This is a genomic window from Pseudomonas shiyinii, from assembly GCF_056725765.1.
This window is the reverse complement of record NZ_CM161522.1, coordinates 4178244-4235914: the sequence shown is the minus strand read 5'-3', so window position 1 is coordinate 4235914 and position 57671 is coordinate 4178244. Positions and strand designations below refer to the sequence as shown.

General features: G+C 62.9%; 49 protein-coding genes, 2 tRNA genes and 2 pseudogenes (2 of these 53 cut by a window edge). 39 read left to right on the top strand and 14 right to left on the bottom strand.

Annotated elements, in window-relative coordinates; genetic code table 11:
• The 5 genes from ACXHGZ_RS19135 to ACXHGZ_RS19115 form a co-directional block, all read left to right on the top strand.
• A protein-coding gene (locus tag ACXHGZ_RS19135; RefSeq protein ID WP_480461001.1) for an esterase-like activity of phytase family protein crosses the window boundary here: on the top strand, positions 1–131 show its 3' end. It extends 856 nt beyond the left edge of the window; the window shows 131 of its 987 coding nt (coding positions 857–987); the start codon falls outside the window, past its left edge; its stop codon occupies positions 129–131.
• Positions 128–646, top strand: a complete 519-nt coding sequence (locus ACXHGZ_RS19130; protein ID WP_480461000.1) for a retropepsin-like aspartic protease family protein — start codon at positions 128–130, stop codon at positions 644–646. Before ACXHGZ_RS19135 ends, ACXHGZ_RS19130 begins: the two co-directional genes overlap by 4 nt.
• Before the next feature lie 10 nt (positions 647–656).
• Entirely contained in the window at positions 657–2915 is a 2259-nt protein-coding gene (parC, locus tag ACXHGZ_RS19125; protein WP_224457105.1) for a DNA topoisomerase IV subunit A, read from the top strand.
• Between the two features lie 175 nt (positions 2916–3090).
• Complete coding sequence (locus tag ACXHGZ_RS19120; RefSeq protein WP_480460998.1) at positions 3091–3801, top strand: PqiC family protein; 711 nt, start codon at positions 3091–3093, stop codon at positions 3799–3801.
• Positions 3802–3904: 103 nt separating this feature from the next.
• A protein-coding gene (locus ACXHGZ_RS19115) for an IS3 family transposase (protein ID WP_416768414.1) occupies positions 3905–5124 on the top strand; the annotation gives its coding sequence in 2 pieces (ribosomal slippage) (positions 3905–4253 and positions 4253–5124; 1221 coding nt in all).
• 198 nt (positions 5125–5322) lie between these two features.
• Here the strand turns inward: ACXHGZ_RS19115 and ACXHGZ_RS19110 are convergent.
• A complete protein-coding gene (locus ACXHGZ_RS19110; RefSeq protein WP_480460997.1) occupies positions 5323–6780 on the bottom strand; it encodes a histidine kinase in 1458 nt (485 codons plus the stop codon).
• A gap of 136 nt (positions 6781–6916) precedes the next feature.
• Between ACXHGZ_RS19110 and serB the strand changes: the two genes are divergently transcribed.
• Complete coding sequence (gene serB, locus ACXHGZ_RS19105; RefSeq protein WP_480460996.1) at positions 6917–8131, top strand: phosphoserine phosphatase SerB; 1215 nt, start codon at positions 6917–6919, stop codon at positions 8129–8131.
• 285 nt (positions 8132–8416) lie between these two features.
• Here serB and asd read toward each other — a convergent pair whose 3' ends face one another.
• The 3 genes from asd to ACXHGZ_RS19090 are packed head-to-tail and all read right to left on the bottom strand — an operon-like array spanning position 8417 to position 11689.
• On the bottom strand, positions 8417–9280 hold the full coding sequence (asd, locus tag ACXHGZ_RS19100; RefSeq protein WP_480460995.1) for an archaetidylserine decarboxylase: 864 nt from the start codon (positions 9278–9280) through the stop codon (positions 8417–8419).
• A 17-nt stretch (positions 9281–9297) separates the two neighbouring features.
• Positions 9298–10107: a rhodanese-like domain-containing protein gene (locus ACXHGZ_RS19095; protein ID WP_480460993.1), complete on the bottom strand. Its 810-nt coding sequence runs from the start codon at positions 10105–10107 to the stop codon at positions 9298–9300.
• A gap of 46 nt (positions 10108–10153) precedes the next feature.
• Complete coding sequence (locus ACXHGZ_RS19090; protein ID WP_480460990.1) at positions 10154–11689, bottom strand: HDOD domain-containing protein; 1536 nt, start codon at positions 11687–11689, stop codon at positions 10154–10156.
• A gap of 130 nt (positions 11690–11819) precedes the next feature.
• Between ACXHGZ_RS19090 and motA the strand changes: the two genes are divergently transcribed.
• Positions 11820–12671, top strand: coding sequence for a flagellar motor stator protein MotA (gene motA / locus ACXHGZ_RS19085; RefSeq protein ID WP_480460988.1), 852 nt, complete (start codon positions 11820–11822; stop codon positions 12669–12671).
• A 3-nt stretch (positions 12672–12674) separates the two neighbouring features.
• A complete protein-coding gene (motB, locus tag ACXHGZ_RS19080; protein WP_480460987.1) occupies positions 12675–13688 on the top strand; it encodes a flagellar motor protein MotB in 1014 nt (337 codons plus the stop codon).
• A gap of 71 nt (positions 13689–13759) precedes the next feature.
• On the opposite strand, the gene rsgA is transcribed toward motB, so the two are convergent.
• Entirely contained in the window at positions 13760–14791 is a 1032-nt protein-coding gene (rsgA, locus tag ACXHGZ_RS19075) for a small ribosomal subunit biogenesis GTPase RsgA (protein WP_084854157.1), read from the bottom strand.
• A gap of 136 nt (positions 14792–14927) precedes the next feature.
• Between rsgA and orn the strand changes: the two genes are divergently transcribed.
• Together orn and ACXHGZ_RS19065 are read left to right on the top strand one after the other, a co-directional pair.
• The gene (gene orn, locus ACXHGZ_RS19070) at positions 14928–15470 is read left to right on the top strand and encodes an oligoribonuclease (protein WP_480460985.1); all 543 of its coding nucleotides are present in this window, start codon (positions 14928–14930) and stop codon (positions 15468–15470) included.
• An 80-nt stretch (positions 15471–15550) separates the two neighbouring features.
• Positions 15551–16162, top strand: coding sequence for a trimeric intracellular cation channel family protein (locus ACXHGZ_RS19065; protein WP_070571131.1), 612 nt, complete (start codon positions 15551–15553; stop codon positions 16160–16162).
• A 43-nt stretch (positions 16163–16205) separates the two neighbouring features.
• Here the strand turns inward: ACXHGZ_RS19065 and queG are convergent, their stop codons facing one another.
• Positions 16206–17330 carry a tRNA epoxyqueuosine(34) reductase QueG gene (gene queG / locus ACXHGZ_RS19060; protein WP_480460984.1) on the bottom strand — a complete coding sequence of 375 codons (1125 nt, stop codon included), beginning with the start codon at positions 17328–17330 and terminating at the stop codon, positions 16206–16208.
• Positions 17331–17395: 65 nt separating this feature from the next.
• Here queG and ACXHGZ_RS19055 point away from each other — a divergent pair, with 65 nt between their 5' ends.
• The 17 genes and pseudogenes from ACXHGZ_RS19055 (at position 17396) to ACXHGZ_RS18975 (ending at position 36148) form a co-directional block, all read left to right on the top strand.
• Complete coding sequence (locus tag ACXHGZ_RS19055) at positions 17396–18256, top strand: NAD(P)H-hydrate dehydratase (protein WP_480460983.1); 861 nt, start codon at positions 17396–17398, stop codon at positions 18254–18256.
• Complete coding sequence (tsaE, locus tag ACXHGZ_RS19050) at positions 18244–18717, top strand: tRNA (adenosine(37)-N6)-threonylcarbamoyltransferase complex ATPase subunit type 1 TsaE (RefSeq protein WP_480460982.1); 474 nt, start codon at positions 18244–18246, stop codon at positions 18715–18717. Before ACXHGZ_RS19055 ends, tsaE begins: the two co-directional genes overlap by 13 nt.
• Positions 18718–20160 carry an N-acetylmuramoyl-L-alanine amidase gene (locus ACXHGZ_RS19045; protein ID WP_172402933.1) on the top strand — a complete coding sequence of 481 codons (1443 nt, stop codon included), beginning with the start codon at positions 18718–18720 and terminating at the stop codon, positions 20158–20160.
• Positions 20157–22055: a DNA mismatch repair endonuclease MutL gene (gene mutL, locus ACXHGZ_RS19040; RefSeq protein WP_480460980.1), complete on the top strand. Its 1899-nt coding sequence runs from the start codon at positions 20157–20159 to the stop codon at positions 22053–22055. The genes ACXHGZ_RS19045 and mutL overlap by 4 nt, the downstream gene beginning before the upstream one ends.
• A 1-nt stretch (position 22056) precedes the next feature.
• Positions 22057–23028 carry a tRNA (adenosine(37)-N6)-dimethylallyltransferase MiaA gene (gene miaA / locus ACXHGZ_RS19035; protein WP_480460979.1) on the top strand — a complete coding sequence of 324 codons (972 nt, stop codon included), beginning with the start codon at positions 22057–22059 and terminating at the stop codon, positions 23026–23028.
• 93 nt (positions 23029–23121) lie between these two features.
• On the top strand, positions 23122–23382 hold the full coding sequence (hfq, locus tag ACXHGZ_RS19030; protein ID WP_003258160.1) for an RNA chaperone Hfq: 261 nt from the start codon (positions 23122–23124) through the stop codon (positions 23380–23382).
• A 12-nt stretch (positions 23383–23394) separates the two neighbouring features.
• A complete protein-coding gene (gene hflX / locus ACXHGZ_RS19025) occupies positions 23395–24696 on the top strand; it encodes a ribosome rescue GTPase HflX (RefSeq protein ID WP_480460978.1) in 1302 nt (433 codons plus the stop codon).
• Positions 24697–24792: 96 nt separating this feature from the next.
• Positions 24793–25974 carry an FtsH protease activity modulator HflK gene (gene hflK, locus ACXHGZ_RS19020; RefSeq protein ID WP_480460976.1) on the top strand — a complete coding sequence of 394 codons (1182 nt, stop codon included), beginning with the start codon at positions 24793–24795 and terminating at the stop codon, positions 25972–25974.
• Positions 25974–26843 (top strand): protease modulator HflC, encoded by an 870-nt coding sequence (gene hflC / locus ACXHGZ_RS19015; RefSeq protein WP_084854176.1) that lies wholly within the window; start codon positions 25974–25976, stop codon positions 26841–26843. Before hflK ends, hflC begins: the two co-directional genes overlap by 1 nt.
• Positions 26844–27255: 412 nt before the next feature.
• Complete coding sequence (locus ACXHGZ_RS19010) at positions 27256–28443, top strand: ATP phosphoribosyltransferase regulatory subunit (protein WP_084854179.1); 1188 nt, start codon at positions 27256–27258, stop codon at positions 28441–28443.
• A 56-nt stretch (positions 28444–28499) separates the two neighbouring features.
• On the top strand, positions 28500–29792 hold the full coding sequence (locus ACXHGZ_RS19005) for an adenylosuccinate synthase (protein WP_196145050.1): 1293 nt from the start codon (positions 28500–28502) through the stop codon (positions 29790–29792).
• Positions 29793–30409: 617 nt separating this feature from the next.
• Positions 30410–31102 (top strand): annotated as a pseudogene (locus tag ACXHGZ_RS19000) (methyl-accepting chemotaxis protein); the annotation flags it as partial.
• A gap of 390 nt (positions 31103–31492) precedes the next feature.
• A pseudogene (locus ACXHGZ_RS18995) lies at positions 31493–32008 on the top strand (methyl-accepting chemotaxis protein); the annotation flags it as partial.
• A gap of 366 nt (positions 32009–32374) precedes the next feature.
• Positions 32375–32863: an Hcp family type VI secretion system effector gene (locus ACXHGZ_RS18990; protein WP_480460974.1), complete on the top strand. Its 489-nt coding sequence runs from the start codon at positions 32375–32377 to the stop codon at positions 32861–32863.
• A 9-nt stretch (positions 32864–32872) separates the two neighbouring features.
• On the top strand, positions 32873–33847 hold the full coding sequence (locus tag ACXHGZ_RS18985; protein ID WP_480460973.1) for a hypothetical protein: 975 nt from the start codon (positions 32873–32875) through the stop codon (positions 33845–33847).
• 496 nt (positions 33848–34343) lie between these two features.
• The gene (locus tag ACXHGZ_RS18980; RefSeq protein WP_480460971.1) at positions 34344–35318 is read left to right on the top strand and encodes a hypothetical protein; all 975 of its coding nucleotides are present in this window, start codon (positions 34344–34346) and stop codon (positions 35316–35318) included.
• 455 nt (positions 35319–35773) lie between these two features.
• The gene (locus ACXHGZ_RS18975) at positions 35774–36148 is read left to right on the top strand and encodes a hypothetical protein (protein ID WP_480460970.1); all 375 of its coding nucleotides are present in this window, start codon (positions 35774–35776) and stop codon (positions 36146–36148) included.
• 116 nt (positions 36149–36264) lie between these two features.
• On the opposite strand, the gene ACXHGZ_RS18970 is transcribed toward ACXHGZ_RS18975, so the two are convergent.
• From ACXHGZ_RS18970 to ACXHGZ_RS18950, 5 genes are all read right to left on the bottom strand, one after another.
• Positions 36265–37830, bottom strand: coding sequence for an ABC transporter permease (locus ACXHGZ_RS18970; protein ID WP_480460968.1), 1566 nt, complete (start codon positions 37828–37830; stop codon positions 36265–36267).
• A complete protein-coding gene (locus tag ACXHGZ_RS18965) occupies positions 37830–38843 on the bottom strand; it encodes an extracellular solute-binding protein (protein ID WP_084854195.1) in 1014 nt (337 codons plus the stop codon). Before ACXHGZ_RS18965 ends, ACXHGZ_RS18970 begins: the two co-directional genes overlap by 1 nt.
• 143 nt (positions 38844–38986) lie before the next feature.
• Positions 38987–39958, bottom strand: coding sequence for an IS110 family RNA-guided transposase (locus ACXHGZ_RS18960; RefSeq protein WP_480460242.1), 972 nt, complete (start codon positions 39956–39958; stop codon positions 38987–38989).
• Positions 39959–40400: 442 nt separating this feature from the next.
• A tRNA-Leu gene (locus tag ACXHGZ_RS18955) sits at positions 40401–40487 on the bottom strand.
• 87 nt (positions 40488–40574) lie between these two features.
• Positions 40575–40661 (bottom strand) — tRNA-Leu (locus ACXHGZ_RS18950).
• A gap of 269 nt (positions 40662–40930) precedes the next feature.
• On the opposite strand from ACXHGZ_RS18950, the gene rnr reads away from it, so the two are divergent.
• The 8 genes from rnr to ACXHGZ_RS18910 all read left to right on the top strand — a co-directional run bounded on the left by rnr (position 40931) and on the right by ACXHGZ_RS18910 (position 50734).
• Positions 40931–43504, top strand: a complete 2574-nt coding sequence (gene rnr / locus ACXHGZ_RS18945; RefSeq protein ID WP_480460966.1) for a ribonuclease R — start codon at positions 40931–40933, stop codon at positions 43502–43504.
• Complete coding sequence (rlmB, locus tag ACXHGZ_RS18940) at positions 43501–44247, top strand: 23S rRNA (guanosine(2251)-2'-O)-methyltransferase RlmB (protein ID WP_084854201.1); 747 nt, start codon at positions 43501–43503, stop codon at positions 44245–44247. The genes rnr and rlmB overlap by 4 nt, the downstream gene beginning before the upstream one ends.
• A 447-nt stretch (positions 44248–44694) precedes the next feature.
• Complete coding sequence (rpsF, locus tag ACXHGZ_RS18935) at positions 44695–45120, top strand: 30S ribosomal protein S6 (RefSeq protein WP_084854204.1); 426 nt, start codon at positions 44695–44697, stop codon at positions 45118–45120.
• Positions 45121–45149: 29 nt separating this feature from the next.
• Positions 45150–45380 carry a 30S ribosomal protein S18 gene (gene rpsR, locus ACXHGZ_RS18930; protein ID WP_009403887.1) on the top strand — a complete coding sequence of 77 codons (231 nt, stop codon included), beginning with the start codon at positions 45150–45152 and terminating at the stop codon, positions 45378–45380.
• A 33-nt stretch (positions 45381–45413) separates the two neighbouring features.
• Positions 45414–46307, top strand: coding sequence for a YybS family protein (locus tag ACXHGZ_RS18925; RefSeq protein WP_480460964.1), 894 nt, complete (start codon positions 45414–45416; stop codon positions 46305–46307).
• Between the two features lie 20 nt (positions 46308–46327).
• On the top strand, positions 46328–46774 hold the full coding sequence (gene rplI, locus ACXHGZ_RS18920) for a 50S ribosomal protein L9 (protein WP_084854208.1): 447 nt from the start codon (positions 46328–46330) through the stop codon (positions 46772–46774).
• 113 nt (positions 46775–46887) lie between these two features.
• Entirely contained in the window at positions 46888–48285 is a 1398-nt protein-coding gene (gene dnaB, locus ACXHGZ_RS18915; RefSeq protein WP_084854211.1) for a replicative DNA helicase, read from the top strand.
• A 148-nt stretch (positions 48286–48433) separates the two neighbouring features.
• Positions 48434–50734 carry a YgiQ family radical SAM protein gene (locus ACXHGZ_RS18910; RefSeq protein WP_480460961.1) on the top strand — a complete coding sequence of 767 codons (2301 nt, stop codon included), beginning with the start codon at positions 48434–48436 and terminating at the stop codon, positions 50732–50734.
• Between the two features lie 126 nt (positions 50735–50860).
• Here ACXHGZ_RS18910 and ACXHGZ_RS18905 read toward each other — a convergent pair whose 3' ends face one another.
• Positions 50861–51448, bottom strand: coding sequence for a cytokinin riboside 5'-monophosphate phosphoribohydrolase (locus ACXHGZ_RS18905; RefSeq protein ID WP_480460960.1), 588 nt, complete (start codon positions 51446–51448; stop codon positions 50861–50863).
• Positions 51449–51796: 348 nt separating this feature from the next.
• Here ACXHGZ_RS18905 and azu point away from each other — a divergent pair, with 348 nt between their 5' ends.
• A complete protein-coding gene (gene azu, locus ACXHGZ_RS18900; RefSeq protein WP_480460959.1) occupies positions 51797–52246 on the top strand; it encodes an azurin in 450 nt (149 codons plus the stop codon).
• 99 nt (positions 52247–52345) lie between these two features.
• On the opposite strand, the gene nadE is transcribed toward azu, so the two are convergent.
• Both nadE and pncB read right to left on the bottom strand, forming a co-directional pair.
• The gene (gene nadE, locus ACXHGZ_RS18895; RefSeq protein WP_084854226.1) at positions 52346–53173 is read right to left on the bottom strand and encodes an NAD(+) synthase; all 828 of its coding nucleotides are present in this window, start codon (positions 53171–53173) and stop codon (positions 52346–52348) included.
• Positions 53174–53176: 3 nt separating this feature from the next.
• On the bottom strand, positions 53177–54382 hold the full coding sequence (pncB, locus tag ACXHGZ_RS18890; protein WP_084854229.1) for a nicotinate phosphoribosyltransferase: 1206 nt from the start codon (positions 54380–54382) through the stop codon (positions 53177–53179).
• A 518-nt stretch (positions 54383–54900) separates the two neighbouring features.
• Here pncB and ACXHGZ_RS18885 point away from each other — a divergent pair.
• From ACXHGZ_RS18885 to livM, 3 genes are all read left to right on the top strand, one after another.
• A complete protein-coding gene (locus ACXHGZ_RS18885; RefSeq protein WP_084854231.1) occupies positions 54901–56037 on the top strand; it encodes a branched-chain amino acid ABC transporter substrate-binding protein in 1137 nt (378 codons plus the stop codon).
• A 157-nt stretch (positions 56038–56194) separates the two neighbouring features.
• Positions 56195–57109 (top strand): ABC transporter permease subunit, encoded by a 915-nt coding sequence (locus ACXHGZ_RS18880; RefSeq protein WP_084854233.1) that lies wholly within the window; start codon positions 56195–56197, stop codon positions 57107–57109.
• A 2-nt stretch (positions 57110–57111) separates the two neighbouring features.
• On the top strand, positions 57112–57671 hold the 5' portion of the coding sequence (gene livM, locus ACXHGZ_RS18875; RefSeq protein ID WP_324817887.1) for a high-affinity branched-chain amino acid ABC transporter permease LivM. 745 nt of this gene lie beyond the right edge of the window; the window shows 560 of its 1305 coding nt (coding positions 1–560); the start codon lies at positions 57112–57114; its stop codon lies beyond the right edge, outside the window.

Below are 57671 nucleotides of genomic sequence, written 5' to 3'. Positions count from 1 at the left end.
CGCTGGTCATCGATGCATCCGGTGCCTGGATTGGCGTGGACAACAACAACGGTGACCGTGCCGACGGCGAGAAGCGCCCGATCGTGTGGCGCTTCGCAGCCCCTGAGGGCGGCTGGAGCGCCAAGCCGTGAGCCAACCGCCAGGCAAGCGTGCGGGGCGGGTCCTGCTGGTGGTGGCCTGGGCGGGGGCGATGTTCCTCGCCACGCGCTTTTTCGGACAATGGGAGGAGCGCCAGCAGAACCCCAATACCCAGGTGCAGTCCGAGCACGGCGAAGGCTTCATCGAAGTACGCTTGCTGAGCAACGGCCAGGGGCATTTCGTCGCCGATGGCGCGATCAACGGCCGTGTTGTGCGCTTCATGCTCGACACCGGGGCGACCGATGTGGCGATCCCCGAGTCGCTGGCCCGCGACCTCGACCTGCAACCCGGCGCGCCGGTGATCCTCAGCACCGCCAACGGCCGCACCCAAGGCTACCGCACCCGCCTGGGCGACCTGCAGCTGGGCGATATCCACCTGCGTGACGTGCGCGCACTGGTGGTCCCCGGCCTCGATGGCGAGCAGGTGCTGCTGGGCATGAGCGCCCTGAAACAACTTGAATTTACCCAGCGTGGCGGTACCTTGCTGCTGCGCCAGAACTTGAAATGACGAGGCCCGCATGAGCGACTCACTGGAACTCAGTCTCGAAGGCGTCGAACGCCGATCCTTGGCTGACTTCACCGAACAGGCCTACCTCAACTATTCCATGTACGTGATCATGGATCGGGCCCTGCCGCATATCGGCGACGGCCTGAAGCCGGTGCAGCGACGTATCGTCTATGCCATGAGCGAGTTGGGGCTCGATGCCGACGCCAAGCACAAGAAGTCGGCGCGTACCGTCGGCGACGTGCTCGGCAAGTTCCACCCCCACGGCGACTCGGCCTGCTACGAGGCCATGGTGCTGATGGCGCAGCCGTTCAGCTATCGCTACACCCTGGTCGACGGCCAGGGCAACTGGGGTGCGCCGGACGATCCGAAGTCGTTCGCCGCCATGCGTTACACCGAGGCGCGCCTGTCGCGCTATTCCGAGGTGCTGCTCAGTGAGCTGGGCCAGGGTACCGTCGACTGGGTGCCGAACTTCGACGGCACCCTGCAGGAGCCAGCCGTGCTGCCAGCGCGCCTGCCGAACATCCTGCTCAACGGCACCACCGGTATCGCCGTGGGCATGGCTACCGACGTGCCGCCGCACAACCTGCGGGAAGTCGCCAGTGCCTGCGTGCGTCTGCTGGATGAGCCCAAGGCCACCATCGAGCAGTTGTGCGAGCACATCCAGGGCCCAGACTACCCGACCGAGGCCGAGATCGTCACGCCACGTGCCGAAATCCTCAAGCTTTACGAGAGCGGCCGCGGCTCGATCCGCATGCGTGCCGTATACCGGGTCGAGGATGGCGACATCGTCGTCACCGCGTTGCCGCACCAGGTTTCCGGGGCCAAGGTGCTGGAGCAGATCGCCGCGCAGATGCAGGCCAAGAAACTGCCGATGGTCGCCGACCTACGGGATGAGTCCGACCACGAGAACCCGTGCCGCATTGTCATCATCCCGCGCTCCAACCGTGTGGATGCCGACGAACTGATGCAACATCTGTTCGCCACCACCGACCTTGAAAGCAGCTACCGGGTCAACGTCAACATCATCGGCCTCGACGGGCGCCCGCAGCTCAAGAACTTGCGGGCCCTGCTGCAAGAGTGGCTGCAGTTCCGCATCGGCACCGTGCGCCGCCGCCTGCAGCACCGCCTGGACAAGGTCGAGAAGCGCCTGCACCTGTTGGAAGGCTTGCTCACCGCCTTCCTCAACCTGGATGAAGTGATCCACATCATCCGCACCGAAGACCACCCCAAGCAGGCCCTGATCGCCCGCTTCGACCTGACCGAGATCCAGGCCGACTACATCCTCGAGACCCGCCTGCGCCAGCTGGCGCGCCTGGAGGAAATGAAGATCCGCGGCGAGCAGGATGAGCTGCTCAAGGAACAGGCCAAGCTGCTGGCCCTGCTGGGCAGCGACGCCAAGCTGCGCAAGCTGGTGCGCAGCGAGCTGATCAAGGATGCCGAGACCTACGGCGACGACCGCCGTTCGCCGATCGTCGAGCGTGCCGAGGCCAAGGCCCTGTCGGAAAACGAGCTGATGCCGACCGAGCCGGTCACCGTCGTCTTGTCGGAAAAAGGCTGGGTGCGCTGCGCCAAGGGCCACGATATCGACGCCACCGGGCTTTCCTACAAGGCCGGGGATGGCTTCAAAGGCGCTGCCGCCGGCCGTTCCAACCAGTTCGCCGTCTTCATCGACTCCACTGGGCGCAGCTACTCGCTGGCCGCCCACAGCCTGCCGTCGGCACGCGGCCAGGGCGAGCCCCTGACCGGGCGCCTGACGCCGCCGCCAGGGGCGACCTTCGAGTGCGTGCTGTTGCCTGAGGACGATGCGCTCTATGTGGTGGCGTCCGATGCCGGCTATGGCTTCGTGGTCAAGGGCGAGGACCTGCAGGCCAAGAACAAGGCCGGCAAGGGCCTGCTCAGCCTGCCCAACGGAGCCAAGGTGATGACTCCGCGACCTGTAGCCGACCGCGAGCAGGACTGGCTGGCAGCCGTGACCACCGAGGGCCGCCTGTTGATCTTCAAGGTCAGCGACCTGCCGCAGCTGGGCAAGGGCAAGGGCAACAAGATTATCGGCGTACCCGGGGACCGGGTCGCCAACCGGGAAGAGTTCGTCACCGATCTGGCCGTCGTGGGCGAGGGTGCGACGCTTGTATTGCAGGCTGGCAAGCGTACTCTGTCTCTCAAACCCGACGACCTTGAGCACTACAAAGGTGAGCGTGGCCGACGCGGCAGCAAGCTGCCACGCGGCTTCCAGCGGGTCGATGGCATGGCGGTGGAACGCCCCGAGTGAACCGGCTGTCTGTCTGGAACGGCAATTTCAGCGTCATTCCAGGCAGAAATGCTGGAGTCGGACGGTTATTTCGCGGATGATAGTGCCCTTGCGGCGCCGGCGTGGCTGTGTGCCTGCAAGAATCTACATGAGTATCACTGCGGTTTGCCCTGGGGCGACCGCTTGGATGGGATGAATGAAATTTCTGCGCCTTCCATTTGCGCTGTTGATGACGGGTCTGCTGGGACTGAGCGGATGCAGCATGCATCAGCCGGTGGCCTTGTATCAGCTGGACAGTGGTGACCCAGGCCAGCCCTCGCAGAGTGCCGGCATGGCCGTCGTACTCGGCCCGGTATCGGTAGCCGATTACCTTCAGCGTGAAACCTTCTTGCAGCGTCAGCCTGACGGCAGCCTGACGTCCGCGACCGACGGTCGTTGGGCGGGCAGCCTTTCGGCGGACATCGACCAACTGCTGGTGCGTCAGCTCGCCTGGCGCCTGGACAGCCAGCGTGTCGTCCTGGCACCGGCCACCGCCGGTTTCTCGCCGGATGTGCAGGTGTTGCTGTCGATCACCCGCCTGGACTCCGGCCGCAACCAGCCGGCGATCCTGGATGCCCAATGGCGTCTGCTCGATCGCCGCGGCAAGGTGCGGGACAACCGCATCGTGCACCTGGAGCAACCGCACGAGGGCTCTGAGTCGTCCCAGGTGCAGGCCCAGGGGCAATTGCTGCAGAAGCTGGCCGAGCAGCTCAGCGCGGCGGTCAAGCCGCTGGCTAACCAGCCGGCCGTCGCCGAGGAAGCACCGCCAAAGAAGTCCGCACCGACCCAGGTCAAGAAAGGGCCAGAGAAGCCGAAGATCCCCATGGCTTCGCCCATTCGGACCGACATGGAGGTCTATCGGTTCTGACCGGCAGACGCAAAAAAGCCCGCAGCGATGCGGGCTTTTTTGTGGCTATTGTCCCGTCCTGAATAAGGTTTACACCTCCTATCCCGATTTTCCGGAGAGCTAGATGGAGCAAGGTGTAAAGCGCACGCAGCGAGATTACTCGCTGTCTTTTAAATTGGCTGTCGTTGATCAGATCGAAAAAGGCGAGCTGACCTACAAACAGGCCCAGGCGCGATATGGCATCCAGGGTCGGTCGACTGTTCTGGTATGGTTGCGTAAGCATGGTCGGCAGGATTGGAGCCAAGGGGCGTCGATCCGGGCCGAGAGGAGCTGCGCGATGTCCGACCCTAAAACGCTCACTCCAGAGCAGCGGATCAAAGAGCTTGAACAGCAGCTTGAGTTAATGAGCCAGAAGGCTCAGTTCTTCGAGACCGTCGTTGATGTCCTAAAGAATGACTACGGTGTGTCGGTCGTAAAAAAGCGATCCGGCAAGTCCTCTCGCAAGGTCAAGTCGCAGGACTGAGCATTGCTAGGGCTTGTCAGTTTCTAGGCATCAGCCGACAGGCTTACTACAAACGTAATCGAGTTGCTGATAGCAAAGCGCGCCAGGCAGATCGGGTTGTCGAGTTTGTGCAACAAGTCCGGATGCGTCAGCCACGGCTAGGCACACGGAAACTGCACTATCTGCTGCGTTGCCAGCCTGATAGGCGGATTCAAGTTGGCCGAGACCGGCTGTTTGAGGTCTTGGGGGAGCGCCGTTTGTTGGTGCTACCCAAGCGGGCGTATCACAAGACGACACAGAGCTTTCATCGCTTCTATCGTCATCCCAACCTACTCAAGCCAGGCCCCAATCAGATTGTCCCATCAGGGCCAGAGCACGTGTGGGTGGCGGACATCACCTACCTGCCGGCCAGAAGCGGCCCACTGTACCTAAGCCTGGTAACAGATGCTTACTCTAGAAAGATTGTTGGCCATCATGTTCATGAGAGCCTGCATGCCGAGTCGGTTGCACAAGCCTTTAGACAGGCCCTGCGCAAACGGCGGCGTCGCCAGCCGTTAGTCCATCACTCAGACCGAGGCATTCAGTACTGCTCAGCGCTGTATCAGTCACTGCATGCACGGAACGGGGTCCAATGCTCGATGACTGACGGATATGACTGCTATCAGAACGCGCTGGCCGAACGGATCAACGGAATCCTCAAAACAGAGCTGCTGCTGAGCAATCCAGAAAATCTGGAGCAGGCGAGAAAGATGGTTGATGAGGCGGTGCAAATCTACAACACGGAGCGGCCTCACATGGCCCTGAAAAACAAAACGCCCGATGCGGTGCATCGGGCGTTTTGAGGCCTATCGGCCTACCTGAACAGGTGTAAACCTATTTCAGGACTAGACATATTACGACCAATCCCCTGTAGGAGCGGCCTTGTGCCGCGATCGGCCGCGAAGCGGCCGTAAACCAGGCGTCTCGCTCATTGAACCAGGTGCATCGAGGTTGCATGAGCCGGGGCCGCCTCGCGGCCCATCGCGGCGCAAGGGCCGCTCCTACAAGGCCCGGCGTTCGTGCATGCGGGCCAGCTGGCGTTCGAGCATGGACGGGTAGGGCTCCATCAGGCGTTCGACACAGCAGGCGCCTTCTGGGCTGGCGATAGGACGGATACGGGCACGCTGGCGGATCAGGGCGTCGTCGCTGATCTTGCGTTCCACCAGCAGCAGGTTGCGGCTGTGCTGGGACAGCGCCAGGGCGTCCTGGGCCTTTTCCGCCATCAGCAGGTCTACCTGCTCCAGGCCTTGCAGGTCGTCACCCAGGGTCAGGCCCAGTTGCAGTTGCAGGGTGATGCCGCTGTCGGCTACCTCGATTTGCAGGGCATGGCCCAGGGCGCGCAGCAGCTCGCCGCAGCAGATGGCGTTGGTCAGGTAGTCTTCGCCGCAGTCGCGACTATGGAACAGCAACAGCGTGCTGCCGTCCTTGAGCGTGTGGGTTTCCCCTTCGTACAGCGATGCCGCCTGCTCCAGGCAGTCGCGGTAGCGCTCCAGCAGTTCGGTCAGGCGGGTGCGCGGCAAGCGGCGCAGTTGCTCCTGGGAGCCCAGCTGCACGGCCAGCACGGCGCTGTATTGCGGCTCGTCGGACTCGGCCGCGGCCACTTTGACCGGGCTGTCCCCGGTTTCGATCAGGTCGGCGAAGGCATCGTCGTCTTCGTCATCGCTGGTTGTGGCCTTGGCTTTTGCCGAGGGCTTGGGCGCTGCGGCGTGCTCATCCACCTCGTCCACGTCGAATTCGTCCTCTTCCACTTCCTCAGGTTCCGGCGGCGGTGGGGCGAGACGGGTGTGCAGTTGGCGAGCCAGGTCGCCGATCTCGTCCTGGCGGTCGGTGCCAGGGGTGTAGTGGTGCGGGTCACGCAGCCATACGCGCAGCTGCAGCAGCGGCGTGGAGATGTGACGCCCCAGGCGCAGGCTCAGGGCCAGCGCCAAGGCCAACAGGATCGCGGCCAGGATGCCCATGCTCTGCAGGCTGATGGTCATCGGCTGGCGGAACTGGGTCATGTCCAGGCTGATGCGCAACTGCCCGGCGGTCACATCCTGGAAGGTGATCTTGGTCTGGTAGAGCCCTTCGGCCTCACCCAGCAGGCTGTTCTTCGGTCGCTGGCCGGCCTCGGCGAGGATGCGGTTGTCCACGCTGTAGATGGCCGCATGAGCCACCAGCGGGTTCTTCACCAGGTTGCCCAGGAGCACGTTGAGGCTGAGGATGTCGTTGGACACCAGCAGCTCGGTCGCCGAGGTGGCGGTCTGGATGGTCAGGCTCTGGCCGAGGGCGTCCGCCTGTTCGTGCATGGCCTGCCGGAACTGCAGGCCCATGACGCAGGCATAGATCACCAGCGCCAGGGCCACCAGGAAGATATTGGTGCTGGCGATGCGCAGGGCCAGGGGAACGCGACGCTGGCTGAGGGCTCGGAAGATCATCACGAAGAAATTATCAGGTTTGACGGGCGTGGGCCGGTTCACAGAGCGCGGCTCTTTATGGCGAAAAAGGTGTTGCGCAGTATAGCGAGCCGTGTTTTGTCGGCAAAGTATCGATGCTGCCCGATCATCACGGAAAATCGGTAGAATGCGCATTTTTCATCGAAGTCGGAGCCCGGTCTTGCGCGAAATCGTCCTGATCAACATCACTGGTGAAGACCGTCCAGGTCTCACCGCAGCCCTTACCGGCGTCCTGGTCCAGGGCGGTGTGAACATCCTCGACATCGGCCTGGCGGTGATGCACGGTACCCTGTCCTTCGGCATCCTGGTCGATATTCCGGACAACGAAGTGGCCACCCAGCTGCTGCAAAGCGTGCAGGCCAAGGCCCACGAGCTGAACCTGCAAGCCCGCTACACGCCGATTTCCGAGGCCGACTACCAGCACTGGGCCGACAGCCAGGGCGAGGCGCGCCATATCGTCACCCTGCTCAGCCGCAAGGTGACGCCCGAGCAGCTGCAGCGGGTGAGCGCCGTGATCAGCCAGTACGGCCTGACGATCGAGCGTATCGAGCGCCTGTCCTCGCGCGTGGCGCTGGATGCTCCGGTGGAGAAGAGCAAGGCCAGCCTGGAAATTTCCGTGCGTGGCGAGCCGAGCGACGCCCAGGCCCTGCGCGCCGACTTCTTCGCCCTGGCCGAGGCGCTGGACATCGACATCGCCTTCCAGAAAGACGACCTGTTCCGCCGCAATCGCCGCCTGGCGGTGTTCGACATGGATTCGACACTGATCGAGGCCGAGGTGATCGACGAGCTGGCCAAGGCTGCCGGGGTGGGCGAGCAGGTGGCTGCGATCACCGAGCGCGCCATGCGTGGCGAGCTGGATTTCCGCGCCAGCTTCAAGGAGCGTATGGCGCTGCTCAAGGGCTTGGATGTTGGCGTGCTGGACGATATCGGCGCGTCCCTGCGCCTGACCGAAGGTGCCGAGCACCTGTTCGCCGAGCTCAAGCGCCTGGGCTACAAGACGGCCATTCTTTCCGGTGGTTTCTCCTATTTCGCCAAGCAGGTGCAGGCGCGCCTTGGCATCGACTATGTATTTGCCAACGAACTGGAAGTGGTCGATGGCAAGGTGACCGGCGTTGCGGTCGAGCCGATTGTCGATGCCCAGCGCAAGGCCGAGCTGCTGCAGCAGTTGGCTGGTGAAGAGGGCTTGCAGCTGGAGCAGACCATCGCCGTGGGCGATGGCGCCAATGACCTGCCGATGCTGTCCCTGGCCGGCCTAGGCGTTGCGTTCCGCGCCAAGCCGCTGGTGCGCCAGTCGGCCAAACAGGCGATTTCGACCCTGGGGCTGGACGGTGTGCTGTACCTGCTGGGCATGCGCGATCGTGATGCCCGTAGCTGAAGGTTCGGCGGGAGGACTTCGGCAATTTTGAAATCGAGCGCCGCCCGCGCGGCGCATCGCGAGCTGCGCTCGCTCCTACGTTTATTTAGGGCCAGTAACGCCTGTGACAGGCGCGCGCGACCGCCTGGTTCGTACGGCACAGCCTCACGTCAGGCGCGAAGGCGTCCGCGCGAAAATCCAACAGGATGGACTGGCCCTAAATAAACGTAGGAGCGAGCGCAGCTCGCGATGCGCCGCGCGGGCGGCGCTCGATCTAACAGGCGCCGAAACCCTCGCGGCAAGCACTCAGCCCTGGGCAGGCTGTGCCAGCAGTTCCCCCATGCGTACCGCCGAACCCGCACCCAGGCTCCCGGCCCACTTCACCTGCTCGGGCCCGAACAGCACGATGGCGGTCGATCCCAGCTTGAAACGCCCCAATTCCGCGCCTTTTTCCAGATGGATCGGCGCACGGCTGCCTTCGTCGTAGCGGAAGGTCTTCACCTCACGCTTGGGCGGCGTGACCAAGCCGGCCCACACCGTTTCGATCGACGCGACGATCATCGCCCCGACCAGTACCACGGCCATCGGCCCGCGCTCGGTGTCGAACAGGCACACCACCCGCTCGTTACGGGCGAACAGTTCGGGGACATTCTCGGCGGTGGTCTGGTTGACCGAGAACAGCCGGCCCGGCACGTAGACCATTTCGCGCAGGGTGCCGGCCAGTGGCATGTGCACGCGGTGGTAGTCCTTGGGGGACAGGTAGATGGTGGCGAACTCTCCGCCCATGAACGGCGCGGCCAGCAGTGGGTCGCCGCCCAGCAGCTCGAGGGCGCTGAAGCTATGGCCCTTGGCCTGGAAGATGCGGCCATGCTCGATCGGGCCGAGCTGGCTGACTGCACCGTCTGCCGGGCAGAGGATGGCGCCCGGGGTCTCGTCCAGTGGGCGTGCACCCGGCTTGAGCGCGCGGGTGAAGAAGGCGTTGAAATGTTCGTAGGCGGTCAGGTCCTCGACCAGCGCCTCGGACATGTTCACCTGGTAGCGCTTGGCGAACCAGGCGGTGAAGGCATTCTTGAACCAGCGCGCGCGGCACTCGGCGATGCAGCCGGCCAGCCGCGACAGCAGGTGGTGCGGCAGCAGGTACTGGCTGATGATGAACAAGCGGGATTTCATTGGGTTTCCTTGGAAATTCAAACTTCTACAGGCGTGTCCGGGTGGTTGCCCCACTCGCCCCAGGAGCCGGCATAGGCCTTGAGCCGTGGATAGCCGAGGGCTTTGGCCACCAGGTAGGTGAAGCCGGAACGGTGGTGGGTCTGGCAGTGAGTGATCACTTCCTTGTCCGGGGTGATGCCGAGTTGTTGCAGGATGTCGGCCATGTCCGGGCGGATGCGCAGGTGGTCGTTCAGGTCCATGCCTGCGGTCCACTCGAAGTTGACCGCGCCGGGAATGTGACCGCCTTTGGCGGCCAGGACTTTCTCACCCTTGTACTCGCCGGGGCTGCGGGCGTCCCAGATGGCCAGGTCGGCCGCGCCCAGTCGGCTTTGCAGGTATTCGCGGGTGGCGGTGGGCTCTGCATGCAGTTGCAGGCTGACCGGACCAGCCGCGCTGGCAGGTACATCGGTTGAGAGCTTGTCGGCCGGCCAGGCCTGGATGCCGCCGTTGAGGTAGTGGTAGCCCTTGTGGCCGATGACGTCGAGCAACCAGATGAAGCGCCCGGCCCAGCCGCCGCCCTCGTCGTCGTATACCACGTAGACCGCGTCGTCGCGGTGGCCGAGCTCGCCGAAGAGCTTTTCCAGGTCGGCGCGCGCCGGCAGCAGGCCTGGCGCCGGTGGCTGGCCCAGCTGGGTGCGCTTGGGGTCGACGAAGCGCGCGCCGGGGACATGACCGCTGCCATAGCGGTTGGCGCTGGTCAGGTCGACCACGATCAGCTGTGGCGAACCCAGGCGCGGCAGCAGGTCGGCCGGTTCGATCACCAGGGGCAAGCCGGAAAAGTCAGTCATCCACGGTCTCCAGGGTGGAATTGAGGGAGCGATTGTAGCGCAAGGCTCAGGCGTTGCGGTTGGCAAAGGCAGCCAGGGCACGCTCGGTGCATTGCGCGGTCTTGCCAAAGGCTTGCACGCTGACATCGGCCAACGGCTTGCCGCCCTGGTCTGCGATCACCAGCATCACCGTTTGGCCATTGACCGCCAGCGAACGCAGCAGCACATGCTCACTGCCGATGGCGGCCCACAGCGGGGCTGGCAGCAAGGCCGAGAACTGGGCGTGGTTGTCTGGTGTCAGGCGCAGCTGCGCCGCCTGGGTCATCAGGCGTTGCAGCAATTTGCTGCCGGCCAGGGGCAGCACCAGGGCCGCGACCTCCGTTGGCAGGCCGGCGGTCTGTTGCACGCGTAGGGATTCGGTGGCCTTGTCCAGGGTCAGCAGAATCACCCGTTGCATACCGCAGGCCAGCAGAGCGTCGCGGGCCTGGGTGCACAGGTGCAGGCTCGTGCCGAACGGGCTGGGCTGGGTCAGCAGCTCGCCACACAGCGTGCGCCAGCGCGCCAGGTCCTGGGTGGTGGGCGGTGGCGGTTCGAGCATGTCCGGATGCGGCCGGCGTTGCTGCCAGGGCCAGATCAGCGCCTCGGCGGGGTGGAACAGGGCATGACGGGCATGGTGGCGGGCGCTGGCGGCGGCCTGCTGGTGGACCTGCTGTTGCACGTCGTCGAGCGATGTCTGCAGGTACAGGGCGGTCAGCAGTTGCCAGCGCAGCAGGTGCGGGTTGTCCCAGCCCACCTGGGCGGCCAGCGCCAGGCCGTTGGCCAGCAGCACGGTATTGGCCGGCTGGTTGAACCAGCGGCGCAGCCCGGGCGCGTCGTCCAGGCGCTGCTGTTGGGTGAAGCTGTCCTGCTCGCGGGCGATGGCCAGCACCTGAGCCAGTTGTTCGCGCTCATCGAGCAGCAGGCGATAGCCCTGGGTCACCCATTCCGGCAGCCGCCAGTGTTCGGCCACGGCCTGGCACAGTTGCATGATGCGTACGCCGAACAGCGCGAGCTCGACTTCGGCGGCGTCCTCGCCCTTGTGGATGACCCGCAGCTCCCAGGTATCGAGCAGCTTGGGAAAGGCTTGCGCCATAGGCCACAGCGGTGACAGGAACAGCAGGCTGCCCCAATGGATCTCCTGCCACAGCCGTGCCAGGCGGCTGGCGAACAGGCCGCTGGCCTGTTGCGCGGCATGCTGGCTGATCAGCAGGAACTGGCGCAGCACCGGCGGGATGTCCTGGCCCGGCACCGCGGGCAGGCGTGCCAGCAGGCTGGCGCTGCGCGCCAGGCCCAGGCGGTTGAGGGCGATTTCGAGGCTTTCGGCAGGCTCGGCCTGGCTGGCATTGGCCGGGTGGTTGGCCTCGCGCATCACCGACAGCACCAAGGCGGGGCTGTCTTGCATCAGTTCGGCAATGTCCCGCAGAGAGCGGCGGCTATCGTTGATGGCCGACAACACCCGGTCGTGGCTCTCCTTGGGCACCGGCAGGCGGATGCCATCGAGCAGCTTTACCCAGGCATCGAGCGTACGCGGAATCTGGTTTGGCACCTTAGCGTCCATTGGCATTTTGACATCAGTCCAAACTGGCTTTTCGTTATTTGTGGCTATAGTCTGGCGCAGTTCTGCCGATAAGTAGAAGAAGAGTTTCAAAGCTCCCGTCCCTCATCCCGACCACGACAGCAAGTGCCCTGAACCTATGGCTAAAATTATCGGCATCATCGTCGTATTCGCGAGCGTGCTCGGCGGATACGTACTTTCCCACGGCAAGATCGCGGCATTGATCCAGCCGTTCGAAGTGCTGATCATCGGCGGTGCGGCCTTCGGTGCGTTCCTTCAGGCCAACCCCGGTCACATGACCCTGCATGTGATCAAGAAGTCGCTGAAGATGTTCGGCACCCGTTTCACCCATACCTTCTACCTGGAGGTGCTGGGCCTGGTCTACGAGATCCTCAACAAGAGCCGCCGCGAAGGCATGATGGCCATCGAGGGGGACATCGAGGACCCGGCGGCCAGCCCGATCTTCGCCAAGTACCCGGCGGTGCTGGGTGATGAGCGCATGACCGCGTTCATCTGCGACTACCTGCGCATCATGTCCACCGGCAACATGGCCCCCCACGAGCTCGAGGGGCTGTTCGACATGGAGCTGCTGAGCCTGAAGGAAGAGCTTGAGCATCCCTCCCACGCCGTCACCAGCGTGGCCGACGCCATGCCTGGCTTCGGTATCGTCGCGGCGGTGCTGGGCATCGTGGTGACCATGGCCTCGCTGGGCGATGGCGACCAGAAGTCCATCGGCCTGCACGTGGGCGCGGCGTTGGTCGGTACCTTCTTCGGTATCCTGGCCGCCTACGGTTTCTTCGGCCCGCTGTCCAACGCCCTGCGCCACGATGCCAAGGAAGAGCTGAACGTGTACGAGGCGATCAAGGCTTCGCTGGTGGCTTCGGCGTCGGGTATGCCGCCGTCGCTGGCCGTGGAGTTCGGGCGCAAGGTGCTGTACCCGTCGCACCGCCCGAGCTTCGCCGAGCTGGAACAAGCGGTCCGCGGTCGCTGAGCCATGGAGAACAACCAGCCCATTATCGTCAAGCGCGTCAAGCGCTATGGCGACGGCCACCACGGCGGCTCCTGGAAGATCGCCTTCGCCGACTTCGCCACGGCGATGATGGCGTTCTTCCTGGTGCTCTGGCTGCTGTCCACGGCTACGCCCGAGCAGAAAATCGCCATCGCCGGTTACTTCAAGGACCCGATCGGCTTCTCCGAGAGCGGCACGCCCTACGTGATCGACCTCGGCGGCTCGCCGCAGCTGGCGCCGGAGAAGACCATCAACCCCGAGGAGAAGTCCGAGCCGACGCCGAACACCAGCATCCAGCTGGACAAGGACCAGGTCGAGACCTTGGCCGACCAGGTCGAACAGGAGCGCTTGCAGCTGCTGTTGCAGGAGTTGCAGAACAAGGTCGAGGAAAACCCACAGCTACAGAAGTTCAAGGACCAGATCCTGTTCGAGATCACCCAGGACGGCCTGCGGATCCAGATCATGGACGCCGAGAACCGGCCGATGTTCGACCTGGGCAGCGCGCGTCTGCAGCCTTACTTCGAGGACATCCTGCTGGCCATGGCCGACACCATCAAGGCGGTGCCGAACAAGATCAGCATCAGTGGCCATACCGATGCCAAGCCTTATGCCGGCACCGGGGAGTTCGGCAACTGGGAGCTGTCGGCCAGCCGTGCCAACGCGGCGCGCCGGGCGTTGGTGGCGGGGGGGTATCCGGACGACCAGGTGGCACGAGTGGTCGGTTATGCCTCATCGTCGCTGTTCGACCGCAAGGATCCGTTCAACCCGGTGAACCGTCGCATCGACATCATCGTCCTGACCAAGAAGGCCCAACGCGACATCGAGGGTGAACAGAGCACGCCCCAGACGCCGGCCGAACCGGCTCCGCCGGGTGCCCAGGCGCCGGCAGCGCCTGCCCAGGGCGACAGCGCCCAGGCACCGATGCAGCCGCGGGAGCTGCGCCAGAAGCTGAACATCTTCGAGGATGGCGTCCTGAAGATGGACGACGCCCAGGAATGATGGCCGCGCAACACCTGTAGGAGCGGCCTTGCGCCGCGATGGGCCGCAAAGCGGCCCCAAGATCACCCGCGTCAGTAGCTATCCTGCGGCAAGCTGGCGATGATCGAGCGGTAGCTGTTCATACGCTGCGGCGTGACGCGCCCATCCTCCAGGGCCTGGAGCAAGGCGCACCCAGGCTCCCGGGCATGCTTGCAATCGCGGAAGCGGCAGTGGCCGATCAGGTCGCGGAACTCGATGAACCCGGCTTCGACGTCATCACGACTGACATGGCCCAGGCCAAATTCGCGGATGCCCGGCGAGTCGATCAGGTCGCCGCCGTTGGGGAAGTGGTACAGGCGCGCGGTGGTGGTGGTGTGCGTGCCCTGGCCAGACCACTCGGAGAGGTCGCCCACACGGGTCTGTACCTCGGGCAGCAAGCTGTTGACCAACGACGACTTGCCCACGCCCGACTGGCCGACGAACACGCTGGTGTGCGTATCGAGCATCTGCTGAAGGCGTTGCATGCCATCGCCCTGATGAGCCGAAACCTCCAGCAGCGGGTAGCCCAGGTCGCGGTAGACCGCCAGCAGGGCCTCGATGGTCGGGCCGTTGCGCTCATCGATCAGGTCGGCCTTGTTCAGCAGCAGCAACGGGCGGATGCCTGCATGCTCGGCGGCCACCAGGTAGCGGTCGATCAGGTTGGCCTGGGGCTCGGGCGCCGGGGCGAAGACGATCACGATCAGATCGACATTGGCCGCCACCGGCTTGAGCTGACCATGGTTGTTCGGCCGACACAGTTCGGCCGTGCGCGGCATCTGTGCGACGATCACGCCATTGCCTTGGTTGCCGGCGCGCCACACCACGCGGTCTCCGGTGACCAGAGCCGGCAGGTTGGCCCGCAGATGGCACCGAAACACCTGGCCCGCCGCTTCGCCATCCTGGGCTTCGACCTCCACCTGCACACCGAAATGGGCGATCACCAACCCCAGCTGTTCAGGGCCCAGGTCGCCGCCCTCCAGCTCCTGCAGGGCATGTTGTTCGCGTTTGGCGGCGCGAGCGGCGCGCTCGCCCTGGATTTTTTCGATGCGCCAGTTCTGGCGGCGGTTGAGCTGGCGTTTGGCCATGAATGTTCCGTATCGGCGGGGCAGGAAGAAAACGGCTGGCAGTTTAGCACGGCCCGACGCGTACACTTGCGCTGGCGTTTGCGGCACGAAGGGCCGCGCCTAGGCTAATATGACCGCCTATTCGAGGAGCCCTTTCATGCAGAACCCACAGAACCTGATCTGGATCGATCTGGAAATGACCGGCCTGGATCCGGACAACGACGTCATCATCGAGATGGCCACCATCGTTACCGACAGCGAGCTGAACACCCTGGCCGAAGGCCCGGTGATCGCCATCCACCACAGCGACGAGGTGCTGGCGCGTATGGATGATTGGAACACCCGCACCCATGGCGCTTCGGGCCTGACCCAGCGCGTGCGCGAGAGCCGTATCGACATGGCCGAGGCCGAGGCGCAGACGTTGGCCTTCCTCGAGCAATGGGTACCCAAGGGCAAGTCGCCGATCTGCGGCAACAGCATCTGCCAGGACCGGCGTTTCCTCTATCGCTACATGCCGAAGCTGGAAGGCTTCTTCCACTACCGTAACCTGGACGTCTCCACCCTCAAGGAGCTGGCCGCGCGCTGGGCGCCGCAGGTGCGTGACAGCTTCAAGAAGGGCGGGACCCACCTGGCCCTGGACGACATTCGCGAGTCGATCGCCGAGCTGCGCCACTACCGCGAGCACTTCATCAAGCTGTAAGCCACGGCGGGTGCGCATGGCACATGGCTAGAAGCACCGGGAGTGGGTAGACTGCGCGCCTTTCCCCACGGACACGCACCATGTTGTTGATGCTCTATCTCGTCGCCATCACCGCCGAAGCCATGACCGGCGCGCTTTCGGCAGGCCGTCGCGGCATGGACTGGTTCGGCGTGGTGCTGATCGCCTGCGTCACCGCCCTGGGCGGCGGGTCGGTGCGCGACGTGTTGCTGGGGCATTACCCGCTGACCTGGGTGAAGCATCCCGAGTACCTGGTGCTGACCAGCTTCGCGGCGCTGCTGACCATCTTCATTGCGCCGCTGATGCGCCACCTGCGCTCGCTATTCCTGGTGCTCGACGCCCTGGGGTTGGTGGCCTTCACCCTGATCGGCTGCATGACGGCCCTGGAGATGGGCCAGGGCATGCTGGTGGCGTCGATCAGCGGGGTGATCACCGGGGTGTTCGGCGGCATCCTGCGGGATATCTTCTGCAACGACATTCCCCTGGTGTTCCGCCGCGAGCTGTATGCCAGCGTGTCGTTCGCTGCGGCCTGGTTCTACCTGGGGTGCGTGTACTTCAAGGTGCCGGCCGAGCAGGCCATGCTGCTGACCTTGTTCGGTGGGTTCCTGGTGCGCCTGCTGGCGATCCGGTTCCATTGGGAGATGCCCAAGTTCCACTACAACGACCAGCAGTGACTACGGCCTTCGGGCTCGATCGCCGGCAAGCCGGCTCCCACCGCTACGGCGGTGCAGGCCTGGTGGGAGCTGGCTTGCCGGCGATTGGGGGCGGCTCAGCCACGCTGGTTTTTTCATGCTGCGCCAACGCCCACTCCACATGCTCGCGCACCAGCTCCGACGGGTGCTCGCGCCGCGCGCGCAAGGCTTCCACCACGGGAATGCTGGTCGGCGCATTTCCAAGCCCTACCGCCAGGTTGCGCAGCCACCGTTCATAGCCGGCGCGGCGAAGCGGCGAGCCTTCTGTTCGGCCAAGGAAGGTGGCCTCGTCCCACAGGAACAGCTCGGCCAGTTCTGCGTTGTCCAGCCCATGGCGCGGCATGAAGTCGTTCTCCTGGGTCGGCCGGGCAAAGCGGTTCCAGGGGCAAACGATCTGGCAGTCGTCGCAGCCGAACACCCGGTTGCCGATCATCGGGCGCAACTCGACCGGAATCGCCTGCTTGAGTTCGATGGTCAGGTAGGAAATGCAGCGCCGGGCGTCGAGTAGATACGGCCCGACGAAGGCCTTGGTCGGGCAGATGTCCAGGCACGCCTGGCAGCGGCCGCAATGCTCGGTCACCTGGGCCTCGTCGACCGGCAGCGGCAGGTCGACGAACAGCTCGGCGAGGAAGAAATAGCTGCCCGCCTTGCGGTTGAGCAGCAGGGTGTTCTTGCCGATCCAGCCCAGGCCCGCCTGCTCGGCGATGGCTTTTTCCAGCACCGGGGCGCTGTCGACGAAGGCGCGAAAACCGAAGGGGCCGATCGCCTGCTGGATGCGTTCGGCCAGGTGCTGCACGCGCTTGCGCACCAGCTTGTGGTAGTCGCGCCCCAGGGCGTAGCGGGAGATATAGGCTTTTTCAGGCTGCGCCAGCCGCTGGGCCATGAGGGTGTCGCCGGGCAGGTAGTCCATGCGCAGCGATATCACCCGCAAGGTGCCAGGTATCAACTCATCCGGGTGGGCGCGCTTGCTGCCATGGGCGGCCATGTACTCCATCTCGCCCTGGTAGCCGGCTGCCAGCCAGCGTTGCAGGTGTTGTTCATGCTCGCCAAGCGCCACGCCGGCGATGCCGACGTGGGCGAATCCGAGTTCGCGGCCCCAATCCTTGATCGATTGGGCCAGCGTGGGAAGGTCAGGAAGGCAAGCGGACATGGATGGACAAGGCAATACAGGCGGAGGTGCGTATAATTCTGCCAGACATCGGAGCCTTTGACCCCATGCCCCAGACCAAACACCCCGGTAACGCCCCACAACTGCTCAGCAGCGTGAACACAGCCCACCTGCCGCCACGCCGCGCCGACGCCAACAAGGGCGATTTCGGCCATGTGCTGGTGGTCGGCGGCGACCTGGGCACCGGCGGGGCGGTGATGCTTAGCGCCGAGGCCGCCTTGCGTTGCGGCGCCGGTCTGGTGAGTGTGGCCACTCGTCCTGAGCATGTCGCCGCTGGCCTGACCCGCCTGCCGGAAACCATGTGGCGAGGGGTGGAGTCGGCCAACCAGCTGATGGGCGTGCTCGAGCGTGCCTCGGTGCTGGTGGTTGGTCCCGGGCTGGGCCAGGCTGCCTGGGGGCGCAGCCTGTTGTCGGCGGCGGCCAATGCCCACCTGCCGCAGGTCTGGGACGCCGACGCCCTGAACCTGCTGGCGCATCGGCCTCTGGCCCTGCCCAGTGGCAGCATCCTCACCCCGCACCCGGGCGAGGCCGCTCGCCTGTTGGGTATTTCCACCGAGGCGGTGCAGGCCGACCGGCCGGGCGCGGCCCGCAAGCTGGCGCGCAAGCATGCCAGCATCTGCGTGCTCAAGGGGGCCGGTACCCTGGTGGCCGCGCCGAGCGGCGAGCTGGCCCTGTGCGGGCGTGGCCACCCGGCGATGGCCGGCGCGGGCCTGGGCGATGTGCTGACCGGCGTGCTGGCGGCCCTGCTGGCCCAGGGGATGGACGCCTGGGCTGCCGCATGCCTGGGGGTATGGCTGCATGCCTGCGCCGGCGAGCGTCTGGGGGCCAAGGGCAGGGGCCTGGCAGCCAGCGACCTGGTTCCGGTCATTCGTGAATTGTTGGAGGAGCATTCAGCGTGTCAGGTATAACCTTGTTTCTGGCCGACGAACCAGCCACCGTGGCATTCGGCGCACGTTTGGCCGAGGTGACCGGCGGTCATGGCGTGATCTTTCTCGAAGGCGACCTGGGCGCCGGCAAGACTACGCTCTCGCGCGGGCTGATCCGTGGCCTGGGCCACATCGGTGCGGTCAAGAGCCCGACTTTCACCGTGGTCGAACCCTACGAAATCGGCGAGGTGCGTGCCTATCATTTCGACCTGTACCGCCTGGTCGATCCGGAAGAGCTGGAGTTCATGGGTATCCGCGATTACTTCGAAGGGGACCCATTGTGCCTGTTCGAATGGCCAGAGAAGGGCGCGGGCGTTTTGCCAAAGCCCGACCTGACCATTACCATAAGCCCGCAAGCGAGCGGACGTTCGCTGACCCTTTCGCCGCAGGGGGAGCGCGGTGAGGCCTGGTGCGCCGCCCTGGCCACAGAATTCAAACAGTAAATGGGGTTAGGTATGCGCATACGCGCACTGGTCGCCGTCGTGGGGCTGCTGCTGACAGCGGTGACCGTTGACGCTCTGGCCGTCACTCAAGTCAAGAGCATGCGTCTGTGGCGCGCACCGGATAACACGCGGCTGGTCTTCGACCTGTCAGGCCCTGTGCAGCACAGCGTCTTCACCCTGACCGCGCCAGACCGCCTGGTCATCGATATCAACGGGGCCACCTTGGGGGGCGCCCTGAACGTGGCCACCTCCAATACCCCGATCAGCAGCGTACGTTCGGCCCAGCGTACCCCCACCGACCTGCGGGTGGTGGTCGACCTGAAGAAGGCCGTCACGCCCAAGAGCTTCACCCTGGCGCCCAATGCCCAGTACGGCAACCGACTGGTGGTCGACCTGTACGACCAGGAAGCCGATGCCATCGCCGCCAGCGCGCCGCCGCCACCCCCGACCACGCGTACGCCCGCCAGCACCCCGGCTGTGCCGGTGACCCCAGCACAGCCAGCGATCAAGCTGCCGCCGGTGCCGAGCGGCAAGCGTGACATCGTCGTCGCCATCGACGCCGGCCACGGCGGGGAAGACCCGGGTGCCTCCGGTTCGCGCGGCCAGCACGAAAAAGACATCGTGCTGCAGATCGCTCGCGAGCTGCAGCGCCAGATCAATACCGAGAAGGGCTACCGCGCCGAGCTGACCCGTACCGGCGACTATTTCATCCCGCTGCGCAAGCGCACCGAGATCGCCCGCAAGAAGGGTGCCGACCTGTTCATTTCGATCCATGCCGACGCCGCGCCGTCGCGGGCCGCCTTCGGCGCCTCGGTGTTCGCCCTGTCCGACCGCGGCGCAACGTCCGAGACCGCGCGCTGGCTGGCCGACACGGAAAACCGTTCCGACCTGATCGGTGGCGCCGGCAACGTCAGCCTGGACGACAAGGATCGCATGCTCGCTGGCGTGCTGCTGGACCTGTCGATGACCGCTACCTTGAGTTCCAGTCTCGATGTGGGGCAGAAAGTGCTGGGCAACATGGGCCGCATCACCCCGCTGCACAAGCGGCGTGTGGAACAAGCTGGGTTCATGGTGCTGAAGTCGCCTGACATTCCGTCGATCCTCGTCGAAACCGGGTTCATCTCCAATGCCAACGAAGCGGCCAAGCTGGCGACCAAGAGCCACCAGCAGGCCCTGGCCCGCTCGATCCATACCGGGGTGCGTCAGTACTTCCAGCAGAGCCCGCCGCCGGGCACCTACATCGCCTGGCTGCGTGACAGCGGCAAGATCGCCCAAGGGCCGCGCGAGCACACCGTGCGCCCGGGCGAGACCCTGGCCATGATTGCCGTGCGCTACCAGGTCAGCGTGGCGAGCCTGCGCAGCACCAACAGCCTCAAGAGCGATGAGCTGAAGGTCGGCCAGCACCTTGACATTCCTGGCACCACCCTGGCGTCGCAGCGATGAGTGGTGGTTCGCGCATCCAGCTGCTCAGCCCGCGGCTGGCCAACCAGATCGCCGCCGGCGAGGTGGTCGAGCGCCCCGCCTCGGTGGCCAAGGAACTGCTGGAGAACAGCCTCGACTCCGGTGCCCGTCGCATCGACGTGGAGGTCGAGCAGGGCGGGGTGAAGCTGCTGCGTGTGCGTGACGACGGTGGCGGTATCGCTGCCGACGACTTGCCGCTGGCCTTGGCCCGCCACGCCACCAGCAAGATCCGTGAGCTGGAGGATCTCGAAGGGGTGCTGAGCCTGGGCTTTCGCGGCGAGGCCCTGGCCTCGATCAGCTCGGTGGCGCGCCTGACCCTGACCTCGCGCACCGCCAATGCCGGTGAGGCCTGGCAGGTGGAGACCGAAGGCCGGGACATGACCCCGCGGGTGCAACCGGCGGCACACCCTGTCGGTACCTCGGTGGAAGTGCGCGACCTGTTCTTCAATACCCCGGCCCGGCGCAAGTTCCTGAAGTCGGAGAAGACCGAGTTCGATCACCTGCAGGAAGTCATCCGTCGCCTGGCCCTGGCGCGCTTCGACGTCGCCTTCCACCTGCGCCACAACGGCAAGAGCGTCCTGAGCCTGCACGAGGCACCCGATGAGATCACCCGGGCACGCCGGGTGGGCGCCATCTGTGGCCCAGGCTTCCTTGAGCAAGCGCTGCCGATCGATGTCGAGCGTAATGGCTTGCGGCTGTGGGGCTGGGTTGGCCTGCCGACCTTCTCGCGCAGCCAGGCGGACCTGCAGTACTTCTTCGTCAACGGCCGCGCCGTGCGCGACAAGCTCGTGGCTCACGCAGTGCGCCAGGCGTACCGCGACGTGCTGTTCAATGGCCGGCACCCGACCTTCGTGCTGTTCCTGGAGCTCGAACCCAACGGCGTGGACGTCAACGTCCACCCGACCAAGCACGAAGTGCGCTTCCGCGAAGGGCGCATGGTCCATGACTTCCTTTATGGCACGCTGCACCGTGCCCTGGCGGACGTGCGCCCGGAAGACCAGCTGGCCGCGCCGGCCGCGGCCACCGAGATCGTACGCCCCACTGGGCTGCAGGTGGGCGAGTTCGGCCCCCAGGGCGAGATGCGCCTGGCCTCGCCGGTGCTCGAACAGCCCCAGGCCGAACCGCGCCAGGCGTTCGCAGGTGGTAGTGGGTCGGGCTACCAGTACCAGTACACGCCTCGGCCTTCGCAACCGGTGCCTGCCGCCGAGGCCCAGGCGGTCTACCGTGAGTTCTTCGCCCCGCTGGAAGACGGCGCCGCAGCGCCGGTGGCATTGCCGCAGAGCCAAGGCGATGTGCCGCCGCTCGGCTACGCCCTGGCCCAGCTCAAGGGCATCTATATCCTTTCCGAGAACGCCGTGGGCCTGGTGCTGGTGGACATGCACGCCGCCCACGAGCGGATCATGTACGAGCGATTGAAAGTGGCCATGGCCAGCGAGGGCCTGAGTGGTCAGCCACTGTTGGTGCCCGAGTCGCTGGCGCTCAGCCAGCGCGAAGCCGACTGTGCCGAGGAGCATGCCCAATGGTTCCAGCGCCTGGGCTTCGAGTTGCAGCGCCTGGGGCCTGAAACCCTGGCGATCCGGCAGATCCCCGCCTTGCTCAAGCAGGCCGAGGCCAACCGCCTGGTGCAGGACGTGCTGGCCGACCTGATGGAGTACGGCACCAGTGACCGCATTCAAGCGCACCTGAACGAACTGCTCGGTACCATGGCCTGCCATGGCGCCGTGCGCGCCAACCGCCGCCTGGCCATTCCCGAGATGAACGCGCTGCTTCGCGACATGGAAAACACCGAGCGCAGCGGCCAGTGCAACCACGGCCGTCCGACCTGGACCCAGCTTGGGCTGGATGACTTGGACAAACTCTTCCTGCGCGGTCGATGACATGAGCGGCAAGCCCCCTGCAATATTCCTCATGGGCCCGACGGCGGCCGGCAAGACCGACCTGGCCATCGAGCTGACCAAGGTGTTGCCGTGCGAGCTGATCAGTGTCGATTCGGCGCTGGTCTATCGCGGCATGGACATCGGCACGGCCAAGCCGTCGAAAGAGGTGCTCGCTGCCCATCCGCACCGGCTGATCGACATCCTCGACCCGGCCGAGAGCTATTCGGCGGCGCAGTTCTGCAGCGACGCCCTGGACGCGATGGCCGAGATCACCGCCCGCGGCAAGATCCCGCTGCTGGTGGGCGGGACGATGCTCTACTACAAGGCGCTGGTCGACGGCCTGGCGGACATGCCGGCGGCAGACGCCGCGGTGCGCGCCGAGCTCGAGGCCCAGGCCCGCGAGTTCGGCCTGGCCGAGTTGCACCGGCAGTTGGCCGAGGTCGACCCCGAATCGGCGGCCCGTATCCACCCCAACGACCCCCAACGCCTGATTCGCGCCTTGGAGGTCTACCGGGTGAGCGGCCAGAGCATGACGGCCCACCGGCAACGTCAATTCGCGGAAAGTCGCGCGGCAGACGCAGGCGCGGGCGGGCATTTGCCCTATACTGTCGCCAGTTTGGCGATTGCTCCTACAGATCGTCACATTTTGCATCAACGAATTGCGCTACGATTCTCGCAAATGCTGGAACAGGGGTTCGTCGACGAGGTCCGAGCACTGCGCGCCAGAAGTGACTTGCACGCCGGGCTGCCGTCTATACGGGCAGTGGGGTATCGGCAGGTCTGGGATCATCTGGATGGCAAGCTCACGGCCGACGAGATGCGCGAGCGCGGTATCATTGCCACACGCCAGTTGGCCAAGCGGCAATTCACCTGGTTGCGCGGCTGGTCCGGCGTGGAGTGGCTCGACAGCCTGGCCTGCGACAATCTGTCCCGCACCTTGAAATACCTGGGGACCGTCTCCATATTGAGCTGAGTCCCTGCAATTGCCGTCTATTCTTGCGAAAGGGCGGCATGAATTACCGATTTTATTGTTTTTTTACTATTGATCCTTACAGGAGTGCGGCATATGTCAAAAGGGCATTCGCTACAAGACCCTTACTTGAACACCTTGAGAAAAGAAAAGGTCCCGGTTTCCATCTACCTGGTAAACGGGATCAAGCTGCAGGGCTCGATCGAATCCTTCGACCAGTTCGTGGTACTGCTGAAGAACACCGTCAGCCAGATGGTCTACAAGCACGCCATTTCGACCGTGGTTCCTGCCCGTCCGGTTCGCCTGCCAAGCCCGTCCGATTCCGAACACGGCGACAGCGAGCCAGGCAACGCCTGATAGGAGCCTGCATTGTTCTTTGAGCGCCACGGTGGTGGTGAGCGGGCGCTGCTCGTTCACTTGGAAGGTCAGAACCCTGAGGCGCGCGAAGACCCGCAGGAGTTTCAGGAGCTGGCGCTGTCGGCCGGAGCGGACATCGTTTCGCTGGCCACGATAGCCCGGCACCAGCCTACAGCCAAATACTTGATTGGCAGCGGCAAGGTCGAGGAACTGCGCGACCTGGTCCATGCCGAGCAGGTAGACCTGGTGATTTTCAATCACACCCTCACGCCCAGTCAGGAACGTAACCTCGAACGTGTCTTCGAGTGTCGCGTACTCGACCGTACCGGGTTGATTCTCGACATCTTCGCCCAGCGGGCGCGTACCCATGAAGGCAAGCTGCAGGTCGAACTGGCCCAGCTCGAGCACATGAGCACGCGGCTGGTGCGCGGCTGGACCCACCTGGAGCGGCAGAAGGGCGGTATCGGCCTGCGCGGCCCGGGCGAGACCCAGCTGGAAACCGACCGTCGCCTGTTACGGGTGCGCCTGCGGCAGATCAAGGCGCGCCTGGAAAAGGTCCGCAGCCAGCGCGAGCAGGCCCGTCGCGGGCGCAAGCGCGCGGACATCCCGTCGGTGTCGCTGGTGGGGTATACCAACGCCGGCAAGTCCACCCTGTTCAACGCACTGACCGCCTCCGAGGTGTATGCCGCGGACCAGCTGTTCGCCACCCTCGACCCGACCCTGCGCCGGCTCGAGCTGGACGACCTGGGGCCGATCGTGCTGGCCGACACCGTGGGCTTCATCCGCCACCTTCCGCACAAGCTGGTCGAGGCATTTCGGGCTACGCTCGAGGAATCGAGCAATTCCGACCTGCTGCTGCATGTGATCGATGCCCATGAGCCCGAGCGCATGGAGCAGATCGAGCAGGTGCTGGCGGTACTGGGTGAGATCGGGGCCGAAGGCTTGCCGATCCTCGAGGTCTATAACAAACTCGACCTGCTCGAAGATGTCGAGCCGCAGATCCAGCGCGATGCCGACGGCAAGCCGCAACGGGTCTGGGTATCGGCACGTGATGGGCGTGGCCTGGAACTGGTTGGCCAGGCGATTGCCGAGTTGCTGGGGGATGATCTGTATGTCGGAACCCTGCGCCTGGAACAGCGTCTTGCCCGCCTGCGCGCGCAATTCTTCGCTCTGGGCGCGGTGCAAGGCGAAGAGCACGATGAAGAAGGTCGCAGCCTGCTGAGCGTGCGGCTGCCCCGGGTAGAGCTCAATCGCCTGGTCAGTCGCGAAGGCATGGAGCCTGAACTGTTCATCGAGCAACACACTTTGCAATAAATGCCCGTCGAGGTCGCCGGGCGGCCGAAGCAGGCATTCTGTAGCATTGGACGGCGCGCCGTGGGCGCGTCTTTGCTTTATCAGATGGAGAGCGCTATGGCTTGGAACGAGCCGGGTGGCAACTCGAACAATCAGGATCCCTGGGGCGGCCGCCGTGGCGGCGGCGGTGGTGGCGACAAGAAAGGTCCACCGGATCTGGACGAGGCCTTCCGCAAGCTGCAGGACAGCCTGAACGGCATGTTCGGCAGCGGCAAGAAACGCGGTGGCGGTGGTGACCGCAATATCGGCAAGGGTGGTGGCCTCGGCCTGCTGGGCATCGGCCTGGCCGTGCTGGCGGCTATCTGGCTGTACAGCGCCGTTTACGTGGTGGACGAGCAGGAGCAGGCCGTGGTGCTGCGCTTCGGCAAGTACTACGAGACGGTTGGGCCGGGCCTGAACATCTACTTCCCGCCGATCGATCGCAAGTACCTCGAGAACGTGACCCGCGAGCGGGCCTACAGCAAGCAGGGCCAGATGCTCACCGAAGACGAGAACATCGTCGAGGTACCGCTGACCGTGCAGTACAAGATCACCAACCTGCAGGACTTCGTGCTCAACGTCGACCAGCCGGAGGTCAGCCTCCAGCATGCGACCGAAAGTGCCCTGCGCCACGTGGTGGGCTCCACCTCGATGGACCAGGTGCTGACCGAAGGCCGTGAGCAGATGGCCGTGGATATCCGCGAGCGCCTGCAACGCTTCCTCGACACCTACCGCACCGGTATCACCGTCACCCAGGTCAACGTACAGAGCGCGGCAGCCCCGCGTGAAGTGCAGGAAGCCTTCGACGACGTGATCCGCGCCCGTGAAGACGAGCAACGTGCGCGCAACCAGGCCGAGTCCTATGCCAACGGCGTGGTGCCGGAGGCCCGTGGCCAGGCCCAGCGCATCATCGAGGACGCCAACGGCTACCGCGATGAAGTCATCGCCCGTGCCAAGGGTGAGGCCGACCGCTTCACCAAGCTGGTCGCCGAGTACCGCAAGGCACCGGACGTGACCCGCCAGCGCTTGTACCTGGAGACCATGCAAGAGGTCTACAGCAACTCGAGCAAGGTCCTGGTGGCAACCAAGGATGGGCAGAACAACCTGCTCTACCTGCCGCTGGACAAGATGGTGGAAGGCAGCCGCAACACGGCCGCTCCGGTCAGCAGCGTACCGGCTTCGGCCAACGACGCGGCCGCGCGCGCGGCGCAGGAAATGCAACAGCAGCAACAGTCGCTGCGTTCTAGGGAGAGCCGTTGATGAGCAATAAATCGCTGATCGCCCTGATCGCCGCTGTAGTACTGGCCATCGTGGCCTGGAACAGCTTCTACATCGTGTCCCAGACCGAGCGTGCGGTATTGCTGCAATTCGGCCGTGTGGTCCAGGCGGATGTCCAGCCAGGCCTGCATGTGAAGGTTCCCTACGTCAACCAGGTGCGCAAGTTCGACGCCCGGCTGATGACTCTGGACGCCCCGACCCAGCGCTTCCTGACCCTGGAGAAGAAGGCGGTGATGGTCGATGCCTACGCCAAGTGGCGGGTCAAGGATGCCGAGCGCTTCTACACCGCGACCTCGGGCCTCAAGCAGATCGCTGACGAGCGCTTGTCCCGTCGTCTGGAAAGCGGCCTGCGTGACCAGTTCGGTAAGCGCACCTTGCACGAAGTGGTCTCCGGTGAACGTGACGCGTTGATGGCCGACATCACCGCTTCGCTGAACCGCATGGCCAGCAAGGAGCTGGGTATCGAAGTCATCGACGTGCGCGTCAAGGCCATCGACCTGCCGAAGGAAGTGAACCGCAGCGTGTTCGACCGCATGAGCACCGAGCGTGAGCGTGAAGCGCGCGAGCACCGTGCCAAGGGTAACGAGCTGGCCGAGGGTATCCGCGCCGATGCCGATCGCCAGCGTCGCGTACTGCTGGCCGAGGCCTACCGCGAGGCGGAAGAGACCCGCGGTGACGGCGACGCCCAGGCGGCTGCCATCTATGCCAAGGCCTACACCCAGGACGCAGAGTTCTATGCGTTCTACCGTAGCCTGCAGGCGTATCGCCAGAGCTTCTCGAGCAAGAGCGACGTGCTGGTCCTGGATCCGAAGAACGAGTTCTTCCGCTTCCTGGACAAGAGCAAGCCTTGATCGGGTTGGCTTGAATTGGCGGGGCCGCTGTGCGGCCCTTTCGCGGCACAAGGCCGCTCCTACAGGATTATGTTCCCCCTGTAGGAGCGGCCTTGTGCCGCGAAAGGGCTGCAAAGCAGCCCCGGCAACTGGCCGGAAGGCACCCGCCCGGCAGCTAAAATGCCAAGCGGGGTGCATCCTGAAGGAAAAGCGGTGTATGATCAGTCAGCCGGGAAATTCCCGGCTTTTTTGCGTCTGCAAGGTTGATTGGCAAGCCGCCGGTTGACGGCTTGGCCAGGTCGCAAGGCAATTCGAGGGTATTGGGTACGGTGGTGGCGCTGGGATCAGTGCTGCCTGCTGCTGTGCGCCAATGCCTGCTTCACTTACGGCTCGCCTGTGGGCAGGCCGCCCGGACCAGAGGGGAAATGGCGTAATGGCAACGGTAGACCGCTGGCTGCTGCCAGATGGCATCGAGGAAGTACTGCCGCCTGAGGCCGCGCGTATCGAGATCGCGCGGCGCCAGGTGTTGGACCTGTTCCAGAGTTGGGGTTACGAACTGGTCGTCACCCCACATATCGAGTACCTGGAATCGCTGCTTACCGGTGCCGGCCAGGACCTGGACCAGCGTACCTTCAAGGTGGTCGACCCGCAGTCCGGTCGCCTGATGGGCTTTCGTGCCGACTTCACGCCGCAGGTGGCGCGCATCGACGCCCATACCCTGCGCCGCGAAGGCCCGAGCCGCCTGTGCTATGCCGGCAGCGTGCTGCATGCCCAGCCCCGGGCCCTGTCCACCTCGCGCAGCCCGATCCAGCTCGGTGCCGAGCTGTACGGCGACGCCAGCCCCACCAGCGATGTCGAGGTCATCAGCCTGATGCTCGCCACGCTGCAGCTGACCGATGTCGCCGACGTGCACATGGACCTCGGCCATGTCGGTATCTACCGTGGCCTGGCCCGTGCCGCCGGCCTGTCGGGCGCGGTCGAGCAGCAGTTGTTCGATGCCCTGCAGCGTAAGTCCGTCGATGAGGTGCAGGCCCTGACCGCCGACCTGCCGAAGGACCTGGGCAACATGCTGCGCGCCCTGACCGAGCTGTGCGGTGGCCGCGAAGTGCTGGCCGAGGCCCGGGTGCGCCTAGGCCGAGCCCCGGCCGGTGTGCTGGCCGCGCTGGACGACCTGTTGGCGATCGCCGACCGCCTGGCTGCGCGCTACCCGGACCTGCCCTTGTATTTCGACCTGGGCGAGCTGCGCGGCTATCACTACCACACCGGCGTGGTGTTCGCCGTGTTCGTGCCGGGTGTCGGTCAGTCGATCGCCCAGGGCGGGCGCTACGACGACATCGGCGCCGACTTCGGCCGGGCGCGCCCGGCTACCGGTTTCTCCACGGATTTGAAGACCCTGGTCACACTGGGGCGAGCGGAGGTCGTATTGCCTTCTGGCGGCATCTGGATGCCCGACAGTGGCGATGCGGCCCTCTGGCAGATGGTCTGCCAGTTGCGCAACGAGGGCCAGCGTGTGGTCCAGGCCCTGCCTGGCCAGCCGTTGAGTGCTGCTCTCGAGGCGGATTGTGATCGGCAATTGATTCAGCAAGACGGGCGCTGGCAGGTACTGCCGCTGACCCATTGAGTTTCTTCGTCGGCAAAAGGCCGGCAACCAAGTTTGCGTGAATGAGGACAAGTGTTATGGGTAAGAATGTCGTCGTCCTGGGCACCCAGTGGGGTGATGAGGGCAAAGGCAAGATCGTCGATCTGCTGACCGAACATGCTGCCGCCGTAGTGCGCTACCAGGGTGGCCACAACGCGGGTCACACCCTGGTGATCAATGGTGAGAAGACCGTTCTGCACCTGATTCCTTCCGGCATCCTGCGTGAGGGCGTCCAGTGCCTGATCGGCAACGGCGTGGTCGTTGCCCCGGACGCGCTGATGCGTGAAATCACCAAGCTGGAAGAGAAGGGCGTACCGGTGCGCGAGCGCCTGCGCATCAGCCCGGCGGCGCCGCTGATCCTCTCCTACCACGTGGCCCTGGACCAGGCCCGTGAGAAAGCCCGTGGCGAAGCCAAGATCGGCACCACCGGCCGTGGTATCGGCCCCGCCTATGAAGACAAGGTGGCTCGTCGCGGCCTGCGCGTGGGCGATCTGTTCCACCGCGAGCGCTTCGCCGCCAAGCTCGGCGAGCTGCTGGACTACCACAACTTCCAGCTGGTGAACTACTACAAAGAGCCGGCCATCGACTTCCAGCAGACCCTGGACGAGTGCATGGCCTATGCCGAACAGCTCAAGCCGATGATGCTCGACGTCACCGCTGAGTTGCACAACCTGCGCCGTGCCGGCAAGGACATCATGTTCGAAGGCGCCCAGGGCTCGCTGCTGGACATCGACCACGGTACCTACCCGTACGTCACCAGCTCGAACACCACCGCCGGCGGTATCTCCACCGGTTCCGGCGTCGGCCCGATGTACCTGGACTACATCCTGGGCATCACCAAGGCCTACACCACCCGCGTCGGTTCCGGCCCGTTCCCGACCGAACTGTTCGACGAGACCGGTGCCACCCTGGCTAAGCGCGGCCATGAGTTCGGTTCCACCACCGGTCGCGCTCGTCGTTGCGGCTGGTTCGATGCCGTGATCCTGCGTCGCGCCATCGACGTCAACAGCATCTCGGGCATCTGCCTGACCAAGCTGGACGTGCTGGACGGCCTGGAAACCATCAACATCTGCGTGGGCTACAAGGACGAGAACGGCGCGGTCATCGAAGCACCGACCGACGCCGACAGCTACATCGGCCTGCAGCCGGTATACGAAGAGCTGCCGGGCTGGAGCGAGTCGACCCTGGGTGCCAAGACCCTGGAAGCGCTGCCGGCCAACGCTCGCGCCTACATCAAGCGCATCGAGGAGCTGATCGGCGCGCCGATCGACATCATCTCGACCGGCCCGGATCGCAACGAGACCATCGTCCTGCGTCATCCGTTTGCCTGATCTGCCGTTCGGCTGATCCGACGCCGCGGCCTCGAAAGGGGCTGCGGCGTTTTTATTTGCACGTACCTGCATTGGCCTCCAATCGCCGGCAAGCCGGCTCCCACCGGTATGGCGGTGTCTTTGAAACAGCGCAGGACAGGTGGGAACTGGCTGGGCCAGTACAAAGCATTTCCTTGCTGAACCTTGGCACTTCCCCCCGCTGACCCCGGCACAACCCTTGCTGTATGAAACGCCCGTGGGTGCCATCAAAGTAATGGCGCCAAGAACACGGGAGTTACAACGTGTCTGCCATCCTTTCACTGTTACGAAGCCGCCTATTGCGGCCTGTGTTTGTTGCCCTTGGTATCGCTCTTCTGGTGCAGGTTCTGGTCGCCGTTGCACTGACCCGAAGCACGGTCACTGCCCTGGAGGCGCAATTGGGCGAGCGCCTGGGCAATGACAGCCGCAAGCTCGCCACGGAGCTTGAGCATGCCGGCCAGGACGTTCGCTCGGGTCTGGACAGCCTGTCTGCCAGCACCCGCCAGCGTTTGAGCGCAGGGCTGTCGGCGCGTCTTGAAAGCGAACAGCAGCAATTGCGCAGCACCCTTGAAAAGAACCTCAAGGACTCAGCCAACGACATGGCCGAGCTGCTGGCCTCGGTGGCACCGCGTGCCATCTGGGATAACGATGTGCCCACGCTTTCCGACTTCGCCCGCCGCGCCCAGCGCAACCCCAACGTACTGTTCGTCATCTATGACGACGCCCAGGGCCAGCATCTCACTCGCTATCTGAACCGGCAGAACCCTATCAACAAGGCCTTGCTCGAGAAGGGGCAGGGCGAGCGGGCGCTGGACAAGGTGCTCGATGCAGCGCGCAAGGACCCCTCGGTGTACTACGTCGAGGCCCCTATCAACCCCAACGGTGCCGAGATCGGCAAGGTTGTGATGGGGGTTTCCATGGCGGGGGTGGAGCAACAGCTCAAGGCCCTGGATGATCGATTCGCCGCCCTGATCGCGAGCGGCGAACAGCTGGTCGGCGACAGCCTGGTGGCTGCGGCGGCCGACAGCGGCAAGGCATTGCGTTCGCGGCTGGAGGCCGCCCAGGGCAGCGCTGCCGCCATGCAGGCCAACACCGCACAAACTGTGCGCGATGCCGCTGCCGAGCTGCGCTGGCGCATAGGCCTCGGTCTGGTGCTTGTGGGCCTGGGGGTGTTGCTGGTGGTGGCCGTCGTGCTGGGGCGACGAGTGGTCAGCAAGCTGCGCCTGTTGATCAGGGCGCTGGATGATCTCGCCGCAGGCGAAGGCGACCTGACCAAGCGAGTGGCGCTCGACAGCCGTGACGAGATCGGCGACATGGCCTCGGCAGTCAACCGCTTCGTCGATAAGTTGCAGCCCATCGTGCGCGAGGCGGGTGAAGTGGCCCAGCGTACGGGCGTGGAAATCGGCACCATGGCCCAGCGCAATGCCGGCGCCGATGCCGCCGCAGCGCTGCAGCGCGACGAGGTGGCCGCCAGCCTGCGCGACCTGTCCAGCATGGCCGACGAAGCCCAGGCCGAAAGCCAGGCCATGCAGGCCGCCTTGCAGCAGGTGGTGGACATCCGTCGCGCTGCCGATGAAAACAGTCGCGCCTCGACCCAGTTGGCACGGTTGATCGAGAACTTGGCCAGCGAAGTGGAGACCGGCTCCCAGGTGATCGAGCGCCTGGCCAAGCAGAGTGAGCAGATCGAGGTGGTGCTGACTGTGATCCATGGGATCGCCGAACAGACCAACCTGCTGGCGCTCAATGCGGCCATCGAAGCGGCGCGGGCAGGGGAGACCGGTCGCGGGTTCGCCGTGGTGGCCGATGAGGTGCGCGCCTTGGCGAGCAAGACGCAAAGCTCGACCGGAGACATCCAGGCGCATATCGCCGCCTTGCAGCAGGGCGCCAAGGAGGCCGTCGCGACCATCGGCCAGGCCGGGCGCCAGGCCAGCGAGGGCCTGCTGGTGCTGCGCGACAACGAACGCCGCCAGCAGTCGGTGCAGGCGGCGGTGGAACAGGTGCACTCGGCCATCGGCCTGGCCACCCGCGCGGCAGAGCAGCAGGCCCACGGTGCGCAGGCGGTGCGCGGGCGGGTGGAGACCATCCATGCCCAGGCCGAGCGCTCGGCCGAGGTGGTGATGCAGACCACCGCCAGCAGCAAGGTGCTGGACGACCTGGCGGCGCAATTGCGGGCCAGCCTGGGTCAGTTCAAGGCGTGACCGCATCGCGAAGCAAACCCGCTCCCAGGGCTATGGCGCCGCCCTGTAGGAGCGGGCTTGTCCCGCGATCAAGGGCGAAGCCCTTGCCATGCAATCGCGGAGCTGGGTTGTCCTGCTGAGACGCCGACTCCGCCCGCACAGCTTTCACGCAACCCCAAATGGCAGTCAGGCCTACGCCCTGTTTGAAACAATTTTAAACGCGATCAATCCGCTTTCAGCGGTGAACATGTAGGCAATTTCTGAATTTCGCCTTTTTCTCCCGACAGTATTGCGACGGCCTTCATAGAGGGGCTAGGTTCGTCTGGACCTCAAGATGACGGTCTCCGACATCTCATGAACAGCTCATCTACTACCAGGGAGGTAAGCATGGCTTTTGATGCCTACATTCAAATCGCGCACATCAATGGCGAAGCACTGGACGCGCAGTATCCCAACTGGATCGAGATCACCGGCTACAAGTTTGGCGCTCACCAGAGCACTTCGGCCACCGCAAGCTCTGCAGGCGGCGCATCCTCCGGGCGGACCACGCTCACCAACTTCACCTTTACCAAATATCTCGACAGCGCCAGCAGCAAGCTTCTCGAAGCCAGCTGTGCCGGCCAGCACCTGAAGGAAGTGAAGCTGGTGGTGTGCCGGGCTGGCACCGAAAAGCTCAAGTACTACGAAGTCGTGCTCGAGGAAGTGATCATCGCCGACTACGCCCAGAGCGCTGGCGATGGCGTGCCGCTGGAAGTCGTGCAGCTGAACTATGGCCGTATCAAGACCACCTATACACGGCAGAAACGCCTCGATGGCAGCGGCGGCGGCAATGTGACCGGCGGTTGGGATCGTATCAACAACAAGAAATATGCGTGAGGGAAGGCCATGTCTGAAGCACGCAGTTTTATCAACGCCCGGGCGCAAACCTATGAGTCGTTGAAGGCTGGCATCTCCATGTCGGCGAATCAACGAGCCAAGTTTGATGTGCTGAATGCACATATCGTCAACAGTGTGGTCGTCGGAGGGGAGCTGGTCATCGTTGGAGATCCCAGTACTCCGTCATGCACAAGTCATGAAGCCTTTTTGATGGCCAAGGCTTCGATCATTCACCACGACATAGTATTCAATAATGTCGGAGTGGATGATTTCTTCTTAGATAATTTTGACCTGCTGCAAAGCATACTTGCACAGGCCTCCCTAGGAGTTGGAGTGGTCAGTGATGGCTGGGGGAGATATTTGAATGATATCAAAGATACTTTGGTGAAAATCGACTTGTTATATCATGAGCATATGCGTAGTGGCGCTCTGAAAGGGCGTGAAGAGTTTTATGCAAAGCGTAAAGTGCTATTTGTAAGGCTGGAGGAGCAGCTCGGAAAAATGGCTGCGTACGGTTCGGGTTTACGCATCCAGGGTTCAGTAAAAAGGATGTTGGAGCTTTCTACTAAAAGCTACCTCGCTACGGGAGAAATAGCACGCTATGTTGAAAAAGTCGCAGGTGTAGCAAAGGCAGCAAATCTTGTAAAGAAAGGGGGGTATATAGGCATCGGACTAGAGGTGGCCTCTGCAGGGCTATCTATTCATAAGGCCTGCACGTTTGGACGCGAAGAAGAATGTAAAAAGGCTAGATACATTGAAAGCGGTGCACTGGCAGGAAGTTTAGCTGGAAGTGCTGGTGGCGGATTGGCGGGCGCTGCCGTAATTAGCGGATTATGTACAGCCATTGGCGTCCCCACGGCAGGCGTGGGAACGCTTGCTTGTGCCGTAATTGGAGGGGCTGTAGGTGGTAAGTTGGGAGGGGAATTCGGCAAAGGGTGGGCTGGAAATGTGGGGGAGTTAATTTATAGGAGGATATATGAGTGAGCTTTGAAGTGTTAGTCCTAATGGCCGCATTTCTATTGATGTGTGTGGCTTTGAGTGTGTGTGTAATGGCGTATTTGGCATTGCGTTATGTTGAAGTTATTGAATCGAGCTTGGTGGGGTGTCAATATGTGCGGGACAATAAGAGTAATCTTTCTTCCGCAGGTTTTCTAGGAAAGGTTCTGCGAACCTGCTTGGCCGCAAATATGCTGTTAATGCCAGGGCCTTTTGTTAGGAGGGGTGTCGCAGATCGGATTGAAATGAATAAACTTCCGATCAGGCTAAAAAGAGTTTTGATCCTTTCTTGGAGTGCGCTTCTGGTCTCGGTATCGTTGTTTTTTGTTTTCCATGGAGTAGTCAGGTTTTTAGGATGGTCCGGTTAGCCCGCCTGTCCATCAGCAGGCATGGGGCGGTCACCGCCCCAACTGGCAGCGGCGGCGGCAATGTGGCCGGCGGCTGGGACCGCATAAACAACAAGAAATATGCGTGAGGGAAGGCCATGTCTGAAGCACGCAGTTTTATCAACGCCCGGGCGCAAACCTATGAGTCGTTGAAGGCTGGCATCTCCATGTCGGCGAATCAACGAGCCAAGTTTGATGTGCTGAATGCACATATCGTCAACAGTGTGGTCGTCGGAGGGGAGCTGGTCATCGTTGGAGATCCCAGTACTCCGTCATGCACAAGTCACGAAGCGTTTTTGATGGCGAAGGCGGCAGGGATACATCATCAGCTAGAAGTCAATAATATCGGGGTGGATGACTTTTTTCTGGATAATTATGACTTGCTGAAAAGCCTGCTCGCTTATGCTTCTATGGGCGCCGGGGCGGTTGCCGACGGCTGGAGCAGGAATCTCGAGGCGATCAAGAAAACGTTGGAACAGATTGAACGACTTTATCGTGAGTACTTGGGTAACGGTACGATCAGGGCGCGCGATGAATTTTATGCGAAGCGAAAGGCGCTGTTTCTACAGTTAGAGGAACAGCTGAGCATGGTAGCAGCTTATGGTTCATCCTTACGTAACAAAGGAAAAGCAAAGCGGACGCTAGAGATATCTACTAAACGTTATTTGCATTCGGGTGAGATAGCTGGGTATGCGGAAAAAATTGCTGGGGTTTCTAAAGCGGCAGCTTTTATCAAGAGGGGAACCTATATAGGGATTGGGCTGGATGTCGCATCGACAACTCTCGATATACATAGAGCATGTGCATTGGGGCGAGAGGAAGAGTGTGAAAAAGCTAAGTATGTGCATGGAAGTTCCCTCGTGACAGGGGTGGGTGGAGGAAGTATAGGAGGGACAATAGGTGGTGCTCTCGCCGTCGCTGGTTGTACCTTCGTTCTTGGGATCACCACTGGGCCCGGTGCACTTGCCTGTGCTGTCTTGGGAGGCATGGTTGGAGGCGTTGTGGGGGGGAATATAGGTGCAGAAGGCGGCGAAATGATAGGGGAGTATTTGTACAGGAAAGTGTCAGGATGAGTATTGAACCTGCAGTACTATGGATGTCTATTCTAGGTCCTGGTTGCTTTGTTATGTCGATGTTTGTGTATGTGGCTCATCGGTATGTCGATTCCATTGAGTTGTTACTCATTAATTCAAAATATATCGTGGGCCTGAAATCAATTTTTTCGGGAGCGGGTCTGATTGGGAAGGTTTTACGGATGAGTATTATAGGTTGCGTTCTAATGATTCCGGGCCCCTATGCGCGAAGGGGACTTATTGACTTAGATGACGTCAAGCGCGTTCCCTGCGGCACAAAATGGTTGGTTGTGGGGCTTTTGTTGGGGGTTTTCTTATGTTTTTTGTTAATGATCGTTTTTCGTGTGTGGATTTACATAAGTTCCGGCGGGTAAGGTTCTTAATGTTATTTTTTCCTAAAGAGCCCAAGCCTACGAGTCGCTCAAGGACGGTCTCGGCATGTTGAGGGTTGCGCAATGACAGACGTGTATGTGGCTGTGCTTGGTGTATTTTTATTTGCTTCGCCTGTAGTGCTATTTACAGTCTGGGTAGTGATTGCAAATAGATCGCTCGATCACATCGAGTCCTTTTTTTCAAACAGTCCGATGGTGGTGGAGAATAGAAGGGTTTTTTCTCAAGCCGGAGTTCTGGGGCGAATTGTGCGAGTAGGATCGGTATCCGCAATGTTGATGGCTGCCAAGATGTGCGTGCATAAAGGGCTACTGGATTTTGAGGACGTGCGTAGGTTTCCAGTTCGTTTGAAACGATTTTTGGTTGCTTTATGGTTTTTCCATTTGTTGCTGTTTTTTATTCTTGTGACATTCTGCATTTGGATAATCCACTGGCGCTAGTAGGCGCCAGTGATGGCTGATTGTAATATGCGGTTCTTGCTTTAAGGCTATCGCGGGCAAGGTGCTCCCGCGGGTACGGTGCTGCCCTATAGGAGCGGGCTTGCCCGCGCTAGCGCTCACGCCTTGTTCAAATACATCCGCGTCGTCAGCAGATACACCGGCAACCCCGAAACCACGATCAACAGCGCCGCGTAAGGCGCCGCCGCCGCGAACTCGACGTTGGCGGTATGTGCCCACACTTCAGTCGCCAGCGTGGTCATGCCGGTCGGGCTGAGCAGCAAGGTGGCCGTCAGCTCCTTCATGGCATCGAGGAACACCAGGGCAAAGGCTGCTGCCAGGGCTGGGAAGATGATCGGCAGCGTCACTCGGCAAAACGCACCGAAGCTGCTGGCGCCCAGGGTGCGGGCGGCTTCTTCCAGGGTTGGCGAGGCCTTGTTCAGTGCCGTGCGCACTGGCGCCTGGGCCAGCGGCAGGAACAACAGCGCATAGGCCAGGATGAGCAATGCAGTGGTCTGGTAGAGCGCCGGTACGTAGTGCAGGGCGAAGAACACCAGGGTCAGGGCGATCACCAGGCCGGGCAAGGCATGGAGCAGATAGGGCAGGCGTTCAGCCCAGATCGCCAGGCGGCCTTTATAGCGCACCACCAGGAAGCTGATCGGCAAGGCCAGCAAGACGCAGAAGCCAGCGCCGCCCAGGGAGACCGACAGCGAGGTGAGCAGTGCCTTGCCGATCTCGGCGACCGGGAAGGCTGCCGAGGCGCCCACGCTCAGCCAATACCCGAGCATCGCCAGGGGAATGCCGCTGCCCAGTATGGCCAGCGCCAGGCAGAACAGTTGCGCCGCTGGCATCCAGCCGCGCAGCTTCACCGGTTGGGCGCGTCGGGCCACGCCCTGGCCGATGCGCACATGACGCGCCTTGCCGCGTACTCGCAGTTCGAGCCAGAGCATTGCCAGGCACAGCGCCAACAGCACCGCCGAAAGCATTGCGGCGTTGGCGTTGCTGAACTCGAGTTCGAACTGCTGGTAGATCGCGGTGGTGAAGGTTTGTAGGCCAAGGATCGACAGCGCGCCGAACTCCACCAACATGTGCAGGGCAATCAGCAGTGCACCGCCCAGCATCGAGGGCCACAGCAGCGGCAGGGTGATCTTGCTGAACACGCCCCAACGGCTGCAGCCCAGCGTGCGCGCCGACTCTTCCAGGGAGGTGTCGAGGTTGCGCAGGGTGGCCGCCACCGGCAGGAACACCAGCGGGTACTTGGACAGCGCCATGACCAGGATCGCCCCGCCCAAACCTTCGAAACCCGAGCTCAGCGACACCCAGGTGAAGCTGCTGACGAACGACGGCACGGCAAACGGCAGGCACAGCACCACGCCCCAGAGGCGGCGACCCGGCAGGTCGCTGCGCTCGAGCAGCCAGGCCAGGGCCAGGCCGGCGACAATGCACAGTATCGTCACGCCGGCCATCAGCATCAGGGTGTTGCGCAGCAGGCCCCAGACGAATGGCCGCCAGAGCAGGCGCAAGGCTTCATGCCAGCCGGCCTCCCAGGCCTTGGTGCCGACATACAGCAATGGCAGCACGCTCATCGCTACCAGGAACAGAACCGGCAGCACCACCCAGATGGAGGGGCGTTTGCGGCGTGGTACGAAGCGCGGCAGGGCCGCTTGGGGCAGGGCGGCGGTCATCAGAGCAGGCCGACCTCGCGCTCGAGCTCCAGGGCTTCCTCGGCATTGCCCAGGTCGGCCGGGGTGATCTTCGGTGGGCGCAGGTCCTCGAATGGCTTCAGGCCTTGATCGGAGACCATGCCCTTGTGCAGCGGGTATTCGGCGGTGGTCTGGGTGATCACGCGCTGGCCTTCTTCGCTGGCCATCCAGTTGAGCAGTGCCTGGGCTTCCTTGGGGTGCTTGCTGGCCTTGACCGCGCCTGCGCCGGAAATGGTCACCAGGTTGCCGGCGTCACCGTCGGCCAGGTAGTACAGGCGGGTGTCCAGCTGGCCGCGCTCGCGCTTGAGAGCGTACCAGTAGTAGTTGTTCACCAGCACGGCATCGACTTCACCTTTCTCCACGGCTTTGAGAGCGACCATGTTGTTGGTGTAGGTCTTGCCGAATGCCTTGAGGCCGGTCAGCCATTCCTCGGTGGCTTCCCGGCCGTGCAGCTTGAGGATGGCCACGGCCTGCTCCTGGAAGGCGCCGCTGGTGGGCACGTAGCCGACCCGGCGGTCCCATTCGGGGTTGGCGAAGTCCATCACGGTGGTCGGCAGGTCTTTTTCGTCGACTTTCTTGGGGTTGTACACCACCACGCGGGTGCGTGCGGTGACGCCCATCCAGGTACCGTTGGCGCCGACGTATTCCTTGGGCAGCATGTTCAGGGTGGCGTCGTCGATCTTGGCCAGCAGGCCCAGCTCGCCCAGGTTGTTCAGGGGCGGGGATTCCTCGGTGTAGATGACATCGGCAGGGGAGCGGTCGCCTTCCTCGATGATCTGGCTGGCCAGCTGGTTGCTGCTGCCCTTGCGGATATTGATGTGGATGCCGGTCTTGGCCTCATAGGCCTTGGCGATGGCTTCGCCGATTTCCTTGTGCTGGCCGTTATACAGGGTCAGGGTGACCGGGTCGTCAGCCAGGGCGGCCGGTGCGCCGATCACCAGGCCGAGCAGGGCGGTGGCCAGGCTGCGCATCAGCAATTGCGGGCGGATCGTCATGCGGGTACTTCCTCGCTTACGGCTACATATTTGGAAACAATGGTAAACGAAATCGTTTCTCAAGTGGCCGGGTGAAGGAAAATTCAGGGATAGACCAAAGGGTGGGGCGGTGTTCGCTTCCCTTGTAGATACCGTCTTGACCCTCACCCCGCAAGGGCGATTTGAGGGTCAAACGGTTTACCGGACTTCACCACGCCATACACCAGGTGCAAAAGCTTGCGCATAGCAGCGCAAACTATCTGCTTATAGGCTTTACGCCGGCTGTTCAAACGCTCTGCCAGTGCCTTCACGACCGGGTTGTGTCTGATCGAGACCGTGCCTGACATCCACAAGCCGGCGCGCAGCCTCGGCGCTCCTGTGCGAGAAATGGTCGATTGGCCAATCTTCTCCCCCGATTGATGGATCATCGGGTTCAGACCTGCAAACGCAACAATGGCTGACGGGCTTTCGTATTTCAGCGGATCACCCAGTTCTGCGAGGATCAGTGCGGCTGTGGTATCACCCAGACCATCAATCGATGTAATCAGTTTTCGCCGTTGGCGCAGATCCGGATCGTCATCGATCGTCTGCTCAATCGCCTTGCGGGTTTTCTCTATTTCTTCGGTGATATGCCCAATTACAGCTCTGATTGACTCCTGCACAGCTGTCTGCGCCACATCCAGACGGTTCTGCTCCATCTGCTGCATTTCTTTCAGGTCGTCCAGACGCCGTACTAAGGCCCGCAAACGCCGCTGAGCTGGCGGCTCAGGCTCCCACTGACGGAGCTCATCCTGTTTTTGCTGGCCATAAGCAGCAATAACTTTGGCATCAGCCTTATCGGTTTTGACGCGTCGAAGGTCGGCCTCGGCAAACTTGGCAATTACGGCGGGATTCAGAATGCACACCCGGTAACCCTTGGCATGAAGGCAATCGGCAAGCGCCTCGTGATAAGTGCCAGTGGCCTCCATGACAACCCAGGCACGCGGTTCGGCATGTTTCTCAAGCCAGGTTGCGAACTGCTCAAAACCACTCGGATCATTGGACAGCTTGGCCTTGGTGCGAACCTTCCCATTGGGAAGTGGAGTCGCAATATCGAAGGATCGCTTGGCTACATCGACGCCAACAACAACAGACATGATCTTCTCCTTCAGACAACGAAAGTTCGATCACCCAGCACTCGGTTCAACCTTGTGAATGCGTGCTCACGCCGGGGGCGGGCACTAGATACCGTTCGAACTGTTCGAGTGGGGTTGGAGGGTCTGAGCGTTATCTACAATACGGGCTCGATGCCCTTGGAGCGGCTCCGCTTCATGACCCTCCCTCGATGATCAGTCGAGAACTTTCGCCTCTTGGAAGGCGAAAGTCGAGATACAAGGAGCGGCCTTGCGCCGCGAATCGGGCGCGAAGCGGCCGCAATGGGGCGATGTGATATTCACCCGTGGGGCGTGCATGCAGGGTTTACGGCCGCTTCGCGCCCGATTCGCGGCGCAAGGCTGCTCCTACAGAGAAGGCGTGAAGGCTGGAGGGGTAAAATCGCAGGCAAGAAAAAACCCACTAGCAAGCTAGTGGGTTTTTGTATGGTGCCCAGGAGAAGACTCGAACTTCCACGACCGTTAAGTCACTGATACCTGAAACCAGCGCGTCTACCAATTCCGCCACCTGGGCAAAGCTTTGCATCATCTGGTGAGGCGAAAACCGTTCGCTTTCACACAGCAGTAACAGATCCTTGGTCATCTGTTACTTGAAAATCATTGGTGCCCAGGAGAAGACTCGAACTTCCACGGCCGTTAAGCCACTGATACCTGAAACCAGCGCGTCTACCAATTCCGCCACCTGGGCACACATTCGAGATAAAAGATGCTTTACAGCGCCGTTCATCTCTACTACAACTTCGGGGTTGTCCGTCGTTGTGGTGCGCACTATACGGACGCTCCTGAGGGCTGTAAAGCCCCCAGCTCAAAAAAATTTCAAAAAATTCAACTTGTTGATTCCGCAGGCCTATTCCCGCACACCGGACATGCCACTGGGGCTGTCCAAGGCTGACATTTCCGGTTTCAATACGCCTATGCCAGAATTCCTATCTATATACCCAAGGTGAACCCCTTCTGATGGCCGATTGGCAATCCCTCGATCCCGAGGCCGCCCGCGAAGCGGAAAAATACGAGAATCCCATCCCCAGCCGTGAGCTGATCCTGCAGCGCCTTGCCGACCGTGGCGAACCCGCCGCCCGCGAAGAGCTGGCCGCAGAGTTCGGCCTGCACGACGAAGACCAGATCGAAGCCCTGCGTCGCCGCCTGCGTGCCATGGAGCGTGACGGCCAGCTGATCTACACCCGGCGCGGCACCTATGCCCCGGTGGACAAGCTGGACCTGATCTGCGGCCGTGTCTCCGGCCACCGCGACGGCTTCGGCTTCCTTATTCCCGACGATGGCAGCGAGGACCTGTTCCTCAGCCCCGCGCAGATGCGCCTGGTGTTCGACGGCGACCGGGGCCTTGCCCGCGTCTCGGGTGTCGACCGCCGTGGCCGCCGCGAGGGCGTGCTGGTGGAAATCATCTCCCGCGCCCACGAGAGCGTGGTCGGCCGCTACTTCGAGGAAGGCGGCATTGGTTACGTGACCCCCGACAACCCGAAGATCCAGCAGGAAGTGCTGGTTACCGCCGGGCGCAATGGCGGGGCCAAGATCGGCCAGTTCGTCGAGATCAAGATCACCCACTGGCCGACGCCGCGCTTCCAGCCCCAGGGCGACGTGGTCGAGGTCATCGGCAACTACATGGCGCCGGGCATGGAGATCGATGTCGCCTTGCGCAGCTACGACATCCCGCATGTCTGGCCCAAAGAGGTGATCAAGGAAGCCCGCAGGTTCCGCTCCGAAGTCGAGGAAAAGGACAAGGAGAAACGTGTCGACCTGCGCCACCTGCCGTTCGTCACCATCGACGGTGAGGACGCCCGCGACTTCGACGATGCGGTCTATTGCGAGCCGCTGGGCAAGCTGCGCCTGTTCTCCGGTGGCTGGCGCCTGTATGTGGCGATCGCCGATGTCTCCAGCTATGTGCGCCTGGGCTCGGCCCTGGACGTCGAGGCCCAGCAGCGAGGCAACTCGGTGTACTTCCCCGAGCGCGTCGTGCCCATGCTGCCTGAGGAGCTGTCCAACGGCCTGTGCTCGCTGAACCCGCATGTCGATCGCCTGGCCATGGTCTGCGAAATGACCATCAACAAAGCCGGCCAGATGGTCGACTACCAGTTCTACGAAGGCGTCATCCACTCCCATGCGCGCCTGACCTACAACAAGGTCAGCAGCATGCTCGAGCATGCCCGCACCCGCGAAGGCAAGGCCCTGCGCGAGGAATACAGCGCCGTCCTGCCGGACCTCAAGCACCTCTATGCGCTGTACAAGGCGCTGGTGGCCGCTCGACATACCCGTGGCGCCATCGACTTCGAAACCCAGGAAACCCGCATCATCTTCGGCGAAGACCGCAAGATCGATGAGATCCGCCCGACCGTGCGCAACGACGCCCACAAGCTGATCGAGGAATGCATGCTGGCGGCCAACGTGGCCACCGCCGAGTTCCTGCAGAAGCATGGCGTTCCGGCCCTGTACCGCGTGCACGACGGCCCCCCGCCGGAGCGCCTGGAAAAACTGCGCGCTTTCCTGGGCGAGCTCGGCCTGTCGCTGCACAAGGGCAAGGAGCCTTCGCCGAAGGACTACCAAGCCCTGTTGGCGAGCATCGCCGAGCGCCCGGACTTCCACCTGATCCAGACCGTCATGCTGCGCTCGCTGAGCCAGGCGGTGTACAGCGTCGAGAACAACGGCCACTTCGGCCTGAACTACGAGGCCTACACCCACTTCACCTCGCCGATCCGCCGCTACCCGGACCTGCTGGTCCACCGCGCCATCCGCAGCGTCATCCGCTCGAAGGTCGATACCCCGCACGTCAAGCGGGCCGGCGCCATGAGCATCCCGAAGGCGCGGATCTACCCGTACGACGAGAACACCCTCGAGCAGATGGGCGAGCAGTGCTCGATGACCGAGCGGCGCGCCGACGAGGCCACCCGTGACGTGGTCAACTGGCTCAAGTGCGAATACATGCGTGACCGCGTTGGCGAGACCTTCCCGGGTGTGATCACCGCCGTGACCGGCTTTGGCCTGTTCGTCGAGCTGACCGACATCTATGTCGAAGGCCTGGTGCATGTCAGCGCCCTGCCAGGCGACTATTACCACTTCGACCCGGTGCATCACCGCCTGTCCGGCGAGCGCAGCGGGCGCAGCTTCCGCCTGGGCGATACGGTCGAGGTCAAGGTCATGCGCGTCGATCTGGAGCAGCGCAAGATCGACTTCGAGATGTCCGAGCAGGCCGTTGCCGCCCCGGTCGGCCGCAAATCGCGCGGTGCGACCCCGCAGGCCGCTGCCACCGCGGCCGAGCCTGCACCGGAGCCGAAGATTTCGCCCAAGCCGCGTAGCCGCAAGAACGAGGCGTCCGAGGCGTACTTCCCCAAGGACGCCGTGCAGCGCAACGCCGAGGTGCGCAAGAGCCGCGAAATGAAGAAGGCGCTGATGAGCGAGGCTCGCCACAGCCACGCCAGCGGCAAGTCGGAGAAGGGCGCCAAGGCGTCCGGCAAGCCGACCAAGCACCGCAAGGGGCCGTCGAAGTCCGGCGCGCCACGTAAAGGCAAGAAGTCATGAGTCAGCTGGAAAAAATCTACGGCGTACACGCCGTGCAAGGGCTGCTGCAGCACCACCCCAAGCGGGTCAAGCAGATCTGGCTGTCGGAAGGGCGCAGCGAGCCGCGTATCCAGGCCCTGCTGGCGCTGGCCGCGGAAAACCGTGTGCCGGTCGGCCAGGCCGAGCGCCGTGAGCTGGACGCCTGGGTCGAGGGTGTACACCAGGGTGTGGTCGCCGAGGTCAGCCCCAGCCAGGTCTGGGGCGAGGCCATGCTCGACGAGATGCTCGAGCGTGCCGAGCAGCCGCCGCTGATCCTGGTGCTCGATGGCGTGACCGACCCGCACAACCTCGGCGCCTGCCTGCGTACCGCAGATGCCGCCGGCGCCACCGCGGTGGTCATTCCCAAGGACAAGTCGGCCACCCTGACCGCCGTGGTGCGCAAGGTCGCCTGCGGTGCCGCCGAGGTGATCCCGCTGGTGGCCGTGACCAACCTGGCCCGTACCCTGGAAAAACTCCAGCAACGCGGCCTGTGGATCGTCGGCACTGCCGGCGAGGCCGAGCAGGAGCTGTACCAGCAGGACCTGACCGGGCCGATCGCCATCGTCATGGGGGCCGAAGGCAAGGGCATGCGCCGCCTGACCCGCGAGCACTGCGACTTCCTGGTCAAGCTGCCGATGGCCGGTAGCGTGAGCAGCCTGAACGTGTCGGTGGCCACCGGCGTGTGCCTGTTCGAGGCCGTGCGCCAGCGTCAGGGCAAGCGCTGACCCTATCGCGGGACAAGCCCGCTCCCACAGTGATTTCGCAAGTCTTCAGAGCGGCGCAATCTCGGTGGGAGCTGGCGACAGCCTGCGATGGGCTGCAAAGCAGCCCCAAGCCCTCAGAGGGTGGAACCCCTCCAGGCGCAAAGGGCCGCTGTGCGGCCCATCGCAGGCTCCGCCAGCTCCCACAGCGTCTGCGTCGGTCTTGCTGGCGGGGGTGGAGCCTGTGGGAGCGGGCTTGCCCCGCGATGGGTTGCTCACAGTCTGGAATTGTTTCAGGCTGTTCAAATATTCGCCAATCGCCTTGCTTGTCCGCCCCGCCTTCTCTACAATTGCGCCCCTTGCCAAGCAGGCAGGCGCGCATGTGCCTTCTTTTCAAGGCAAGACATACAGTGTCATTCACTCCTTGTCTGACCAGGGTGCTGGCAGACTACTAACCCGTAAGGAGCATTCATGCGTCATTACGAAATCATCTTCCTGGTTCACCCGGACCAGAGCGAGCAAGTCGGCGGCATGGTTGAGCGTTACACCAAGCTGATCGAAGAAGACGGCGGCAAGATCCACCGCCTGGAAGACTGGGGCCGTCGTCAGCTGGCCTACGCCATCAACAACGTTCACAAGGCTCACTACGTGATGCTGAACGTTGAGTGCACCGGCAAGGCCCTGGCCGAGCTGGAAGACAACTTCCGCTACAACGATGCCGTGATCCGTAACCTGATCATCCGTCGCGACGAAGCCGTCACCGGCCCGTCCGAGATGCTGAAGGCCGAAGAGAACCGCAGCGAGCGCCGTGAGCGTCGCGAGCGTCCTGAAGCTGCTGATGGCGCCGAAGGCGACGACAGCAACGACAGCGACAACAGCGATAACGCTGACGAGTAATCCACGGACCTTTTTGAGGAGCCTATTACATGGCACGTTTCTTCCGTCGTCGTAAATTCTGCCGCTTCACTGCTGAAGACGTGAAAGAGATCGACTACAAAGATCTCAACACCCTGAAAGCTTACGTATCCGAAACCGGCAAAATCGTTCCAAGCCGTATCACCGGTACCAAAGCTCGTTATCAGCGTCAGCTGGCTACCGCTATCAAGCGCGCCCGCTTCCTGGCCCTGCTGCCCTACACCGACAGCCACGGCCGCTGAGACCGGGTCGTCGACAAGTAGCAAGGGATAAGCATGCGAGCGTTGGCTGATTTCATCATGCGCGGTCGTGTGCAGGCCTCCATCGTGGTGGCCGGTTGTGCGGCATTGCCGCTGTTGTTCTGGTTGAGTGCCGCCGCCGGGAGCCTGGTGTTCCTGCGGCGCGGTTTCAAGGACGCTTCCTCGGTCATCGTCTGGGGCATCTTGCCGGCGTTGGCCTGGTGGGTCTTCGGCGAGCCACGCACCTTGATGGTGCTGCTGGGGACGCTGGGGCTGGCTGCGCTGTTGCGCGCCGGGCATTCCTGGAACCGGGTGCTGTTGTCCAGCATCGCCCTGGGCCTGTTGTACGGTGTTGTGCTTGGTTCGGTGTTCCGCGAACCGATCGAAGCTCTGGCGCGAGCGCTTGAAAAAGCCCTGCCGCAGATGCTCGACGGCCTCTACCAGCAGTTATCGGTAGAGGAACAGGCACACCTTGGAAGCCTCATCGTACCGGTGCTCGGCGGCCTGATCGCGGCCCTGTTGCAAGTTGTCAGTGTGCTGGCCCTGATGTTGGGGCGCTACTGGCAAGCCGTGTTGTACAACCCGGGAGGTTTCGGCCGCGAGTTTCAAGCGGTACGGATTCCCCTGGTGCCGATGCTGGTGCTGTTGGCCTGCATGCTGTTCGGCCCGAACCTCGGTTCCGGCCTGGCATTGCTGACGCCGCTGTGCAGCGTACCGCTCATGTTCGCGGGCATTGCCCTGCTGCATGGGTTGGTGGCCCAGAAGCGCCTGGCCAAGTTCTGGCTGGTGGGGTTGTACGTGACGCTGGTGCTGTTCATGCAGCTGACCTATCCGTTGCTCGTGGTCCTGGCCATTGTCGACAGCCTGATTGATTTTCGCGGTCGCAAGTCCCCTCACCAGGGTGACGACTCCGCGAACGGTGAAGGTTAAAAGTTAAGAGGTTTTACCAAATGGAACTGATCCTGCTGGAAAAAGTCGCCAACCTGGGCAACCTGGGCGACAAAGTAAAAGTTAAAGGTGGTTACGGCCGTAACTTCCTGCTGCCTTTCGGCAAGGCTGTCGTTGCCAACGCCGCCAACCTGGCTGCGTTCGAAGAGCGTCGCGCCGAGCTGGAAAAGGCCGCTGCCGACCGTAAAGCTTCGGCTGAAAGCCGTGCTGCCCAACTGGCCGAGCTGGAAGTGACCATCACTGCCACCGCCGGTGACGAAGGCAAGCTGTTCGGTTCGATCGGCACCCACGACATCGCTGACGCCCTGACCGCCTCCGGCGTTGAAGTGGCCAAGGCTGAAGTTCGTCTGCCGAACGGCACCATCCGCCAGGTTGGCGAATACGACGTAGCCGTGCACCTGCACAGCGACGTCGAAGCCACCGTACGCGTGGTCGTCGTAGCTGCCTAAGCTGCACTGGCTGGCTAGCCCTTGATGGGCTCGCCGGTTAACATCGGGCACGGTCCTGTCTTTCACAGGCCGTGCCCTTTGTCTTTTTCATCCTCCAGAATTCTTTCGTGGCCATGAACGAGATCACCACCCCCGAACAGCTCGACCTGCAGACCGCTGCCCTGAAGGTGCCGCCGCATTCCATCGAGGCCGAACAGGCCGTGCTCGGTGGCTTGCTGCTGGACAACAACGCCTGGGAGCGGGTGCTGGACCAGGTGTCGGATGGCGATTTCTACCGGCATGACCACCGCCTGATCTTCCGGGCCGTGCACAAGCTCGCCGACGCCAACCAGCCGTTCGACGTGGTCACCCTGCATGAGCAGCTGGACAAGGAAGGGCTGTCGAGCCAGGTCGGTGGCCTGGCCTACCTGGCCGAGCTGGCCAAGAACACCCCGTCGGTGGCGAACATCAAGGCTTACGCCGCGATCATTCGCGAGCGTGCCACCTTGCGCCAACTGATCAGCATCAGTACCGATATCGCGGACAACGCCTTCAACCCGCAAGGGCGCAGTGCCGAAGAGATCCTCGACGATGCCGAGCGGCAGATCTTCCAGATTGCTGAAGCCCGTCCGAAAACCGGTGGGCCGGTAGGGGTCAACGAGCTGTTGACCATGGCGATCGACCGGATCGACACGCTGTTCAACTCCGACAGCGACATCACAGGCGTCTCCACCGGTTTCACCGACCTGGACGAGAAGACCAGCGGCCTGCAGCCCGCCGACCTGATCATCGTCGCGGGCCGTCCATCGATGGGCAAGACCACCTTCGCCATGAACCTAGTGGAAAACGCCGTGCTGCGTACCGACAAAGCGGTGCTGGTGTTCTCCCTCGAGATGCCAGGTGAGTCGCTGGTCATGCGTATGCTGTCGTCCCTGGGCCGTATCGACCAGACCAAGGTGCGTTCCGGCCAACTGGACGACGACGACTGGCCGCGCCTGACCTCGGCAGTCAACCTGCTCAACGATCGCAAGCTGTTCATCGACGATACCGCCGGCATCAGCCCTTCGGAAATGCGCGCGCGTACCCGTCGCCTGGCGCGCGAGCATGGCGAGATCGCCCTGATCATGGTCGACTACCTGCAGCTGATGCAGATCCCGGGCTCTGCCGGTGACAACCGGACCAACGAGATTTCCGAGATCTCCCGCTCGCTCAAGGCCCTGGCCAAGGAGTTCAACTGCCCGGTCATCGCCCTGTCGCAGCTCAACCGTTCCCTCGAGCAGCGCCCGAACAAGCGTCCGGTGAACTCCGACCTGCGTGAATCCGGTGCGATCGAGCAGGACGCCGACGTGATCATGTTCGTCTACCGGGACGAGGTGTATCACCCTGAGACCGAGCACAAGGGCGTAGCGGAAATCATCATCGGTAAACAGCGTAACGGCCCCATCGGCTTCGTTCGCCTGGCCTTCATCGGCAAGTACACCCGCTTCGAGAACCTTGCGCCGGGTATGTACAACTTCGACGACGACGAATGAATCCTGGTAGGGGAGCGGCATAAGGCCGCTCCTGAATTCGCGCCATGCCTGGCTTTCGATGAATCCGACCTTGGTCGTCGGATTTGATCAAAATTTGTGCTATATTCCGCGCCCGCGATTTCCCTGCACACCCATACCGGTCATTGACATGCAAGCAGCCAAGCCACTCTACGACTATCCCAAGTACTGGGCCGAATGCTTCGGGCCAGCGCCTTTCCTGCCGATGAGCAGGGAGGAGATGGATCTGCTCGGCTGGGATTCCTGCGACATCATCATCGTGACCGGTGATGCGTACGTCGACCATCCGTCGTTCGGCATGGCCATCATCGGCCGTCTGCTGGAGGCCCAGGGCTTTCGCGTAGGCATCATCGCCCAGCCGAACTGGCAGTCGAAGGACGACTTCATGAAGCTCGGCGAGCCGAACCTGTTCTTCGGTGTCGCGGCCGGCAACATGGATTCGATGATCAACCGCTACACCGCAGACAAGAAGATCCGTTCCGATGATGCCTATACGCCCGGCGGCATGGCTGGCAAGCGTCCGGATCGCGCCAGCCTGGTCTACAGCCAGCGCTGCAAGGAAGCCTACAAGCACGTGCCGATCGTGCTCGGCGGGATCGAGGCCTCCTTGCGCCGTATCGCGCACTACGATTACTGGCAGGACAAGGTCCGCCACTCGATCCTGATCGACGCCAGCGCCGATATTCTGCTGTTCGGCAACGCCGAGCGCGCGGTGGTCGAGGTGGCCCAGCGCCTGGCAAGCGGCGAGAAGATCGAGACCATCACCGATGTACGCGGTACCGCGTTCGTGCGCCGTGACACGCCCGAGGGCTGGTACGAGATCGACTCGACCCGCATCGACCGCCCGGGCCGTGTCGACAAGATCATCAACCCGTACGTGAACACCCAGGATACCCAGGCCTGCGCCATCGAGCAGGCCAAGGGCGAGGTCGAGGACCCGAACGAAGCCAAGGTGGTGCAGATCCTCGACAGCCCGCGCATGACCCGGGAAAAGTCGGTGATCCGCCTGCCGTCGTTCGAGAAGGTGCGTAACGACCCGGTGCTCTATGCCCACGCCAACCGGGTGCTGCACCTGGAGACCAACCCGGGCAATGCCCGCGCCCTGGTGCAGAAGCATGGCGAGGTGGATGTGTGGTTCAACCCGCCACCCATCCCGATGAGCACCGAAGAGATGGACTACGTGTTCGGCATGCCCTACGCGCGCGTGCCGCACCCGGCCTACGGCAAGGAGCGTATCCCGGCCTACGAGATGATCCGTTTCTCGGTGAACATCATGCGTGGCTGCTTCGGCGGCTGCACCTTCTGCTCGATCACCGAGCACGAAGGGCGGATCATCCAGAACCGCTCGCATGAGTCGATCCTGCACGAGATCGAGGAGATGCGCGACAAGGTACCGGGCTTCACCGGCGTGGTTTCCGACCTGGGCGGCCCGACCGCCAACATGTACCGCATCGCCTGCAAGAGCCACGACATCGAGAAGCACTGCCGCAAGCCGTCGTGCGTGTTCCCGGGTATCTGCGAGAACCTCAACACCGACCACAGTTCGTTGATCGAGCTGTACCGCAAGGCCCGCGCTTTGCCGGGGGTGAAGAAGATCCTGATCGCCTCGGGCCTGCGCTACGACCTGGCGGTGGAATCGCCGGAATACGTCAAGGAGCTGGTGACCCACCACGTGGGTGGCTACCTGAAGATCGCCCCGGAGCACACCGAGCGTGGTCCGCTGGACAAGATGATGAAGCCGGGCATCGGTACCTATGACCGCTTCAAGCGCATGTTCGAGAAGTTCTCCAAGGAGGCGGGCAAGGAGCAGTACCTGATCCCGTACTTCATCGCCGCGCACCCCGGCACCACCGACGAGGACATGATGAACCTTGCCCTGTGGCTCAAGGGCAACGGCTTCCGCGCCGACCAGGTGCAGGCGTTCTACCCTTCGCCCATGGCCTCGGCCACGGCCATGTACCACTCGGGCAAGAACCCGCTGCGCAAGGTCACCTACAAGAGCGAAGGGGTGGAGATCGTCAAGAGCGAGGAGCAGCGCCGCCTGCACAAGGCATTCCTGCGCTACCACGACCCCAAGGGTTGGCCGATGCTGCGCGAGGCCCTGCAGCGCATGGGCCGTGCCGACCTGATCGGGCCGGGCAAGCACCAGCTGATCCCGCTGCACCAGCCGCAGACCGACAGCTACCAGAGTGCCCGGCGCAAGAACTCGACCCCGGCCGGCAGCCACAAGGTGGGCAAGGACCAGAAGATCCTCACCCAGCACACTGGCCTGCCGCCGCGCGCCAGCGATGGCAGCAAGCCGTGGGACAAGCGTGAGAAGGCCAAGGCCGAGGCGTTCGCCCGCAACCAGCAGGCGGCCAAGGAGCGCAAGGAAGCGGCCAAGGGCGGCAAGGGCAAGAAGAAGCCGCGTCAGCCGGTCATTCCGCGCTGACTGATCCCTTGGGGCTGCTTTGCAGCCCATCGCGGCACAAGGCCGTTCCTACGGGCGAGCGCATACCCCTGTAGGAGCGGCCTTGTGCCGCGAAAGGACCGCAAAACGGTCCCGAAGCTCCCTGCTTCAGTCAGGCGTCTTGTCGACCCACTTGGGCAGCACCGGCGCCACGAATTCACCCATCGCATCCAGAAGTTCGTCGGGCTGCCTGCCCAGCAACAGCATCGCCCGGTGCTGGGGCCGTACGAAACCTTCCTCGACGATGTGGTCGAGGAACTCGCCCAGCTTCTCGTAGAACCCATTCACATCCAGCAAGCCCAGCGGCTTGGCGTGGTAGCCCAACTGGCCCCAGGTCCAGACTTCGAACAGCTCCTCGAGCGTCCCCAGGCCGCCGGGCAGGGCGATGAAGGCATCGCTCAGCTCGGCCATGCGCGCCTTGCGGGCATGCATGCCATCGACCACTTCCAGGCGTGGCAGGCCCTTGTGGCCGATTTCCGCGTCGATCAGGCTCTGCGGCATGACGCCGATGACGTCACCACCCGCGGCCATGGCCGCATCGGCGACCGCGCCCATCAGGCCGACCGCGCTGCCGCCGTACACCAGCGTCAGGCCGCGCTTGGCGATGGCCTGGCCGAGCGCCACGGCCGCTTCCCGATAGGCTGGGTTGGCGCCGGTGCTGGCGCCACAAAAGACACAAACGGAACGTACAGGCATTGCTTATCTCCAATCACATGCGCTGACAGGGTAAGGCGCATGCCCGCCGCTTCCAAGGCCGGATTCACTCCGGGCGGGAGAACTCGCACAGCGCGCCGGTGGCCCCGTGGGCATAGGCGGCGAGCAGGCTGTTCATGAAGGTTGAGAGAAACATGGTCATGGCTCCTGTAATGAGAGGTTGTCCCATCGTCCTTCAAGAGGGCATGATGTGCACTTAGATTGGTTGTATACAATCCATTGAACAAATCTACTGGCTGGCCCCTCGATCCTCCTTGACCCATATCAGCGAGGAGGAAACAGGTTTCAGGCAGTCTCGCAATTGATAAAACCCTGCCAAGGAGATTCACGATGTTTACGAAAGCTGTAGCGGTATCCCTGCTGACCCTCGCCAGCGCCTCTGTCTTCGCAGCCGAGTGCTCGGTGACTGTCGAGTCCACCGACCAGATGTCCTACACCACCAAGGAATTCACCGTAGACAAGAGCTGCAAGGAATTCACCGTCAAGCTGACCCACAGCGGCAGCCTGCCGAAGAACGTCATGGGCCACAACCTGGTGATCAGCAAGACTGCCGACATGCAGGCCATCGCCACCGAAGGCATGTCCCAGGGCCTGGACAAGGATTACCTGAAGGCTGACAACGCCAACATCATCGCCCACACCAAGATGATCGGCGCGCCGGAGAAGGAAACCGAGGTGAAGTTCGACACGTCGAAGCTGGAAGCCGGCGGTGACTACAGCTTCTTCTGCACCTTCCCGGGCCACATCTCGATGATGAAGGGTAAGGTCATCGTCAAGTAAGAGGGTAGGGGAGGGCTTTGCCCTCCAATCGCGGGACAAGCCCGCTCCCACAGGGATCACTAATGACCTTGTGGGAGCGGGCTTGTCCCGCGATGCTTTTCAAGGCGCGAACGGTAGCTCGCGCTTGTGCTGGGTCTTGCGGTAGGTGGCGACGATGATGTCGAACGCTTCCTGATCAACCGGCTGCCCATGCAGGAAGGCATCGATCTGCTGATAGGTCACGCCATGGGAGGCTTCGTCCGGCTTGCCCGGCGCCAGGTCTTCCAGGTCTGCAGTCGGCACCTTTTCCACCAGTGACTCCGGCGCACCGAAGCTGCGCGCAATCGCCCGCACCTGGTTCTTCACCAGCCCGCTCAGCGGTGCCAGGTCGCAAGCACCATCACCGAACTTGGTAAAGAAGCCCATCACCGCCTCGGCGGCGTGGTCGGTACCGATCACCAGGCCCGCGCGGGCACCCGCGATGGCGTACTGGGCGACCATGCGGGTACGTGCCTTGACGTTGCCGACCACGAAGTCCACCAGCGTCGGCGAGCCGTTCTTCAACTCCACTACTTCAGCCGCCAGCGCCCGTACTGCCGGGGCGATATCCACGGTGTGCACTTCGTCGGCCTTGATCACTTCCAGGCACGCCTGGGCGTCATGCTCGTCATGCTGGACCTGGTAAGGCAGGCGTACGGCGATGAAGGTGTAGGCCTTGTCACCGGTTTCGGCGCGCAGCTCATTGATGGCGCGCTGGGCGAGCAGGGCAGCGGTCAGCGAGTCGACGCCGCCGCTGATGCCCAGGACCAGGGTCTTGAGCCGGGCATTGGCCAGGCACTGCTTGATGAAGGCCACGCGCCGGGTGACTTCGGCCTCGAGCGCGGCGGCATCGGCGAACGGCGGCTGCACCTTGAGTTGCTGTGCAATCTCTCGCTGGACGGCTTGCATGGGTTACTCCTTGCTGGGGACTTTGAATACGTGACGCAGGTAGGCGACGAAGTTCGCGTCTCGACACTGGGTCTTGGCGGCTTCGTCGGAAATCTTGGCCACCGGCGAGCCGTTGCAGTCGGTCATTTTAAGCACGATGCTCATGGGCGCCACTGTGGGTATGTCGCAGGTCAGGTTGGTGCCGATGCCGAAACTCACATTGATGCGACCGCGCAGGGCGCGGAAGATTTCCAGCGAGCGGGTCAGGTTCAGCCCGTCGGAGAACACCAGGGTCTTGGTCATCGGGTCGATGCCCAGTTTCTGATAGTGGGCAATGGCTTTTTCCGCCCAGGCCACCGGTTCGCCCGAATCGTGGCGCAGGCCGTCGAAGAGCTTGGCGAAGTACAGGTCGAAATCATTGAGGAAGGCATCCATGGTGATGCAGTCGGTCAGGGCGATGCCCAGCAGCCCACGGTATTCGCGTACCCAGCAGTCCAGCGCGGCGATCTGGCTGTCGATCAGTCGTGGGCCGAGCTGCTGGTGGGCCATGATCCATTCGTGGGCCATGGTGCCCAGGGGTTTCACGTCCAATTTCCAGGCCAGGTCGACGTTGCTGGTGCCCACGAAGCGCGCCGGGAAGTCATCGCGCAGTACCCTCACCACTTCTTCCTGGACGCGGCTGGAGAAACGCCGGCGGGTGCCGAAATCGGCGACCTGCAGGGCGGCCAGTTCCTCCTCGCTGGCGTGGGCGCGCAGCCAGTCGAACTTGCGGTAGAGCTGGTCGCGTGCCTCGGCCAGGCGCATGCGCGGGTGCAGGTGGCGGTTGCGGACCTCGCTAATGATCGCCAGCAGGGGCACTTCGAAGAGGATCACGTGCAGCCACGGGCCGCGCAGGCGCAGGTACAGCTGGTCATGCTCGATGCCGATGTGCACGTAGCGCAGGTTGAAGCGGAACAGGCGCAGGAAGCGCAGGAAGTCTGGCTTGAGGAAGCTGATGCGTTCGAGGAACTCCAGCTGGCCATCATCGAGGGTCAGGTCGCTGAGCAGTTCGATCTGGTTGCGGATTTCGCCCAGGTAGGGGCGCAGGTCCTCGCCGTTGCGGCAGCGGAACTCCCATTCCACGTCGGCGTCCGGGTAGTTGTGCAGGACGGCCTGCATCATCGTCAGCTTGTAGAAGTCGGTGTCGAGCAGGTTGTGCACGATGCGCTCGGCAAATGCGCTCTCGCTCATTGAAAGGCTCCAGGTGGCGGCGTTCGCGTAACAAGGACGAGCGCGCGGAATCCGGGCCATTGTGCCAGCCTTTTGGCCGTCGTTGTGGCGGGGCGGTCTGATCGCCGGCACTCCGGCTCCCACTACTGAAACAGTGCAAGACGGGTTGGAGCCGGCTTGCCGGCGATTGGGCCTTGCGAGCCGTCACCAAGTTCAGCCTTGAAACGGTGCCGGCTGTAGCAGTCGCGCACTATCAGTGTGCAGTTCGGTGACGTTCGCTGTTACAGGTCGGTTGCACGTAAACACTTGCCGCGGTTGCAATGATGGCGCCGCGTGGTTGCGCCTTGTCTAGAAGAGAGGGTGGCGCCACGCCTGTGGCAGACGGTTGCACGCTCAATAAAGAAAAGGCCGTCGGTCGCCTCTGGCCTGCCGCATGGGTGCGTTTTGCGCAAAGACAAAACCTCTGGCACGCCGCTTGCTCTGAGCTTGGTGCTGAAAGTTGTAGTGCCAACCAAAAAAACTCTAAGGAGCACCACCTCATGTCGCAGACGTTCTACAAGAAAGGTTTCCTGGCGCTCGCCGTCGCTTCGGCACTGGGTGTCTCTTCGTTTGTTCAAGCCGACGTCAAGATCGGCGTCGCGGGCCCGATGACCGGTGCCAACGCAGCGTTTGGCGAACAGTACATGAAAGGTGCACAGGCGGCGGCCGACAAGATCAACGCCGCTGGTGGGGTGAACGGCGAGAAGATCGTCCTGGTCAAGGGTGACGATGCTTGCGAGCCGAAGCAGGCCGTGGCCGTGGCCAACCGCCTGGTCGACCAGGACAAGGTGATCGGTGTGGTGGGCCACTTCTGCTCCTCCAACACCATTCCCGCTTCCGAGGTCTACGACGAAGCGGGCGTGATCGCCATCACCCCAGGCTCCACCAACCCACAGGTCACCGAGCGCGGCCTGACCGCCATGTTCCGCATGTGTGGCCGTGACGACCAGCAAGGCATCGTTGCCGGCGACTACATCGTCGACGTGCTCAAGGGCAAGAAAGTGGTGGTTCTGCACGATAAGGACACCTATGGCCAAGGCCTGGCCGACGCCACCAAGGCACAGCTGGAAAAACGCGGCGTGAAGCCGGTGCTGTACGAAGGCCTGACTCGTGGCGAGAAGGACTTCAGCGCCGTGGTCACCAAGATCCGCGCCGCCGGTGCCGACGTCGTCTACTTCGGCGGCCTGCACCCCGAAGCCGGCCCGCTGGTACGCCAACTGCGCGAGCAGGGCCTGAAGGACGTCAAGTTCATGTCCGACGACGGCATCGTCACCGACGAACTGGTGGCCACTGCCGGCGGCGCCCAGTACGTCAATGGCGTGTACATGACCTTTGGCGCCGACCCGCGCCTGCTGCCCGACAGCAAGGCCGTGGTGGAGGAGTTCCGCAAGGCCGGCACCGAGCCTGAAGGCTACACCCTGTACGCCTACGCGTCCCTGCAGGCGCTGGCCGCCGCATTCAACGGCGCCAAGTCGAACAAGGGCGAAGACGCCGCCGAATGGCTCAAGGCCAACCCGGTCAAGACCGTCATGGGCGAGAAGAAGTGGGACAGCAAGGGCGACCTGACCGTCTCCGACTACGTGGTCTACCAGTGGGATGCCAACGGCAAGTACCACCAGCTGGAAAAACAAAAATAACAATGGCTGCCGGCCCGGGCGTGCACTGCCCCGGGCCGCTGCCCCGCGGTACCTGTCTTTATCCGTAGATCTGCACAGTTCTGCGCTGCGAGGGCCGCTTTACCCAAAGCCCGCCGTGGTCGGCGCTCGTGCAATCTCAATCAGGTGAGATTGCGTTATGGATGGTATTTTCCTGCAGCAACTGATCAATGGGCTGACCCTCGGGTCTGTCTATGGTCTGATCGCCATCGGCTACACAATGGTCTATGGCATCATCGGCATGATCAACTTCGCGCACGGCGAGGTGTACATGATCTCCGCGTACCTCGCGGCGATCAGCCTGGCATTGCTGGCCTATTTCGGTATCGAGTCGTTTCCGCTGCTGATGTTGGGAACCTTGTTGTTCACCATCGTCGTGACCGGCGTCTACGGCTTCACCATCGAGCGCATCGCCTACAAGCCCCTGCGTAACTCCACCCGCCTGGCACCTTTGATCAGTGCCATCGGCATTTCGCTGATCCTGCAGAACTACGCGCAGATCAGCCAGGGCGCCCGCCAGCAAGGCGTGCCAACCCTGCTCGAAGGCGCTGTACGCGTCGAAGTGGGCACCGGTTTCGTGCAGTTGACCTACACCAAGATCTTCATCCTGGTGGCAGCCTTCATCGGCATGGCCCTGCTGACCTACGTCATCAAGTACACCAAGCTCGGCCGTATGTGCCGTGCCACCCAGCAAGACCGCAAGATGGCCTCGATCCTGGGGATCAACACCGACCGGGTGATCTCCTACGTGTTCGTCATCGGCGCGGTGATGGCCGCCCTGGCTGGCGTGCTGATCACCATGAACTACGGCACCTTCGACTTCTATGCGGGCTTCATCATCGGCATCAAGGCGTTCACCGCCGCGGTGCTCGGTGGGATCGGCTCGCTCCCCGGCGCCATGCTCGGCGGCATCATCCTGGGGATCTCCGAGTCGTTGTTCTCCGGCCTGATCAACTCCGACTACAAGGACGTGTTCAGTTTCTCGCTGCTGGTGATGATCCTGATCTTCCGTCCCCAAGGCCTGCTGGGTCGCCCGCTCGTGGCTAAGGTGTGAACATGTCTGCTGCCAATCCTGTTTCGCCCAATACTGTTTCTTCCGGTTTCGACATCAAGCGCAGCCTGCTGGAGACCATCGTCGCCGGCTTGCTCGCACTGATCGTGTTCGGCCCTGTGGTCGGCGTGGTGCTCGATGGCTACAGCTTCAACGCCGAACCTCGTCGTGTGGCCTGGCTGGTCGGTGGCGTGATGATCGGGCGCTTCATCCTCAGCCTGTTCCTTCAGTCCCCGACGGGGCAACGCATGCTCCAGGGCTTCGAAAGCGGCGGCTCGGGGGTGCATGTACTGGCGCCGGACTACAAGTCGCGGCTGCGCTACATCATCCCGGCGCTGATCGTCATCGCCATCGTCTTCCCGATCTTCGCCAACAAGTACCTGCTCACGGTGGTCATCCTCGGCCTGATCTATGTGCTGCTGGGCCTGGGCCTGAACATCGTGGTGGGCCTGGCCGGCCTGCTCGACCTGGGCTACGTGGCGTTCTACGCCATCGGCGCCTACGGCCTGGCCTTGGGCTACCAGTACCTGGGCCTGGGCTTCTGGAGCGTGCTGCCACTGGCGGC

Excerpts from the sequence above, each read along its gene's own strand:
- parC (WP_224457105.1), top strand. The coding sequence starts at position 657 with ATGAGCGACTCACTGGAACTCAGTCTCGAAGGCGTCGAACGCCGATCC.
- ACXHGZ_RS19120 (WP_480460998.1), top strand. The coding sequence starts at position 3,091 with ATGAAATTTCTGCGCCTTCCATTTGCGCTGTTGATGACGGGTCTGCTG.
- asd (WP_480460995.1), bottom strand. The coding sequence starts at position 9,280 with ATGAAATCCCGCTTGTTCATCATCAGCCAGTACCTGCTGCCGCACCAC.
- ACXHGZ_RS19095 (WP_480460993.1), bottom strand. The coding sequence starts at position 10,107 with ATGACTGACTTTTCCGGCTTGCCCCTGGTGATCGAACCGGCCGACCTG.
- ACXHGZ_RS19090 (WP_480460990.1), bottom strand. The coding sequence starts at position 11,689 with ATGCCAATGGACGCTAAGGTGCCAAACCAGATTCCGCGTACGCTCGAT.
- motA (WP_480460988.1), top strand. The coding sequence starts at position 11,820 with ATGGCTAAAATTATCGGCATCATCGTCGTATTCGCGAGCGTGCTCGGC.
- motB (WP_480460987.1), top strand. The coding sequence starts at position 12,675 with ATGGAGAACAACCAGCCCATTATCGTCAAGCGCGTCAAGCGCTATGGC.
- rsgA (WP_084854157.1), bottom strand. The coding sequence starts at position 14,791 with ATGGCCAAACGCCAGCTCAACCGCCGCCAGAACTGGCGCATCGAAAAA.
- orn (WP_480460985.1), top strand. The coding sequence starts at position 14,928 with ATGCAGAACCCACAGAACCTGATCTGGATCGATCTGGAAATGACCGGC.
- ACXHGZ_RS19065 (WP_070571131.1), top strand. The coding sequence starts at position 15,551 with ATGTTGTTGATGCTCTATCTCGTCGCCATCACCGCCGAAGCCATGACC.
- queG (WP_480460984.1), bottom strand. The coding sequence starts at position 17,330 with ATGTCCGCTTGCCTTCCTGACCTTCCCACGCTGGCCCAATCGATCAAG.
- ACXHGZ_RS19055 (WP_480460983.1), top strand. The coding sequence starts at position 17,396 with ATGCCCCAGACCAAACACCCCGGTAACGCCCCACAACTGCTCAGCAGC.
- ACXHGZ_RS19045 (WP_172402933.1), top strand. The coding sequence starts at position 18,718 with ATGGGGTTAGGTATGCGCATACGCGCACTGGTCGCCGTCGTGGGGCTG.
- mutL (WP_480460980.1), top strand. The coding sequence starts at position 20,157 with ATGAGTGGTGGTTCGCGCATCCAGCTGCTCAGCCCGCGGCTGGCCAAC.
- miaA (WP_480460979.1), top strand. The coding sequence starts at position 22,057 with ATGAGCGGCAAGCCCCCTGCAATATTCCTCATGGGCCCGACGGCGGCC.
- hfq (WP_003258160.1), top strand. The coding sequence starts at position 23,122 with ATGTCAAAAGGGCATTCGCTACAAGACCCTTACTTGAACACCTTGAGA.
- hflK (WP_480460976.1), top strand. The coding sequence starts at position 24,793 with ATGGCTTGGAACGAGCCGGGTGGCAACTCGAACAATCAGGATCCCTGG.
- hflC (WP_084854176.1), top strand. The coding sequence starts at position 25,974 with ATGAGCAATAAATCGCTGATCGCCCTGATCGCCGCTGTAGTACTGGCC.
- ACXHGZ_RS19010 (WP_084854179.1), top strand. The coding sequence starts at position 27,256 with ATGGCAACGGTAGACCGCTGGCTGCTGCCAGATGGCATCGAGGAAGTA.
- ACXHGZ_RS19005 (WP_196145050.1), top strand. The coding sequence starts at position 28,500 with ATGGGTAAGAATGTCGTCGTCCTGGGCACCCAGTGGGGTGATGAGGGC.
- ACXHGZ_RS18990 (WP_480460974.1), top strand. The coding sequence starts at position 32,375 with ATGGCTTTTGATGCCTACATTCAAATCGCGCACATCAATGGCGAAGCA.
- ACXHGZ_RS18985 (WP_480460973.1), top strand. The coding sequence starts at position 32,873 with ATGTCTGAAGCACGCAGTTTTATCAACGCCCGGGCGCAAACCTATGAG.
- ACXHGZ_RS18980 (WP_480460971.1), top strand. The coding sequence starts at position 34,344 with ATGTCTGAAGCACGCAGTTTTATCAACGCCCGGGCGCAAACCTATGAG.
- ACXHGZ_RS18975 (WP_480460970.1), top strand. The coding sequence starts at position 35,774 with ATGACAGACGTGTATGTGGCTGTGCTTGGTGTATTTTTATTTGCTTCG.
- ACXHGZ_RS18970 (WP_480460968.1), bottom strand. The coding sequence starts at position 37,830 with ATGACCGCCGCCCTGCCCCAAGCGGCCCTGCCGCGCTTCGTACCACGC.
- ACXHGZ_RS18965 (WP_084854195.1), bottom strand. The coding sequence starts at position 38,843 with ATGACGATCCGCCCGCAATTGCTGATGCGCAGCCTGGCCACCGCCCTG.
- ACXHGZ_RS18960 (WP_480460242.1), bottom strand. The coding sequence starts at position 39,958 with ATGTCTGTTGTTGTTGGCGTCGATGTAGCCAAGCGATCCTTCGATATT.
- rnr (WP_480460966.1), top strand. The coding sequence starts at position 40,931 with ATGGCCGATTGGCAATCCCTCGATCCCGAGGCCGCCCGCGAAGCGGAA.
- rlmB (WP_084854201.1), top strand. The coding sequence starts at position 43,501 with ATGAGTCAGCTGGAAAAAATCTACGGCGTACACGCCGTGCAAGGGCTG.
- rpsF (WP_084854204.1), top strand. The coding sequence starts at position 44,695 with ATGCGTCATTACGAAATCATCTTCCTGGTTCACCCGGACCAGAGCGAG.
- rpsR (WP_009403887.1), top strand. The coding sequence starts at position 45,150 with ATGGCACGTTTCTTCCGTCGTCGTAAATTCTGCCGCTTCACTGCTGAA.
- ACXHGZ_RS18925 (WP_480460964.1), top strand. The coding sequence starts at position 45,414 with ATGCGAGCGTTGGCTGATTTCATCATGCGCGGTCGTGTGCAGGCCTCC.
- rplI (WP_084854208.1), top strand. The coding sequence starts at position 46,328 with ATGGAACTGATCCTGCTGGAAAAAGTCGCCAACCTGGGCAACCTGGGC.
- dnaB (WP_084854211.1), top strand. The coding sequence starts at position 46,888 with ATGAACGAGATCACCACCCCCGAACAGCTCGACCTGCAGACCGCTGCC.
- ACXHGZ_RS18910 (WP_480460961.1), top strand. The coding sequence starts at position 48,434 with ATGCAAGCAGCCAAGCCACTCTACGACTATCCCAAGTACTGGGCCGAA.
- ACXHGZ_RS18905 (WP_480460960.1), bottom strand. The coding sequence starts at position 51,448 with ATGCCTGTACGTTCCGTTTGTGTCTTTTGTGGCGCCAGCACCGGCGCC.
- azu (WP_480460959.1), top strand. The coding sequence starts at position 51,797 with ATGTTTACGAAAGCTGTAGCGGTATCCCTGCTGACCCTCGCCAGCGCC.
- nadE (WP_084854226.1), bottom strand. The coding sequence starts at position 53,173 with ATGCAAGCCGTCCAGCGAGAGATTGCACAGCAACTCAAGGTGCAGCCG.
- pncB (WP_084854229.1), bottom strand. The coding sequence starts at position 54,382 with ATGAGCGAGAGCGCATTTGCCGAGCGCATCGTGCACAACCTGCTCGAC.
- ACXHGZ_RS18885 (WP_084854231.1), top strand. The coding sequence starts at position 54,901 with ATGTCGCAGACGTTCTACAAGAAAGGTTTCCTGGCGCTCGCCGTCGCT.
- ACXHGZ_RS18880 (WP_084854233.1), top strand. The coding sequence starts at position 56,195 with ATGGATGGTATTTTCCTGCAGCAACTGATCAATGGGCTGACCCTCGGG.